This window comes from Nocardia altamirensis NBRC 108246 (genome assembly GCF_001612685.1).
Classification (GTDB): domain Bacteria; phylum Actinomycetota; class Actinomycetes; order Mycobacteriales; family Mycobacteriaceae; genus Nocardia; species Nocardia altamirensis.
Genome location: NZ_BDAY01000005.1, coordinates 171059 through 228729 on the forward strand (window position 1 = coordinate 171059; position 57671 = coordinate 228729).

44 protein-coding genes (1 of these 44 cut by a window edge) are annotated in these 57671 nt (G+C 66.7%); 14 read left to right on the plus strand and 30 right to left on the minus strand.

The window, feature by feature from the left end:
* The first annotated feature begins 68 nt into the window (after window positions 1–68).
* On the plus strand, window positions 69–743 hold the full coding sequence (locus tag NA11_RS02835; RefSeq protein WP_069160098.1) for a PhzF family phenazine biosynthesis protein: 675 nt from the start codon (window positions 69–71) through the stop codon (window positions 741–743).
* A 308-nt stretch (window positions 744–1051) separates the two neighbouring features.
* On the opposite strand, the gene NA11_RS02840 is transcribed toward NA11_RS02835, so the two are convergent.
* The 4 genes from NA11_RS02840 to NA11_RS02855 all read right to left on the minus strand — a co-directional run bounded on the left by NA11_RS02840 (window position 1052) and on the right by NA11_RS02855 (window position 4938).
* Entirely contained in the window at window positions 1052–1750 is a 699-nt protein-coding gene (locus NA11_RS02840; RefSeq protein ID WP_069160099.1) for an anti-sigma factor, read from the minus strand.
* Window positions 1743–2420, minus strand: a complete 678-nt coding sequence (gene sigK / locus NA11_RS02845) for an ECF RNA polymerase sigma factor SigK (protein ID WP_069160100.1) — start codon at window positions 2418–2420, stop codon at window positions 1743–1745. The genes NA11_RS02840 and sigK overlap by 8 nt, the downstream gene beginning before the upstream one ends.
* A gap of 352 nt (window positions 2421–2772) precedes the next feature.
* Window positions 2773–3579, minus strand: a complete 807-nt coding sequence (locus tag NA11_RS46985; protein ID WP_084654003.1) for a DUF5134 domain-containing protein — start codon at window positions 3577–3579, stop codon at window positions 2773–2775.
* 348 nt (window positions 3580–3927) lie between these two features.
* Window positions 3928–4938: an AraC family transcriptional regulator gene (locus tag NA11_RS02855; RefSeq protein ID WP_069160102.1), complete on the minus strand. Its 1011-nt coding sequence runs from the start codon at window positions 4936–4938 to the stop codon at window positions 3928–3930.
* Window positions 4939–5504: 566 nt separating this feature from the next.
* On the opposite strand from NA11_RS02855, the gene NA11_RS02860 reads away from it, so the two are divergent.
* Window positions 5505–6236, plus strand: coding sequence for an SDR family NAD(P)-dependent oxidoreductase (locus NA11_RS02860; protein ID WP_069160103.1), 732 nt, complete (start codon window positions 5505–5507; stop codon window positions 6234–6236).
* Between the two features lie 26 nt (window positions 6237–6262).
* On the opposite strand, the gene NA11_RS02865 is transcribed toward NA11_RS02860, so the two are convergent.
* A complete protein-coding gene (locus tag NA11_RS02865; protein WP_069160104.1) occupies window positions 6263–7894 on the minus strand; it encodes an acyl-CoA synthetase in 1632 nt (543 codons plus the stop codon).
* A gap of 139 nt (window positions 7895–8033) precedes the next feature.
* On the opposite strand from NA11_RS02865, the gene NA11_RS02870 reads away from it, so the two are divergent.
* On the plus strand, window positions 8034–8552 hold the full coding sequence (locus tag NA11_RS02870; RefSeq protein WP_245745687.1) for a GNAT family N-acetyltransferase: 519 nt from the start codon (window positions 8034–8036) through the stop codon (window positions 8550–8552).
* Window positions 8553–8804: 252 nt separating this feature from the next.
* Here NA11_RS02870 and NA11_RS02875 read toward each other — a convergent pair whose 3' ends face one another.
* Window positions 8805–10028 (minus strand): aminotransferase family protein, encoded by a 1224-nt coding sequence (locus tag NA11_RS02875; protein ID WP_069160105.1) that lies wholly within the window; start codon window positions 10026–10028, stop codon window positions 8805–8807.
* 211 nt (window positions 10029–10239) lie between these two features.
* The gene (locus tag NA11_RS02885) at window positions 10240–10866 is read right to left on the minus strand and encodes a Pr6Pr family membrane protein (RefSeq protein ID WP_069160107.1); all 627 of its coding nucleotides are present in this window, start codon (window positions 10864–10866) and stop codon (window positions 10240–10242) included.
* Between the two features lie 127 nt (window positions 10867–10993).
* Here NA11_RS02885 and hrpA point away from each other — a divergent pair, with 127 nt between their 5' ends.
* Both hrpA and NA11_RS02895 read left to right on the plus strand, forming a co-directional pair.
* Window positions 10994–15226, plus strand: a complete 4233-nt coding sequence (hrpA, locus tag NA11_RS02890) for an ATP-dependent RNA helicase HrpA (protein ID WP_069160108.1) — start codon at window positions 10994–10996, stop codon at window positions 15224–15226.
* 229 nt (window positions 15227–15455) lie between these two features.
* Entirely contained in the window at window positions 15456–25151 is a 9696-nt protein-coding gene (locus tag NA11_RS02895) for a sigma factor-like helix-turn-helix DNA-binding protein (RefSeq protein ID WP_069160109.1), read from the plus strand.
* A 58-nt stretch (window positions 25152–25209) separates the two neighbouring features.
* Here NA11_RS02895 and nrdR read toward each other — a convergent pair whose 3' ends face one another.
* The 3 genes from nrdR to NA11_RS02910 all read right to left on the minus strand — a co-directional run bounded on the left by nrdR (window position 25210) and on the right by NA11_RS02910 (window position 27786).
* Window positions 25210–25686, minus strand: a complete 477-nt coding sequence (nrdR, locus tag NA11_RS02900) for a transcriptional regulator NrdR (RefSeq protein WP_069160110.1) — start codon at window positions 25684–25686, stop codon at window positions 25210–25212.
* A gap of 196 nt (window positions 25687–25882) precedes the next feature.
* Window positions 25883–27139 carry a hypothetical protein gene (locus NA11_RS02905; protein WP_069160111.1) on the minus strand — a complete coding sequence of 419 codons (1257 nt, stop codon included), beginning with the start codon at window positions 27137–27139 and terminating at the stop codon, window positions 25883–25885.
* A 125-nt stretch (window positions 27140–27264) separates the two neighbouring features.
* Window positions 27265–27786 carry a hypothetical protein gene (locus NA11_RS02910; protein ID WP_069160112.1) on the minus strand — a complete coding sequence of 174 codons (522 nt, stop codon included), beginning with the start codon at window positions 27784–27786 and terminating at the stop codon, window positions 27265–27267.
* 369 nt (window positions 27787–28155) lie between these two features.
* Here NA11_RS02910 and lexA point away from each other — a divergent pair, with 369 nt between their 5' ends.
* From lexA to NA11_RS02925, 3 genes are all read left to right on the plus strand, one after another.
* On the plus strand, window positions 28156–28812 hold the full coding sequence (gene lexA / locus NA11_RS02915; RefSeq protein ID WP_069160212.1) for a transcriptional repressor LexA: 657 nt from the start codon (window positions 28156–28158) through the stop codon (window positions 28810–28812).
* Between the two features lie 123 nt (window positions 28813–28935).
* The gene (locus NA11_RS02920; RefSeq protein WP_069160213.1) at window positions 28936–30957 is read left to right on the plus strand and encodes an ArnT family glycosyltransferase; all 2022 of its coding nucleotides are present in this window, start codon (window positions 28936–28938) and stop codon (window positions 30955–30957) included.
* A 12-nt stretch (window positions 30958–30969) separates the two neighbouring features.
* A complete protein-coding gene (locus tag NA11_RS02925) occupies window positions 30970–31533 on the plus strand; it encodes a pyridoxamine 5'-phosphate oxidase family protein (RefSeq protein WP_439957038.1) in 564 nt (187 codons plus the stop codon).
* Window positions 31534–31608: 75 nt separating this feature from the next.
* Here the strand turns inward: NA11_RS02925 and NA11_RS02930 are convergent, their stop codons facing one another.
* The 17 genes from NA11_RS02930 to NA11_RS03005 form a co-directional block, all read right to left on the minus strand.
* On the minus strand, window positions 31609–32340 hold the full coding sequence (locus NA11_RS02930; RefSeq protein ID WP_245745688.1) for a DUF6390 family protein: 732 nt from the start codon (window positions 32338–32340) through the stop codon (window positions 31609–31611).
* A gap of 51 nt (window positions 32341–32391) precedes the next feature.
* On the minus strand, window positions 32392–33471 hold the full coding sequence (gene hypE, locus NA11_RS02935; RefSeq protein WP_069160114.1) for a hydrogenase expression/formation protein HypE: 1080 nt from the start codon (window positions 33469–33471) through the stop codon (window positions 32392–32394).
* Window positions 33464–34576 (minus strand): hydrogenase formation protein HypD, encoded by a 1113-nt coding sequence (hypD, locus tag NA11_RS02940; protein ID WP_069160115.1) that lies wholly within the window; start codon window positions 34574–34576, stop codon window positions 33464–33466. Before hypD ends, hypE begins: the two co-directional genes overlap by 8 nt.
* Entirely contained in the window at window positions 34573–34929 is a 357-nt protein-coding gene (locus tag NA11_RS02945) for a HypC/HybG/HupF family hydrogenase formation chaperone (protein WP_084654005.1), read from the minus strand. Before NA11_RS02945 ends, hypD begins: the two co-directional genes overlap by 4 nt.
* 15 nt (window positions 34930–34944) lie before the next feature.
* Entirely contained in the window at window positions 34945–37323 is a 2379-nt protein-coding gene (locus NA11_RS02950) for a carbamoyltransferase HypF (protein WP_069160116.1), read from the minus strand.
* A gap of 2 nt (window positions 37324–37325) precedes the next feature.
* Window positions 37326–37568 (minus strand): HypC/HybG/HupF family hydrogenase formation chaperone, encoded by a 243-nt coding sequence (locus tag NA11_RS02955; protein WP_069160117.1) that lies wholly within the window; start codon window positions 37566–37568, stop codon window positions 37326–37328.
* An 11-nt stretch (window positions 37569–37579) separates the two neighbouring features.
* Entirely contained in the window at window positions 37580–38062 is a 483-nt protein-coding gene (locus tag NA11_RS02960) for a hydrogenase maturation protease (RefSeq protein ID WP_245745689.1), read from the minus strand.
* A gap of 45 nt (window positions 38063–38107) precedes the next feature.
* Window positions 38108–38227: a DUF6893 family small protein gene (locus tag NA11_RS47300; protein WP_439957039.1), complete on the minus strand. Its 120-nt coding sequence runs from the start codon at window positions 38225–38227 to the stop codon at window positions 38108–38110.
* A gap of 45 nt (window positions 38228–38272) precedes the next feature.
* Window positions 38273–39598: a hypothetical protein gene (locus tag NA11_RS02965; RefSeq protein WP_069160119.1), complete on the minus strand. Its 1326-nt coding sequence runs from the start codon at window positions 39596–39598 to the stop codon at window positions 38273–38275.
* Window positions 39598–40251: a DUF6084 family protein gene (locus tag NA11_RS02970; protein WP_069160215.1), complete on the minus strand. Its 654-nt coding sequence runs from the start codon at window positions 40249–40251 to the stop codon at window positions 39598–39600. The genes NA11_RS02965 and NA11_RS02970 overlap by 1 nt, the downstream gene beginning before the upstream one ends.
* Window positions 40252–40265: 14 nt before the next feature.
* Window positions 40266–40901, minus strand: a complete 636-nt coding sequence (locus tag NA11_RS02975; RefSeq protein ID WP_069160120.1) for a DUF5947 family protein — start codon at window positions 40899–40901, stop codon at window positions 40266–40268.
* A complete protein-coding gene (locus NA11_RS02980) occupies window positions 40898–41848 on the minus strand; it encodes a NifU family protein (protein WP_084654006.1) in 951 nt (316 codons plus the stop codon). Before NA11_RS02980 ends, NA11_RS02975 begins: the two co-directional genes overlap by 4 nt.
* Window positions 41849–41875: 27 nt before the next feature.
* Window positions 41876–43672, minus strand: a complete 1797-nt coding sequence (locus NA11_RS02985; protein WP_069160121.1) for a nickel-dependent hydrogenase large subunit — start codon at window positions 43670–43672, stop codon at window positions 41876–41878.
* An 11-nt stretch (window positions 43673–43683) separates the two neighbouring features.
* On the minus strand, window positions 43684–44739 hold the full coding sequence (locus NA11_RS02990; protein ID WP_069160122.1) for an NADH-quinone oxidoreductase subunit B family protein: 1056 nt from the start codon (window positions 44737–44739) through the stop codon (window positions 43684–43686).
* A gap of 81 nt (window positions 44740–44820) precedes the next feature.
* A complete protein-coding gene (hypB, locus tag NA11_RS02995) occupies window positions 44821–45675 on the minus strand; it encodes a hydrogenase nickel incorporation protein HypB (protein WP_069160123.1) in 855 nt (284 codons plus the stop codon).
* The gene (gene hypA / locus NA11_RS03000; protein WP_069160124.1) at window positions 45633–46007 is read right to left on the minus strand and encodes a hydrogenase maturation nickel metallochaperone HypA; all 375 of its coding nucleotides are present in this window, start codon (window positions 46005–46007) and stop codon (window positions 45633–45635) included. The genes hypB and hypA overlap by 43 nt, the downstream gene beginning before the upstream one ends.
* Before the next feature lie 68 nt (window positions 46008–46075).
* The gene (locus NA11_RS03005; RefSeq protein ID WP_069160125.1) at window positions 46076–46723 is read right to left on the minus strand and encodes a TetR/AcrR family transcriptional regulator C-terminal domain-containing protein; all 648 of its coding nucleotides are present in this window, start codon (window positions 46721–46723) and stop codon (window positions 46076–46078) included.
* A gap of 94 nt (window positions 46724–46817) precedes the next feature.
* Here NA11_RS03005 and NA11_RS03010 point away from each other — a divergent pair, with 94 nt between their 5' ends.
* Window positions 46818–48287 (plus strand): FAD-dependent monooxygenase, encoded by a 1470-nt coding sequence (locus tag NA11_RS03010; RefSeq protein WP_069160126.1) that lies wholly within the window; start codon window positions 46818–46820, stop codon window positions 48285–48287.
* A 129-nt stretch (window positions 48288–48416) separates the two neighbouring features.
* Here NA11_RS03010 and NA11_RS03015 read toward each other — a convergent pair whose 3' ends face one another.
* Window positions 48417–48596, minus strand: a complete 180-nt coding sequence (locus NA11_RS03015; protein ID WP_069160127.1) for a YegP family protein — start codon at window positions 48594–48596, stop codon at window positions 48417–48419.
* A gap of 271 nt (window positions 48597–48867) precedes the next feature.
* Between NA11_RS03015 and NA11_RS03020 the strand changes: the two genes are divergently transcribed.
* From NA11_RS03020 to NA11_RS03030, 3 genes are all read left to right on the plus strand, one after another.
* Window positions 48868–49581 carry a hypothetical protein gene (locus NA11_RS03020; protein WP_167837543.1) on the plus strand — a complete coding sequence of 238 codons (714 nt, stop codon included), beginning with the start codon at window positions 48868–48870 and terminating at the stop codon, window positions 49579–49581.
* A 163-nt stretch (window positions 49582–49744) separates the two neighbouring features.
* A complete protein-coding gene (gene dprE1 / locus NA11_RS03025; RefSeq protein ID WP_281196806.1) occupies window positions 49745–51133 on the plus strand; it encodes a decaprenylphosphoryl-beta-D-ribose oxidase in 1389 nt (462 codons plus the stop codon).
* A 205-nt stretch (window positions 51134–51338) separates the two neighbouring features.
* On the plus strand, window positions 51339–52748 hold the full coding sequence (locus tag NA11_RS03030; RefSeq protein WP_069160129.1) for a lipase family protein: 1410 nt from the start codon (window positions 51339–51341) through the stop codon (window positions 52746–52748).
* 64 nt (window positions 52749–52812) lie between these two features.
* Here NA11_RS03030 and NA11_RS03035 read toward each other — a convergent pair whose 3' ends face one another.
* A complete protein-coding gene (locus tag NA11_RS03035; protein ID WP_069160130.1) occupies window positions 52813–53958 on the minus strand; it encodes an acyl-CoA dehydrogenase family protein in 1146 nt (381 codons plus the stop codon).
* 256 nt (window positions 53959–54214) lie between these two features.
* On the opposite strand from NA11_RS03035, the gene NA11_RS03040 reads away from it, so the two are divergent.
* Window positions 54215–56206 carry an ArnT family glycosyltransferase gene (locus NA11_RS03040; RefSeq protein WP_069160131.1) on the plus strand — a complete coding sequence of 664 codons (1992 nt, stop codon included), beginning with the start codon at window positions 54215–54217 and terminating at the stop codon, window positions 56204–56206.
* A gap of 88 nt (window positions 56207–56294) precedes the next feature.
* Here the strand turns inward: NA11_RS03040 and NA11_RS03045 are convergent, their stop codons facing one another.
* On the minus strand, window positions 56295–57200 hold the full coding sequence (locus NA11_RS03045) for a lysophospholipid acyltransferase family protein (RefSeq protein WP_084654010.1): 906 nt from the start codon (window positions 57198–57200) through the stop codon (window positions 56295–56297).
* Window positions 57201–57663: 463 nt separating this feature from the next.
* On the opposite strand from NA11_RS03045, the gene NA11_RS03050 reads away from it, so the two are divergent.
* On the plus strand, window positions 57664–57671 hold the start of the coding sequence (locus NA11_RS03050) for a hypothetical protein (protein ID WP_069160132.1). It continues 937 nt past the right edge of the window; 8 of the gene's 945 nt are visible here — the first part of the coding sequence; the start codon lies at window positions 57664–57666; the stop codon falls past the right edge of the window.

Here is a 57671-nt window from a genome sequence, read left to right on the forward strand (position 1 = left end):
GCCTGGTGAACGGGGGTGTGGTCCACGCGACAGCTCGGCGTCGGTGCAGGCTAGTAGGCTCGGTGACCATGAGCACACAGGTTGATGTGGTGCGGGTGTTCACCGATTCGGCTGGACGATTCGGCAATGAACTGGGGATCGCGCGGGCCGCCGATGTGCCCGAGGCGGACCGGCAGGCACTGGCCGCCAAGGCTGGTTACAGCGAGACCGTCGTGGTCGAGGACGCGGTCGACGAGGTCGCCAGGATGCGGATCTACACCCCGACCGTGGAGTTGCCCTTCGCCGGGCATCCGTCGGTGGGCACCGCCTGGTGGTTCGCCGGACACGGCATCCCGCTGCGCCGGTTGATCGTGCCCGCCGGGCCGGTCGCGGTCGAGTTGGCCGAGGGCCTCACCTGGATCACGGCGCGCGCGGAATGGGCGCCGGACTTCACCTTTCACCAGCTCGGCGACACCGAAGAACTCGCGGCGCTGCGCCCGGACGACTTCTCCGGCGGCCCGCACTACCTGTGGGCCTGGGTCGACGAGAACCGCGGCGCGCTGCGCTCACGGATGTTCGCCCCGACCCTCGGCATCGCGGAAGACGAAGCCACCGGTGCCGCGGCCGTCGCCATCACCGCCCTCCTCCGCCGCGGACTGGTCATCACCCAGGGCAAGGGGTCGCAGATCTTCTCCGCATGGGACTCCGACGGTTGGGTCCGCCTCGGCGGTCGCGTAGTCGCCGACCAAACGATCGAGATCTGAGTAGAGACCCACAACACCAACGGCGTTCCGCGACTTGATGAGTCGCCGACCCTAGATTGGACCGCGCACGTCAACCACCTTGCGGCAAACACGCCAACCACCTTGCCGCCCAACGCGTTAACCCCTCACGGGGCCCAACCTGCCAACCGCCTTGCGGCCAAGCGCGACGATCACCTTGCGGCCCGGCCCGTCAACCACCTTGCAGCCAGCACCTCAACCACCTTGCAGTCCGATGCGTGAACCATCTTGCGGCTCAACGACACCGGCCGCACGCGTCGACAGCTGTGCTCGATGACGAACTCGTGGGCTCAGGGCAGTAGGACTCCGGCGATCGGGTCGGTTGTTGGTGCCGGCGATCCACCTGTTGGTTCGACGCTGACGGCCAACTTCTCTCCTGTGGCGAATGCGGTCACGAATGGCCTTCCCGCCGAAGGCAATTCAGCCAGCACGCCGACGGATCGGGGCTGCTGACCGTCTGGCACCAGCCAGACCTGATACACGTGGTCGGGTGGTGGCTGTGCGACACCGTCGAATGCCATCAGTGCGAGGCGCTGGTTCGGTGAAATCTCCACCACCACAGTGCCGCCGCCGGTGACCGGCGTGGTCAGTGTCTGCGCGGCTGGTTGGTCCACACTCGGCGAGTCCGCGACCCGGTCGGCTACCACGCTGCCGCCGATCACCAGGCAGACCGCTGCCGCGGCAGCCACCAACCATCGTGCGCGGCGTTTGCGCGCGGACAACCGAACGACCCTGCCGTCGTCGGGCAGTGCCGCCAGTATCCGTTCCTCCAGTTCCGGCGGCGGCGCCGTCGCGTCGAGTGCCGCCACCCGCGCCATCACGTCGCGCAGGTGCCATACGGTGTCGGAGAACGCTTTCCGCACCGCCGGATCCGCGGTGGCCAGCCGCTCCTCGATGTGTCGGCGCTCGATTTCGGCTACCGCGTCCAATGCGCACGGGTAAGCGAGGTCGAGCAGTTCCGCGTCGGACCGCGGGGGCGTGTCAGCCATCGGCGCCTTCTCCGGACAAGCATTTCTCCAGTCTCTTCAGTCCGTCCCTGATGCGAGTTTTCACCGTGGGTAACGGCACCGAGAGATGGTCGGCCACTTCACGGTACGTCCGCCCGGAGTAGTACGCGAGTGCGATTGCTTCGCGCTGGGTGGAAGTGAGCGCGTCGAGGCAGTCGAGCACCTCCTGCTCCTCCATCCGTTGCGTCACCGATTCGGCGACGACGTCGTGATCCCGGCCGACCTGGGCGTGGGCGTAAGCCAGATCCCGGACGGTGGCGGCGGCCTCCGCGCGGACCCGGTCGACGGCACGGCGGTGCGCGATCATCATCAACCAGCCGATCGGGCTCGACCGCGACGCGTCGTACCGGTCGGCGCTCGACCACACCTGGAGGTACACCTCCTGGACGACTTCTTCCGCCGCGGCATGGCTGCGCAGGATGCGCAGGGCGAGGCCGAAGACCCGTGAGCTGGTGAGCCGGTAGAAGTCGGTGAAGGCGGCGCGGTCGCCGGTGCCGATCGCGGCGAGTAGGCCCGCTGATCGGCGGCTGACGAGCAGCGCGCGTTCCCGGTCGCGGTCGGTGGGCAACCTGCATGCGAGTACGGAATCGTCAGCATCCAGGACTGGTTCACCGGGGCGATGCACGGGCGCTGACCCGCGCCGGTTACTCATAACACTGCCTCGCGGACGCCCAGCTCGGTCGTGAGCACGGCGCCCCGGCACATCATCGGTTCGCTCATGCCTGCGCCTCGCCGACACTCAACACCGCCACGAGCGAATGCCCGGCTGTGCCCACTGGTCGATCGCCGCGCTCGCTCATGCCCGCGCCTCGCCGACACTCGACATCGGCACGAGCGAATGCCCGACTGTGCCCGTTGCTCGATCATGGCTCATGCCTGCGGCTCGCCGACACTCAGTTCCGGCACAAGCGAACGCTTGGCCGTGCCTATCGTTCACCGAATCCTCTGCCTGCATAGAGAGGGGTTCGGTCTGGGCTGGCGCGCGGATTGGTCTGCGGCACCGCTCAATTCGAAACGGCCGCGATGAGCATGTACGCGGTGCCGAGGTCCATCACCACATGCGGCACCATCGCGGACCGCTTTCGCGGCCCGGTCCATGCCACGACACACCCACCCGCGTATCGCACAATCCCCAGGCCACCCGGCGTGTTCACCGCCGCACGCCCGGTCGCGCACGCGAGCGTGACGAGCAGCGCGTCGGCGGCGAAAAGCCCCGCAATGATCAGTGCGGGCACGACAGCGGGCCCGCCGGTATGTCCGGTTGGCGTATGTCCGGACATCGCGTACAGCATCGCCGCGGCCGTCGCCGTGTGATACCCGAGCGGCATCAACCGATCCCCCGGCATCGCGTGCGAATCGGCATGCCACTGCACGACCCGACTCACCAGCAACCCCGCGAAGACGACGACCATCGCAGTGAGCACGCCACGCACCGCGGCCGGACTCGCCGCGGCCGGAAAGATCAGCATCGCCAACATGACCAAGCACATAGCGAGATGCGCCGCATCGGACTCGTGATACCCAGCTGCCCACTCCCCCGCCCCCGCAGAGTGTCCAGGAATCGAGCCCCCGCGCGAGAAAGTGTGGCCGGGTGCCGCAGTGGCGTCGTGCCCGAGTCCCGACGCGGCGTCGTGCCCGGGTCCAGACCAGGCGGCGGCCCCGACCGACCCGGCGGCCTGCTCGGGTACCGGCCGGGCGCTCGGCCCGAGTGCCTGGTCCCCTACCGCCGCAGCGTGTTCAGACGCCGAGCTTCCGCTCGGGAAAGTGTGCCCGTGTGCCGACGGGGCCGTGTCCACGAGTGCCGCATCCATTGTGTGCCCGGATGTCTGAGAAATCGCGTGTCCGCGGGCCGAGGTGTGTTCTACCGAATCCGCCGGGGCGGGCGCTGGCGCAGTCGCGTCGCGGGTTGGGTCTGGTTGGGCTGAAACGTGTTCCGGCAGTAGGGCGGGACCCGTTCGATTCCGTCCTGCGATCGCTCGGGGTGGGGTGGTTAGGCGGGCGAGCACGATGGTGGCGGCGATCAGGAAGGCGGCGATCGCGGACCAGCGTAGTGCGGCGTACTCCTGTACGAACTGCGTCACCGCCCACCACCTCTCGTCGCGGCGATCGTGGTTGCCTCGGATACCACCAAGGATGCCCTGTTCGGCGCGGTGTGCGGGTCAGCGCGGCACGGACTGCCGGTATCTGTCGACGGCGGTGCGGGCGAATCGGCCCGGCGAGACACCGCGCCATTGTTTGAACGCGTTCGAAAAGCTCGGTGCGCCTGAGTATCCCATGCGGTAGGCGACGTCCTCGACGGTCAGGCCGGTGGAGAGGAGTTCTTCGGCGAGGGTGCCGAAGGTTTCGGCGCAGAGCTGACGATAGGAGGTGCCTTCGTCGGACAGCCTGCGGCGCATGGTGCGCAGGCTCATGTGCAGTCCGGCGGCGACTTCTTCCTGACTGAGCCTGCCGTTCATCCGGTGCATCAACATTTCCCGGACCGAACCTGCCACGCCCTGCCGCAGGCCCCGGCGCTGCAGCAGGTCGTCGCACTGTTCCTCGAACAGCTGGGCGGTGAGCGGACTGGCCTGCGGCATCGGCTCATCGATGCCGATGGCGTCGAACACCGCGACCTGGAGCTCGGTCGATTCGGTGCTGGGAATCCCGAAGTCGTCGAAGAGCGGCTTCAGCCGCGGACGCAGCCCGCCGGCGATCTCGACGCGCAGCACCGGCGGCGGGGTCCCGAAGACCATGAACCAGTTCGTCAGTAGCGCCGACACATCGCGTTCGGCGAGGAACGCACGCAGGTCGTTCGGCAGGTCGCGGTCGTCGCCGTAGAGGAAGATCTCGTCGCCGCGGTAGACGTGCCAGGCGCGGGCGAAGGAGGTCATCAGGCTGAAGTAGCGCATGGCGACTTCGATGGCTTGGCGCATCGTCGGGCTGCTGAGCACGGCGAGGGCGAACACACCGTGGGTGGTGATGTGGGTCCGTGTGCCCGCTTCGACGCCCAGTCCCGGCGGATCGCCGAGCAGGGTGACGATATTGCGGACGATCGCCAGCTCCTGCGCCGCAGTGATCTCCGCGCCCGGCGTTTTGAGCACACGCGGGTCGATGTCTGTGCCGTGGAGGCACTGATTTTGGGTGAGGCCGTGATCGTCCGCGAGTTCGACGAGGATCGCCGCGTTAGTCACCGACCGCCGCCACTCCCATGAGGCCACGCTTCCATCGTTGCCTGCGATGGCCGGAACGCGCAAGGTTTTTGGCCGGAGATCGTAAGTTCTACTGCTTCAAAAGGGTTCGAGCCGCTCGAGCAAACCGTCCGCCCGGTTCCGAACAGTCACCTGCGAGCATCCGCCTCGCCTCAGCTTGGCACGCCCTACCGATCCGCACGACCACTTCGCGCATCCATCACGAACCGCCGCTGTATCCGAGCGGCCGACTCGGACCTCCACGTGGCCGATCTGCGCAAGGTCTTCGATGTCCGTCCCCCACAGACGCATTGCCCCGGCCGCGCATCGACGTCGCCACTTCGCGCCCATGCGGCCGCATCCGCAGCCCCACACAGCAACCAACCCCGGTGGCCGATCTGCGCAAGATTCTTGGCCGGAGTCGGCATGGACAGCAAACCCTTCCACGCAATCATGACCCGCCCCTGTTTCCCCTGGCCGGATTGCGCATATTCATGACCCGATATCGCATGGAATGAACCGCCAGCGACCATCTAGCGTTTAAGGGAGTCGAAGGCAGGCGAAACCATATGTCGCGGAAGACACTCGCTGGCAAACGCATCGCGATCACCGGAGGTGCGCACGGAATCGGACGTGAGACCGCGTTGGCCTTCCTTGCGGAGGGAGCCGATGTGGCGATCGGCGACGTCGACACCGGATCGGTGCGCGCGGTCGCCGATCAGCTCGCCAGGAGCCACGGGGGCACGGTGGTCGGGCTGCCGCTCGATGTCACCGACAGCGCCAGGTTCGCGAGTTTCCTCACCTCCGCCGAGCGCAAACTCGGAGGTCTCGATGTCGTGGTGAACGCCGCCGACGTGATGCCTGCCGGACCGTTCCTGGCCGAGACGGAGGCCGAGACGGACCGCCAGATCGACATCAATCTGCGAGCAGTGATCATCGGAACCCGCCTTGCCGCAGAACGATTCGCCACGCAGGGACAGGGGCAGATCGTGAACATCGGCACCGCGGCCGGGGTGACCGCGGCACTGGGGGTTGCCGTGTACTGCGCGACCAAGCACGGTGTGGTCGGGCTCGGCGCCGCGCTCGATCAGGAACTCGGCGAACTCGGCGTCACCGTGAGCACCGTCGCCTCCGGCTCGGTCGAGGATCCGGAGGCGGTCGCCGATGCCGTTGTCGAGTGCGTTGTGCGCCAACGCGGCGGTTTGATCAGCGTGCCTGCCCCGCACGGACTCCGCGGCGCGTTGGGACCTTCAGGCGGCATCCTGCGTCGCTTGTTCGCCCGCAACGGTCAGCTCCGCTGAGTCACGCCGAATCCACCAGCCGCCGATCACAACTCGCGCAGTTCCCGTTTGAGCACCTTGCCCGTCGGATTGCGCGGCAGCTCGTCGACGAACAGCACATCACGCGGCACCTTGAACCGAGCCAGATGCTCCTTGACATGCGCACGCACCTCGTCCTCCGCGAGCGTGTGCCCGTCGCGCACCACGATCACCGCGCGCAACCGCTGCCCGTACCGATCGTCGTCCACGCCGAAGGCGCTCACCTCCGCCACCGCCGGATGCGCGGCAAGCAGTTCCTCGACCTCGCCGGGGAAGACGTTCTCGCCGCCGGAGACGATCATGTCGTCGTCCCGTCCGTCGATGAAAAGCCTGCCGGCACTGTCGAAGTGGCCGACATCTCCGCTCGACATCAGTGTGCCGATGCGATCCTTGTCGCGCCCGTCGGTGTAGCCCTCGAACTGGTAGGTGTTGCCGACGAAGATCCGACCGGTCTCGCCTGCAGGCAGTTCCGCGCCGTGCTCGTCGAGGATCTTGACGGTGGCGCTCGGCACCGGACTGCCGACGCAGCCCGGCTCGACGGCCAGGTCGGCGGGGGTCGCGATGGTCGCGTACGCGACCTCGGTGGAGCCGTACAGGTTGTAGAGCACCGGCCCGAACACGTCGAGCACCTTGGTGCACAGGTCGGCGCCGAGTTGCGAACCGGCGACGAAGATGATGCGGAGCGCGGAAAAGTCGTGCCCCGCACGGGCGTCCGGACCGAGGTCGATCATGCGCCGCAGCATCACCGGTACCGCGATCACCGCGGTGGCCCGATGCCGGTCCATGCTGTCCAGCACCGCCTGCGGATCGAACCGACGGCGGATCACCAGCGTTGATCCGAAACCGAGCGCGAGGGTCGAGAACGCGAAGCCGAGCGTATGGAACAGCGGCGCCGCGCATTCGATGACCTCGCGAGCCCGGAACGGCACCTTGTCGAGGATGGCGCCGAGTGGCGCCAGCGAGGTCGGTTCACTGCGCGAGGCGCCCTTCGGGGTGCCGGTGGTCCCGCTGGTCAGCAGGATGATCTTCGCGGTCGTGGTCGGTCGCTTGGGCGTGGTGCGCGCCGCTCCGGCGATCAGATTGTCCAAGGTGTCGACGCCGGGTTCCTCGGCCCAGGCACGGTAGCGGCCGCGCGGCGCGTCGAGGTCACCGAGGATCTCGGTGTATTCCTCGTCGTAGACCAGCAGGTCCGCGCCCTCTCGACCGACCACCTCGCGCAGCTGCGGACCGGCGAAATCGGTGTTGAGCAAGAGAATTCGCGCACCGCACTTGGCCGCGGCGAACACCGCGTAGTGGAACCCGCGATGGTTGCGCACGAGGACGGCCACGGTTTCCCCGTCCCGCAGACCGCGCGCCCGCCAGGCATTGGCGAGCGCGCTGGTGCGGTCGTCGAGTTCGCGGAAGGTGACCGGTCCGCGCTCGTCGATGAGGGCGGCCCGGTCCCGGTAGCGCAGGGCGCCGACCGAGACGAGTCCGCCGATCATGCCGGAGCGCAGCACCGCGACGCCCATTCGGGCGAGGCGGTCCGGCCGTTCCGGCGTGACCAGTCCGGCGCGGACGGCCAGTGCGGCGTAATAGGTTTCGTCGATCACGCGGCGCGGCACCGCGGCCGCCAGCGTTGCGACCTTGGCTAGCTTCATGATTCGTACCCCCTGGCGGGACGGTGAAGTCCACCGAGCGTTGCGGGCGAGTGCTTTCACCATAAGACGTGCCGAGTGCGGTTGGTGACGGTTCCCACCTGAGACCACACCTGGGATGAATTCGGTGCATGATGATCGAATGTCTAGCAACACCGACCAGTCGGTTATCTCGGAAACATTCGTCACCGGCGCCCATCTCACCCTGCGCATCGCGGTCGACGATCTTTCAGGGCCGGAGATCGCGGCCCTGCTCACCGACCATTTGACCGACATGGCCGCGCAGTCCCCCGCCGAGAGCATGCACGCACTCGACCTGACGGCCCTGCGCCGCCCGGAGATCACCTTCTGGAGCGGCTGGGACGGCGACACCCTGGCAGGCTGCGCCGCGCTCAAACAGCTCGACGACGAGCACGCCGAGATCAAGTCCATGCGCACCGCCCCGACCCACCGCCGCCGTGGCATCGCCGCAATGTTGTTGCGCCACCTGATCGCGGAGGCACGCGACCGCGGCTACCGGCGGCTGAGCCTGGAGACCGGGACGGTCGAGTTCTTCACCCCCGCCCAGAAGCTCTACGCCGCGCACGGTTTCGAGTACTGCCCGCCCTTCGGCGACTACCAACTCGACGCGTACTGCACCTTCATGACCCGCGCCCTCTGAGCGACCCGGATGCCCGAGCGGGCAGACCGGCACACGGTCCTCAGCTCGCGGCAGCTCGACGGGTGTCCCGCACCGATTCCGGTGCGGGACAACAGCGTCTGATCAATCCAGCATGCGGGCGATCAGTCGAACCCCGGACGCTCAGTCGAACCCCGGACGCTCAGTCGAACCCCGGACGCTCAGTCGAACCCCGGACGCTCAGTCGAACCCGGACAGCCAGTCAACCCGGGCGATCAGCCCAGCACGCGAGCCTCAGCCCAGCGCGCGGGTGAATCCGTCGACCAATTCACCGACCTGATCGTCCGTCATCACGAACGACGGCGAGATCTGCATCGCACCCTGCCCCGCCGCACGCCCGGAAATACCGTGCGCCCGCAGGGTTTTCACGAACGGCAGCCCTTCGGCGGGATCGACGAGCTGGACCGCGGCCACCGCACCGAGCCCACTGCGCACCTCGGCGACCCGAGGATGCTCGGCCAGCGGCGCGAGCCGCTCGTGCAGGGTCCGCTCCAGCCGCGCCGACTCGGCGAGCAGATTCTCCCGCTCGACAATGTCGAGGTTGGCCAGCGCCGCGGCGGCCGCGCCCGCGTGCCCGCCGTAGGTGTACCCGTGCCGCCACCACACGCCGCCGCTGAAGAACGGCTCAGCGATGTGCGGCGCGATGAAGACCGCACCCATCGGCAGATAGCCCGAGGTGAGCCCCTTGGCGGTCGTCATCAGGTCCGGCTCGAGGCCGAATCGCGAAGAGGCGAACCAGGATCCACCGATGCGCCCGAAGCCGGTCACCACCTCGTCGGCGACGAACAGGATGTCGTGATCGCGGCAGATCTGCCTGACCTCGGTGAGGTAGCCGTCCGGCGGCAGATAGATGCCGCCTGCGCCGATGATGGGTTCGCAGAAGAACGCCGCGATCCGCTCGGCGCCGAGCTCCTCGATCAGCGTGAGCAGCGCCTTCGGGTTGTCCCACTCGATGGTGCGCGCGTCGGCCATCAGCTCGCCGTAGCCCTCGCGGTTCACCGGGATGCCTGCCAGCGCGGTACCGGCGACATGCATGCCGTGGTAGGCCTTCTGCCGTCCGACCACGATCGTCTTGTCCGGCCTGCCGAGCTCGTGCCAGTAGCGGCGGGCCAGCTTGGCGGCGGTGTCCACCGAGTCCGAGCCGCCGGAGGTGAAGAAGATCTTGCTGCCCGGCACCGGCGCCAGCGCGGACAGCCGCTCGGCGAGCTGCTGGGTGGCCGGCTCGGTGAAGTCACCGAAGTTGGAGTAGTGCGCGATCTGGCGCAGCTGCGCGGCGACCGCGTCGGCGATCTCGCCGCGGCCGTGGCCGACGTTGGTGAACCACAGGCCCGCAGTCGCGTCCAGGTAGCGGTTGCCTGCAGCGTCGTAGATGTAGGCGCCCTCGCCACGGGCGACGACGAACGCGCCGTCCCGCTCGACCGCACCCATGTCGGCAAATCCATGCCATAGCGAGTTCATGCGTCCACCTTTACCGGAGGAAAGTGTCCTCCTCCGAATCGGCCCCACCCCTTGCCCCGACCGATACCGATCCAACCAGCCCAAACCCAGTCGTCCACGCCACCGGGTATGGCCAGCGACACTCCCGTGTCGCCGTCGAATGGGGACTGGTCGGAGCGCCGCTCGATGCCGCTGCGGGTGTCCGACGGTGCGGACCGCCGATCGATGCCGTTCATGGCGTCCGGCGGCGGGCCAGGCCGCCGACCGCGGCGATCGCGATGGCGAGCAGCGTGAAGACACCGAGCAGCACGATCAGTCCGATCGCCAGCGAGATCCAGCCGTTGATCCGCGGATCCATGAAGGGATACGGATACCAGTCGACCATCGGGCCGCGGATCAGCGTGTAAACGCCATAGATCACCGGATACACCAGCCAGCTCGCGACAAGTCGTGGCGAGAGCTCCACCCGTGCGCGAGCCGGGACGAGCACCCAGTCGGCCACCAGCACGATCGGCAGCGCCCGGTGCAGGATGTCGTTGATCCAGCGATCGGTGAGCATCACGTCGATATTGGCCAGGAGCACCGCGTACACGACGCCGGTGATGAGCAGATAGAGCGTGCTCGCGCCGCGTATCGCCTGCCAGCGACGCCCTTGCGGGTCGGCGAGGCCACCGATCAGCAGCACCAGGACGCCGAGCACGTTCGATTGAATCGTGAAGTAGCTGAAGTAGTTTGCCGGGGAGAACGCGGACTCGTGCAGGTTGCGCAGCGGGATCCAGGCCAGCGCGACGATGCCGAGCACACCGAAGGCGACCCGGAGGCCGCGATACACCCAAGCCGTGCCCGAATCGGGGTTCATGGCCCGATCCTCGCATATCAATACCCATTGACCTGGGAGGACAAGATCGGCGGCACACCGGTGGCTACCGGACAGCACTGCCTGACGGAAAACCCAGTTGCCGCCCTTCGCTACGCTTATCACTGCAATGACCAGGACAGCTGACACCGGACCCCGCGAGCTCCGCACCCGCCTGGCGAATCTCTCCCTCCGCGACGAGTACCGGCTGCGACGCCGACTCGACCGAGCACGCGGCGACGACCTCGCCGCGGTCGCGGGCGAGATCGCCGCCGCGGAACTCCGCATCGACGCACGCCGTGCGGCGGTGCCGCAGATCCGCTACCCCGAGCAACTGCCGGTCACCCAGCGCCGCGACGACATCGCCGCCGCCATCGCCGCGCATCAGGTGGTGATCGTGGCCGGCGAGACCGGTTCCGGCAAGACCACCCAGATCCCCAAGATCTGCCTGGAGCTCGGCCGCGGCATCCGCGGCACCATCGGTCACACCCAGCCGCGCAGGCTGGCCGCGCGCACGGTCGCCGAACGCATCGCCGAGGAGCTCGACACCGAGCTCGGTGATGTCGTCGGCTACACAGTCCGATTCACGGATCACGCCTCGGACCGGACGCTGATCAAGCTGATGACCGACGGCATCCTGCTCGCCGAGATCCAGCGCGACCGGCTGCTGCGCCGCTACGACACGATCATCATCGACGAGGCGCACGAACGCAGCCTCAACATCGACTTCCTGCTCGGCTATCTCAAACAGCTGCTGCCGCGCCGCCCCGACCTCGAGGTGATCATCACCTCGGCGACCATCGACCCGGAGTTGTTCGCCAGGCACTTCGCCGACGAAAAGGGCACCCCCGCACCGATTGTCGAGGTGTCCGGCCGGTCCTATCCGGTGGAGTTGCGGTATCGGCCGCTGTCGCTGGAACTGCCCGGCGCCGAGGACGAAGACGACGAGGACACCAGGGTGGTCGACCGCGACCCGGTCGACGCCATCGGCGACGCGGTCACCGAACTGTTCGCCGAGGGGGACGGCGATGTGCTGGTGTTCCTGTCGGGCGAACGCGAAATCCGGGACGCCGCAGACGCTTTGCGCGACCTGAAGCTGCCGCGCACCGAGATCCTTCCGCTGTACGCGCGGCTGTCCACCGCCGAGCAGCATCGGGTGTTCGCGCCGCATCCCGGCCGACGGGTCGTGCTGGCCACCAATGTCGCCGAGACCTCGCTGACGGTGCCAGGCATCCGGTACGTGGTCGACCCGGGAACCGCGCGCATCTCGCGGTATTCGATGCGCACCAAGGTGCAGCGGCTGCCGATCGAACCGGTCTCCCAGGCGTCGGCCCGGCAGCGCGCGGGCCGCTGCGGACGCGTCGCCGACGGTATCTGCATCCGGCTGTACTCCGAGGACGATTTCGATTCCCGGCCCGCGTTCACCGAGCCGGAGATCCTGCGCACCAACCTTGCCGCCGTCATCCTGCAGATGACCGCGCTCGGACTCGGCGATATCGAGAACTTCCCGTTCGTGGAGGCGCCGGACAAGCGTGCGATCCGCGACGGCATCGCGCTGCTCGAAGAACTCGGCGCGCTGGGGCGGCGGACAGCAGAGGCATCTCAGTCCGACGACGTCGGACTCACGCTGACGCCGATCGGCCGGGACATGGCGCAGTTGCCGGTCGATCCGCGGATGGCGCGCATGCTCGTCGAGGCGCACGGCACCGGCTGCCTGGCGGAGGTGCTGATCATCGTTGCGGCACTGTCGATCCAGGATGTGCGCGAGCGTCCCGCCGACAACCAGCAGGCCGCCGACACCAAGCACGCCAGGTTCATCGTCGAGGGTTCGGACTTCCTCACCTATCTCCGGCTGTGGGACTACCTGACCGAGCAGCGGAAGTCCCTGTCGTCCAACCAGTTCCGGCGGATGTGTCGCGACGAGTTCCTGCACTACCTGCGCATCAGGGAGTGGCAGGACCTGCACGGGCAGCTGCGCACCATCACGAAGGGTCTCGGCTGGTCGGCTGAGGCAACGCCGGACAGTGCCGAGGACGACGCCGCTATCTCCGGGCAGGCAGCAGGCCGTTCGCGCCGCGGGCGCTCCCGCGGCAAGGGTGGACAGGCCGACGGTGGCTCGAGCGACCAGACCGGCAGGCAGCACGAGAGCGGTTCGCCCCGTGGACGATCGGCGGGCGGCGAAGCGCAGGGCGGATCCCCGAAGGGCACCAATACCTCTCGTGGTGCCGGCGAACAGTCCGGTGCGAAGCGCGGACGTGGCAACGCACCGCAGGCGGCGGACGGGTCGGCGCTCGAATCCGACGGCATGCCATGGGATTCCGTCGGCATTCATCAGGCACTGCTGGCGGGCATGCTGTCCCACATCGGGGTGCGCGAGGCGGAGTCGCGGGAGTTCCTCGGCGCGCGCAACGCGAAGTTCATGATCTTCCCCGGCTCGTCGCTGGCGAAGAAGGCGCCGCGCTGGGTGATGGCCGCCGAATTGGTGGAGACGTCACGCCTGTGGGGCCGGATCGCCGCCAAGGTGGAGCCGGAGTGGGCCGAGCGCCTCGCGGGCGATCTGGTGAAACGCACCTATTCCGAGCCGCATTGGTCGACCAAGCGCGGTGCCGCGAGCGCCTACGAACGTGTCACGCTGTACGGCATCCCCCTGGTGACCGGCAGGCAGGTCGACTACGGCCGGATAGACCCCGAACTTTCGCGCGAACTGTTCATCCGGCACGCACTGGTGCAGGGCGAATGGCAGACCCGCCACGAGTTCTTCCACCGCAACCGCGAATTGATCGACGACGTCGCCGACCTGGAGCATCGTGCCCGCCGCCGCGACATCCTCGTCGACGACGAGGTGCTGTTCGAGTTCTACGACAAGCGCCTGCCCGCCGACATCGTTTCAGTGCGCCACTTCGACAGCTGGTGGAAATCCGCGAAGCGCAAAGACCCCGCGCTGCTGGACTTCTCGACCTCGACCGTGGTCAACGAGGGCGCGGCAGTGCTCGACCCGGCGGCCTTCCCCGACGCGTGGCGGCAGGGCGAGCTGAGTTTCCCGCTCACCTATCAATTCGAGCCGGGCAACGAGGAAGACGGTGTCACCGTCCGCATCCCGGTCGAGCAGCTGGCCCACGTGCGGGCCGTCGGCTTCGACTGGCTGGTGCCGGGCATGCGGGACGAGCTGGCGGCCGCACTGATCAAGACCCTCCCGAAGGCGTTGCGGCGCAGCGTTGTTCCCGCTCCGGACTTCGCGGCGGCGGCACTGGCCGCGCTGACACCGCGCGCAGAGCCGCTGCGCACCGGGTTGGCGCGGGAGTTGTCGCGGCTCGGATCGATCACGATCGACCCTGGCGACCTCGATCCGGCGGCCTTACCCGATCACCTGCGCATGACCTTCGCCGCCATCGACGCCACAGGAAAGACCCTGGCCCGCGGCAAGAGTCTGGCGGCTTTGAAAACCCAGCTGGCCGAACAGGTTTCCGCGTCCGTCGCGCGGGCGACCGCGGGGGCGGAACGTGCCCCCGCCGCGGTCTGGACGTCGGAATCGCTCGGCACCGTCGAGCCGACGGTCCGGCGCGAGGTCGCCGGGCAGACCGTCACCGGATATCCCGCCCTGGTTCCGGAGGGCGAGGGAGTCGCCGTTCGCGTGCTCAGCTCGCCCGCCGCCCAGACCGCCGCGATGCGCGCCGGGACCCGCGCCCTCGTCCTGAACGCATTACCGACCTCGGCCCGCACCGTCACCGCAGGCCTGCGACCCACGGAACGTCTTGCGCTGAGCCAGAATCCGTACGGATCACTGGAGGCGCTGGTCGAGGACTGCCGCGCCGCTGCCGCCGACGAGCTCATCGCCGCCGCGGGCGGACCCGTGCACAATCCGGACGACTTCGCCGGATTGGTCGCGAAGATCCGCCCCGATCTGACCTCCGCCGTCGCCCAGCTGGTTCGCCTCGTCGTCCCGATTCTGGCCGAGGCACACCGGGTTTCGGCGGCACTGGCGAACACCACCGAGCGCGACATCGCCGACGACGTCCGCGACCAGGTGGACAACCTGGTCTTCCCCGGCTTCGTCTCCGAATGGGGCAGCACCCGGCTGCGCGAACTCCCCCGCTATCTCCAAGGCGCCGTCGCCCGTCTGGAAACCCTCCCCGGTTCCGCCGTGCGCGACCGCCAGGGCATGATCGAACTCGACCGCGCCATGGCCGCCTACGACCGTCTGGTGAACTCCCTGCCCGAGAATCGCCGCCACGCCGCCGCGGTGACCGAAATCTGGTGGATGACCGAAGAATTCCGGATCAGCCTGTTCGCGCAGAAGCTCGGCACCCCATACCCGGTGTCCGTCAAGCGGATAGAACGCGCGATCGCCGCGATCCGCCGGTAGCCACGCCACTCGCCGTGCGGTGGCGGGCCGCTTTCTCGGACGGGTGACTGCCCCGGCACCTCCCAGCCGTGGTGACCAGGTCGGATCGGACCGCCGTCACAATGTTGCGACAACTCTGATGTCCGCGCGGAATGCGATGGTGTCGGCGCGTGCGGTGAACGACGAGTGTGGAGTGTGCTGGCGATAGGCGATGTGCGACGCGGGGTCGCCGTTCCGGATCGAGGTTGACATGAGCCCGTCGGTTGTCGACTTCGCGGAAGCCGCGGTGTTCGGCGGCGAGTTCCCGAAGGGCGATCCCACGGCGCTGCGTCGCTTGGCGGCCGCGTGGCGCGCGCAGGCCGCCGACTGTGTCGGCGTGCAGTCAGCCGTGGCGAATCTGGTTCATCGATTGCAGGGGTCGGTGCACCAAAGCAGCGACTTCGGCACTGCGGCAGTCGAGTCGGGGCGACAGGTGAGCGCGGGTTCGGCGGAGTTGTCCACGTATTGCACCGCGGTGGCCGACTGGTTGGACGGGCTCGCCAACGACGTCGAGAAGGCGCAGCAGGAGATGCTCCTCATGCTGCTCACCGTGCTGGCCGTCGGCGCGAATGCGGCGAGTGTGCTGCGCGCGCAGGCGCAGTTCGTCACACTGCTCGAAGGGCTGATCTCCCGAATCGGTATCCAGTCAGCGGCGATGGCGAGTGCACGGGCCGGTCTGGTTGCGATCGAGGGTTTGGTGTTCGGGTCGGTGCAGGCCGGCGTAGATCTGGGGCTGCAAGCGGTGCAGCCGACGCGGCGGACGATCGACTGGACATCTGTTGTCGCAGCAGGGATGTCGGGCGCCGGTTCGGCGGTCGCCGGTAGCGCGGGCGGCCTCCTCGCCGAACGTCTGCTCGTCGATCGTGCGCTGCCGGGATGGCGCCGCACCGTCCTGGTCGGCGGAACCGCAGGAGTGTTCGGAGCTTTCGGCGCAACGGCAGGCGTGTCCGCGGTGACAGGGCAGTTCGATGTGACGCCGATGCACATCGTCAGCGGCGCGCTGCTTGGGTCGGCCGCGCATGCGATCGCGACGAGCCGTGCTGCCGACACGACTTCGCCTGCCACTGAGCGAATCGATTCCCTTGGGGTCGAGCAGCTCTCGGCCGATGCCGAGCCGAACGTGGTGCTGGACCGGCTGAGTCGGAGCAATGAGATCGCGGCGCTGGACGAACTCCGCAGTCTGGCACAGGCAACCGACCCGGTGGTGGAGTTCATCGGTCCCGGCAGCCGGATCCGCCCGGCCGGTGGCGAGTCCGGCGGGGACGGCCATGGCGGCGGCTTCGCTACCGAAGACGGTGGCGGTGCGCCGCAACCATGGTGGCCTGGCGGCGTTTACGGCGATGGCGGAATGACCGCGCCGGGTCGAGCCGGTCTGGTACCGGCAGGCGGATCCGGTGGCGAGGCGCGCTTCGTTCCCGATCGGGGCGGCTTCGGATCGTTCGTTCGCGGCGGGGACGGGTCGGTGGATCTGGGGCCAGGCCGGATACCCGGGTCGCTGACGGCACAGGAAGGGGTGATCTTCGACGGGTCGATCGGCAAGCCGATCACGGCGAACGCGCGGCAGGCCGTGCTGGAGCAGGCTCCCGACATCGGCGACTGGCGGCCGCCGGGTGCGGACCCAACGGGCAATCCTGCTGCGGAGTTCGCCAGAATGGCCGAGGCCGAAGCACTTTCGCAGTTGGCCGAACTCTCGTCGGCACCGCGCCCGACGGCGGAGACCGCCGGGCCGCGTCCGGCGGAAACCGCTGGGCTCGCCGAACCCGGCGGTCGCAGCGTCAACGAAACGCCGAGCACGTTCGGTGAATTGCCGACGCCACCTTCGGAAAACGCGCTCCCGGAACCCATCCCGTCGGCGCACCGGGCCGGTCCCGAACCGAACTCTGTCCCCGACCCGGCTCCTGGCACGTCACCCCACGGACCGGAGCCCATTCCGTCGGCGCACCGATCCGGCCATGGACCGAACTCGGTCCCCGACCCGTCACCCCACGGAACGGCAGGCGCTGCCGAACCAGCATGGTCGGCTCCGGCACAACCTGGCGGGCCAGTGATTCCGGATGCGCACCGTCCCGATGCCCCGAAACCTCCCACACCACCGACCTTGGATCCGACCGATCCGAACCCGCATGTGATCATCGCGCCGACCGAAATCAGCGATCCATCGAAGATCGATCGGACACCGCCGCCGATCGGTGATCCACCGACTGTGTCGCCATCGATGCCCTATCCGTCCGTGGACGAGCCGCTTATGGCTGCGGAAGGCACGCCACCACCGCACCCCGAAGACGACGGGCCGGACGATGCCGCATCAAACGCCGACGGCACCGCGAGCAGCGCCGACAATGTCGGGGGCAGCGCCGCCGACGATGCCAGAACCGGCGAACCCGGCGCTGCCGATGCGCCACCACTCGACAACCTGCAAGCAATTCGGGCAGATGTGTTTGCCGAACTGTCCCAAGCCCGTACTGTGCTCGACAACTTCGGCCCCGCCTTCGGCATCGATCCGAATCAGCCACTGTCCCAGGCAGATCGGAGTCAGCTACAGGACGCCCTCGGCGATCTGCGCGATGATCTGCGGGCGCTCGGATTCACTGCCGAGGACATGGCGGACGTGGCACGAGCAGTGGAGAAACGCGACGCGGTGATCGCGGACGCGACCGAGCTCGATCCCACGGCAGTGGTCCGTGAGTTCGTCCTGGCGCACGCGGTCGCGGACAGCCTCGACACCGCGGAAGCCCTTGCGGCGCTGGTTGTCCAGATCGACTCCTTCGTGCAAGCCGTCACCAGAATGGTCACCCTGCGCACGCGCGCGGAGCGGCTGCTCGCCGACCGGAGCCGCCATCTGGAGCGACTCGGCAACCCGAACCCCGACGAGGTGAAACGCCAGTACGTTGCGACACGCGCGCGACTCCTCGAATTGCTGCCCGCGGGTGACACGTCGCTGCGCATCGCCGACATCGCGCAGCATCCTGAACGGTATCCGCTTGCCGTGGTCGAGCTCGCCGAACACCTGCGTGAACTCGGCGAAGATGTGCGCGCCGCGGATATCCTCGCCGACTGCGACGATCATTTGAGTGACGTGCGCGTCGACGCACACGAGGTCGACGCCATCGCGATCGACCTGCGTCGGCGTTCGACGTGGTTGACCAACCTCACCGCGGAAATACGTAACCAGACAACACGACTCGGATTCGGCGACATTCGCCCGGACACCGTCGGGCACCTGAACGTCGAGCGGGCGTTGGCTCAGGCACAAGCGGACGCGGCCGCGCTCGGCGGTCCGCCCGACGCACGGATCCGGGATCTTCGACGCCTGTCCGAGGCACTGCGCTATTGGAAAGAGCTGCGCGCCCAGCAAACCGAGGCCTATCGCTTCCTGCGCAACGCCATCGGCACGCCGGTACCCATGATCGGTGACAGCATCGGTACCACGCTGACCGAGCACGCCCGCGCGGCACGAGCACAAATTCCACTGTGGCGCAGCGCGATCGCGAGATCGCTCGCCGCCGAGGGTTCGAGCATCGAGGTCGATCAAGTGCTGCCGAGCAGCTCGCCGACCCGGGTGCGCTGGGCCGATCGGCTGGCGGACGCACGGGAGCGCCTTGCCGAGCAGCTCACCGCGGCCGGACTGGTCGAACTGTTCCCGGAAGACCTCGAGGATCCCCTTCGCATCGCGGAGGCGACCAGGCGGATCGAGGCGAGCAGGCCCGATGCAGCGCTCGACGGTGCGCTCGGCGCGTTCACCATCGCATTCGCTGCGATGCACGCGGTCGAAGAACACGATCGGTTCGTCACCAGAGTCACCGTCCTCGTTCTGCTTGATCGGGCCAGAGCTCAGCTACGAGGTGAATTCGACCGCGCCGTCGATGGACATGCCGAGATCGGCGACCGGCTGCTGTGGGTTGCCGCGCTGGTGCGCGGACTGGAAAGGCATGCCGCACAGATCGATACGCTGGCGAGTGCGCCGATCCTGCCTGGGACCGATCCCGATTTCATCGATTGGATTTCGGCACAGTACGACATTCCGCACGAAGAATTGCGTCCCGGCTTGCCGACGCAGGAGCGACTCGACCAGAGATCGGCTGAGGTCCGCACCCGGCTCGCCGCATTGCTCGGGGTCGACCCGCACACAATCGCGACTGAGTTGACGAACAGTCTTCTCGCGGACGAGGTGCCCGAGCTCCCTCCGGCCGACCGCCTCGCGTTGCCGAACCCATTCACCGTGTCCTCGTTGCTGGACGCCGTCCAAGGTACTGGGCAGGTCGACGAGGCGACCTGGCAGCGCACCAGAGACCTGCTCCTGCCCAAGGTCGCAGCGGAATTCGAGGTACTCAGGACGCTGACGGAATGGGGAGCGGCGCACTATCGTCGCGATCTGGAGCTCGCGCGCGCCAACCACGAGTTCGACGTGGAACTGGCCGACGTGATGCACGAAATCACCGGCGAGCGGCCGAGATTCGTCGATCCAGGCGCGGCGCAGCGTTCCGAGCGTATCGGACACCACCTGGACGAGCTGTATCGACAAGTCACCGCACAGGCATTCCATTACGTCGACACGAACCGCATCACCCCGGCACACGCCATGGCACCGGACTCCGCAGAACTCCGGCAGGTCGACGATCTCCTCGAACAAACCCGAGAAAGGGTGGCACGCCACAAGTCCGTGGACATCGCCTCGGTGACCAGGAGCCAGGTAGAGATCTGGCTGCATGCCGCGGGCCGAGCCGAATCCGACGATCCGGACCGCATCGACACCCTCGCCCTGTGCGCAGACCTCTACCGGGCAAAGGATCTCGCCACCTCGTTTCATCGAGCCAGCGCTTGGGCCCGAGCCATCGACGCGACGGACCGGGCACTCGAGCAGGCAGGCCGGTGGCGAGAGCGCGAGATGCGCTGGCGACAAGGGCTGGACTGGCAACGCACCTTCACCGAACTCGACAGTCTGGCAAGAACTCTCGACGAGCTCGCGGAAAGGCACAATCGCCGGGTTGCCGACCACCAATCGATGACCGCGCTCTTCTCGAGATCTCTCCGCGCCATCGACCTCCATCGCTTGCCGAAATTCGCCGACTCGGCGTCATACGAGGAACCGCTGCGCGTGCAACGTGCTGGCGAATGCGAAGGCCTCGCTTCAGCATTGACCGAGACCGACCTACAGCATGGCGTGGTCGATCCTGCCGCATTGACTGAATCGTGGGTGCGCGCGATAGTCGACCAACTGTCACGGATCGACGACGCGATGCTGCTGCCCGCCGACTATGCGGCCTTGCGCCACGCTCGCCGCATCGAAACCATCGACAGTCTCCTGAGTCTGGTCGACCGGTTGAGCGCCGCGGAACGGGACATCGACGAACTGACCGGAAAATTGGACGCCGGGTTCACCGAAGTCGCGACACGGGGAGTCGCTGCCTTCCAACGGCATTCCGCAGCGGACATTCCCGGAACATGCTGGGTCGCCGCCGTCGACTTCGCGATGCAGGGACGAGGCCGACGGCCACAGATCGATGTACCCGACGAGATCCGCACCGGATCTGCCTTGCGCGGCATCGAAGCAGGCGACGGCAGCCGATGGGCGCGCGCGAACATTCGCGGATTCCATGATGCGGTAGCAGCTTTCGACGAGGTGCGCCGGTTCGGCAAGACCGTCGTCCTGGTCACTGACTACAGCCCGATCCACTCGAGCCTGGGCGCGGACGCGGCAACGATCAAGCGCGATGACGACGGACAGGTCGTTGTGGGCCAACAGCTCCCGTTGACCGGGCCCGACGGCACGCTGCTGCGGGGCCCCGACGGCAAGGTGTTGGTGTACACAGAAATCACTCGGGGCGAGGCCGCCGTCCGCGAATGGGCGGCGAGGCTGACGGCCGAATCGGGTGCGGTCACATTTCACGGGTGGGTGTTCAACTCCGATGGCACCCCGGAGGATCCGGTGGCCTCCGAGCCGGACAACATTCTCGGCCACCAACTCCCCCGTGGCCGCATCCACGGCCGCCCGACCGACGACCGCACTGTCACCGATGCTGAACGCCTGAACCAGCTGCTCACTCGCACAGACACACTCACGTCCGAGGAGTCGACGACGGTGTTCCGTGCCGCCCTGCTCATCCACCCCGACGTGATGACTCGATGTCTCGCGGCGTTGAGTGCTTTCGAGCGTCGCTCTGTCGAGATGAGACACCTGCAGGGGCACAGCGTCGCCGAGATAGCCGCCACCGTCGGCAAGTCCGCCGTATCTGTCAACAACGCACGGCTCAAAGGAGCACAAAAACTCGTCACGCTGCTGCGCCGTGAACTCGCGCCGCCGAGCATGTCCGAGCTGTTGGCACGCGCCGAGTCGTTGACCTACGACGAGGCGACGCGGGTGGTCACCGACGGATTCGTCACGTATCCGCAGGAAATGACCCGAGGCCTGCTCAGACTGACCAATTTGGAGCGCGAATACCTGAAGCTGCGTTTCCAGGACGGCCGTAGTCGAGACGAGATCGCTTCCGCCAATGACAAATCCGTGCCTTCGGTCACAAAGGCCGAACAGCTCGGAGTGTGGCAGATGGTGAAATGGCTTGCCGCCGAGGTGGACCAGCCGAGCCCGCTGGCGCTACTCGAGCACAGCGGCCCCTTTGCTCGCGGCGAGCGTGAGTTCATGATCCGTGACGCGATGGCTGTCGCCCCGGATGCGGTACATCGGTGTCTCATCGAGCTCACGACGGATCAGCAGCGCTGGTTCGAGCTGCGATTCCAGCAGGAGCACAGCCGAACCGCCATTGCGCAGCTGCTCGGCAAGGCAGAGTGGAGCCGCCGCAACTTGGAGGATGCGACCGAAACGCGGTTGATCTCACTCCTCACGACCATGTTCCGCCCGGACTCGGTCCGCCCGCCGACACGATTGGCAGAGCATCTCGCCGACGCAGACACGACCGATCGGCGGGATGCGACCGCCGCGATCGTGAAAGCCGCCGCTGAGCATCCAGAAACCATGCAGTGCTATCTCGCACAGCTGACCGAGCGGCAACGCAGAAGCATCGATCTGCAGGTGTTCCAGGATCTCAGCAATCAGCAAGCGGCAGCGATCTTGGGGGTTGACGTGCCTGCCGCGCGCATCATGCTCAGCCGGATTGTCCGACGGCTGGCCGGTTGGCTCGTCACCGACCTCGGTCCACCGACAGTGCTGGTCCCGCTGGAATCGGCCACGGTCGTCGACAACGACGCGGCCTCGCTGCCAGGCGCAGGACAGCCGACGGAGGCACGAGACCCGCGCCCGATGGATAGCCGGGATCCAGTTGCAGCCGATGCCGCGAAACCGATCATCTCGTCCGGCGAGTTCCGGTTTCGCCGTTGGTTTCGCACCAGGGAGAACCGTCAGGAAGCCGGACTACCGACGCAAGGTCTCGCACAATACGCGAACATGCGGTTCCTCAGCGAAGAGCAGGTACGACGCTGGCTGGCCGGGATCGATGCTGATCCTGATCGCCTTGTCACCGAATCCGAGACACCGGTACCGCACCCACGTCACTTCGACCACCGGCATCATTGGATGGTCGCACTGCGGTATTACCTTGCGCTGTGCGTTGATCAGATGGACGAAATCATCGATGCACCGCAGGGCACATGGCGCGCGGTCGAGTCCGGCGACCAATGGCTGACCACCGGCCAGCTACGGGCACTGCTACGGCGGATCCCTGATGCACGTCAGCACTACGGTGCGGTCGCTCTGCGGTTTCATCCCGAGCTCGCGATCGCAGGAGTCGCGCACTATCCGGAGGGCTACCCGCATATCGGCGCCTACCTGAAGTACCGCCGCGATGGACGAGAGAACCACGCCGCCGAGGCGCTGCGGCTATCGCGCGAACACATCCGCAATGTCGAGGCGGAACGTCGCGAACCGAGCAGGAAGATCGTGGAATTCTATCTGAATGAATTCCCCGGTACTGCGACATATGCCGAGGTAGCTGAATGTTCGACCGAGCTGCCCGCACCTGTCCTGAGGTTTCCGGACGTACGGGATGTCAAGTCACTCCACGAATATCAACATTACTTCGGGCAAGCGAACAATCTTCCGCACACAGCCGTAGTGCAACTTTTCTACCATGGCGAAAGACGGCGCGGCGTCAGCGACGATTTGCGAGTGTTGGAGATTTACGACCGTTTCTTGCACGAGGCTGCACCTTGGCACATCCTCGCCGAGTCGTGGGGATACACCTATCGAATGGATCCCGCCGGAGAAAAAGCGCCCGATGCAGCACAGTTCACCACGCTGAACGACTGGCTGAAAGCCGTGCGCCTGTGGCGCAGAATGACTCAGCAGGAATTCGGATCGGCGACCGGCAACAGCGTATCGTGGGCAACGAGCGTAGAAAAGTTCGCCCTCCGCCCCACCCTGACGGCGCTGCGAAGTATCCGGGATGCAGGCATCATCTCGAACGAAATCCTCCGGGCAGCGATCGAACGCTTCCTCCAACATCCCACCGAACCGGAGTTGGCGGCCAGGTACTGGGAATTCGTCGAGACTCGTGCCTTGTCCCTGGAAGAGAACTCGGCTCGCTATCAGATCTACCGCCGATTCGCGGGAAACACATCGGGCGAGCCGACCGAGCATTCCCGGCAACGACTTGACGCGTTCCTTCAGGACGGGAGCAGGCGACGCCCCGATCCAACAGACCCGAACCTCGTGTTCCCGCACCCGAGCGAAGCCCGCTCCCTCAACGAGTATCTACAGAACTTCATGCGAGGGAACAGTCTGTCGTACCGCACGGTGTCCGGCATGTTCGGCATACAGTTCGACTTGACTCGGATATCGACGAGCCCCGAACCGCTGGCCCTGCAGGTCTACGACCGCCTCCTGCATCGCGCAGGACCATGGAATGACATCGCCGCCGCATGGGGATACAGCCACCGCATGGACCCCGCCGGCGAGACGCGCCCTGCACCGGCAGAATTCGAATTCGTCAACGAATGGCTCCGTGCAATGCAACTCCATCACCGGGTAACCATGACTGAATTCGAATCAGCCGCCGGCCACCCCAAGGGCAGGGTGACTGTGACAGGTCCGAATCGACACCGTCCTTCGCTCATAAACCTGCGGCGACTCCGCGACGCAGGTTTTATTACCGCCGACGACCTGGAAGCAGCGGCCATATGCTTCTACTCAGATCCCGATGCACCCGTCGCCCAGCCGAAAGAGCAGGAAGAAGCCCGGAGCATCATCGACGCCCGCGTCGGATCCGAGGAAGAAGAAGCAGCGCTCAATATATTCCTGCTCCGTTTCGATCATATTTCGCGGGCAGCAGCACGTCGCTGGGTCTACGACCGCACAAGACAGGACAATATCGAGCAGATTTCCCGCATCCGGTTCGTGCGGGCTATGCGATCCCACATACCGTCCCGAGCCTTTGCTCCGATCGCATGGGGTATTTGCCGCAATGTCGCGTTCGAAGACTATCTCGAGGTGAAATTTCCGCATCTCAGCCGGGCGGATCGAAGATTTGTGCAACCGGTCGACAAATATATCGCGGCCAATTATCAGGAAGGCCGCGGCGAACCACACGATATCGAGATCGCCCAAGCTCTCGGCCTGACCGTGGCAGACGTGACCCTCGCACAAGAGTTGATGGCACGGAGGTCGGTCTCCACCGACTTGCCCGTGTTCGATGGGCCGAGCAGCGTCAGCGTAGCGAGCAACATCAGTGACCCGGATCGCCCGCAGGAGAACGTCATTCTGCAGAACACCATCCGAACCAGCCTCGCCGATCTGCCGGACGCCGACGTCGCGGTCGAACTCGTCGAGCTGTGCTTCATCGAAGGCGCGCTGGTCACCGAAGCTGCTGCGCAGCTACAGATCCCACTCGAGCGCGCACAGGAACTACTCGACTTGGCCGCCGAACGTCTCCGTGCCGCCTACGGCGAGTTGGAATGATCCACGAACCACGTTGAGCCACATAGTTGTTGGCGTATATCAACCAGCGACCAGCCGACTACTCGGCGGGCACCATCGCTGCCGCGTCGGCGCGGGCCTGGCGCATCTCTTGAATCTCGCGCTCGAAATCCGCTGCGGAGGTGAAGGATCGGTAGACCGAGGCGAAGCGGAGGTAGGCGACCTCGTCGAGATCGCGCAGCGGGCCGAGGATCGCCAGGCCGACCTCGTGGCTCGGCACTTCGGGAGATCCCTTGGCGCGCACGGCGTCTTCCACCTTCTGCGCGAGCAGGTTCAGGGCGTCGTCGTCGACTTCACGTCCTTGGCAGGCGCGGCGCACACCGCGAATCACCTTCTCCCTGCTGAAGGGTTCGGTGACGCCGCTGCGTTTGACCACGGACAGGATCGCGGTTTCCACCGTGCTGAACCGCCGCCCGCAGTGCGGGCAGGCGCGGCGGCGGCGGATGGCCGCACCTTCGTCGGCCTCGCGCGAGTCCACGACCCGGGAGTCGGGGTGTCGGCAGTACGGGCAATGCATCCGAGAAATCCTTCGTCGATGCGCGCGCTCGCGGCCGGCCCGGCAACCGATCGAGGTGACCGTCCCGGCGAGCACGTGTACAGGGGCCTAGACCCCGGCACCAGGTAAACCTCAGGCGATACGCGGAATACCTGCATAGCCCTTCGAGGATACCTGTCCGGATACTCAGGTTGTCTCACTCACCCTGGACCGCGGGTTATTCGCCGATCTGCCACTGTGCGGTCAGGTCGGCGATGAGCTCGGGCAGCCGAGGGACCAGCCGGCCACGGGCGAGCTTGTTCCAGAACGGCTCGCCGAGCACGGCCGGGCCGAGCGCTGGGTTCAGTTCCAGGTCGACGTGCCGCGGGACGAGGTCGCCGATGAGATAGGTCCAGCGTGGCTCACGGTCGGCCCAGTTGAAGTTGGGCAGCGGGGTACGCAGCGTCATGGTGCGGCCGCCGACCTCGGCGCGCACGGTGGTCGGGGCGAAGACGCCGGGCGCCAGCACGCCCGGGACCGCGGCTTTGCCTGCGACCGTGCTCACGTAGGTGAGGACCCGGCCGATCGGCGCTCGGCCCGCCGCGGTCACGTCCCACTGGTCGGCGATCACGCGGTTCTGTTCGCGGTCGGTCATCCGGACCAGTGCGTCGATGAGGCCGTCTCGGGTGCCGCCCGCGATTCCCTGCCAACCGGTGTGGATGTCGTCGTCGAGCACACCCGCCTCGTACATCTCGTCGATGCCGCGTATCCCCAGTGCGACATAGGCTTCGTGCATCGGGACCAGGTCGGTGAAGATGTGCTTCTGCATGATCATCAGCCGGGTCTGGTACCAGGCGACATCCTCGGCGCTGAGCCGGGAGCCTTCGGTGGCGAGCAGCCGGATGTCGTCGGGCAACATGCGCACCAACTCTTCGGGCGTGTTGCGCAGCAGATCGGCGACCGCGTTGCCGAGTTGGTTGATGCCCGGCACGTCGAGCACCACACCCACGTCGCTCATGTCGAAGAACCCGGAGGCGAAGGAGCCGCCCGCGAGGCCCGCCAGCCCGGTCCAGTAGAAATCAGGGTGCGCGGTGGTGAGCCGCAGATAGTTGACGTACACCTGGTTGAAGGTGCGTTCGTTGGCACGGACCCCGCGCACAGGATCCCAGGTCGCGAGGTCGATGCCCGCGTTGCGGGTCGAGACGACCAGCCAGTACTGATGCAACAGCGTCGCGTACCGCCGCGGCGCCACCCCGTCGGCCCGCGCCTGCTCGAGCGCCGCGAACAACTCCGATTCATCCAGTGGCAGTGCCGGATTCAGGCCACCACCACCCGCGCCGTCGCCGTTGACGGCGGGCAGATCCAGGTACGCGGTGTAAGCCGGCGCCGCCTGGGCGGCGGGCATCGCGCCGAACCCGATGACGAGACACAAACAGAGACAGGCGATCTGGGCGAGCGATCGGACGGAGCGCCCGACGGTGACTAGGTGTGTCATGTGCGAAATGTCCTGAATTCGTTCGCGGGCAAAGGTGTTGCCCAGGTCACGTTTTCAGCACAATAGCAACGGGTTATATCTTGTGATCAACAAATTCGGCCACGCTGCCTGGCCGTTTCCCACGGTCAGCGCGGCGCAACGGCTCCGCCGGTCCACGAGCCTGTCGGCACCGCGTCGTCGGTCAGCGACTGCCCGTCGACCACCGCCGGCACGGTGCCGGTGGTCGTTGCCCCGCCCCAGTCGCCCGCCCGCAGGTGCGCGAGCGTGATGAGCGCAGCAACCACGAGCGCACTCAGCAGTGCCGCAACGGCGAGCACGGCGAACCCGACCTGCGCCTGCTCGACCAGTTCGCCGGGATGTGCGCCACGCACCGGACGCCGCACCGAAGTCCTTGTGCCACGGTCGTATGCGACAAGCGCTCCGGCGGGTCGTGCACCACGCGGGCGCCGGTCGACGACGGATCGATGCGCCACGTCCATGGTGCGCGACCGCGCGGTGCCGCGGTGCACGCGCGGGACAGTGTCGAAGCCGAGATCGTCCGCGGTGTCGATGTCGGCGGTGTCGAGCCCGCGCGGCTCGAGCGTCGCGCGGACGGGGTGAATCGGCGTGTCGATGTCCGTGTCGATGTCGCTGATCGCAGTGCTCATCGGACAAACCTCCGTGGTGGGTGCTCCGTCTGTGTTCGAGCTGGGCCGGTCGAGCTGAGGGTTCTTCGGTGGTGTCATTTTGTCTTGCTATTCGATCAGGTGTTCGAAGAACTGATGTTCGATTTCTACCACGGCCCACCGACAAAGTCAGCAGAAACGCCCGACACTCCTCGAACAGATGTTTGAAACATCGGCGCGACCGGACTAGATTCGAGAGACGAAATTCAGGACAGAGCTCGCACAGATATGCCGGGCGGCGGATCAGCCCGGACACAGCAAGGAAGGGCGGTTGTGGTGAGGCACACAGACGACACGGGCGACGAGAGCGAAGGCGGCGCCGACTCGGCGGTAACCGGGGCGGATCTCACCGTGCGTCAGCGCAAAGTGCTGGAGGTGATCCGATCCTCGGTGAGCGAACGTGGCTACCCGCCGAGCATCAGGGAAATCGGCGACGCTGTCGGGCTGACATCCACTTCCTCGGTGGCCCATCAGCTACGCGCCTTGGAGCGCAAGGGATTCCTGCGGCGCGACCCGAATCGTCCACGCGCCGTTGACGTCCGAGGCCTCGACGAGGTGGGGCGCGCGGTCACCAGCCTGCACGTCGCCGCCGTCGACGACACCGAAAGCGGCGTCGGCGATTCCAGCAGGCCGACACCGACGTTCGTTCCGGTCCTCGGCCGGATCGCCGCCGGTGGCCCGATCCTGGCCGAGCAGGCGGTGGAGGACGTGTTCCCGCTGCCCCGCGAGCTGGTCGGCGAAGGCTCGCTGTTCCTGCTGAAGGTCGTCGGGCAGTCGATGATCGACGCGGCGATCTGCGACGGCGACTGGGTGGTCGTGCGCCAGCAGAACGTCGCCGACAACGGTGACATCGTCGCCGCCATGATCGACGGCGAGGCGACGGTGAAGACGTTCAAGCGCACCGGCAAGGATGTCTGGCTGATGCCGCACAACCCGGTGTTCGAACCGATCCCCGGCAACGACGCGCAGATTCTCGGCAAGGTCGTCACGGTCATTCGCAAGATCTGACCGCAGGCACGACACACGAACGGCCGCGCGGAAATCCGTGCGGCCGTTGTCGTTGCCGAGCTCACAGCACATTGCCAGACAGCACCCAGGATCCTCACCGGTGCGCCGGTCATGCTTCCTGCGGTGACCACGATCAGCGCCGAACCGGCCCTGCCCGATGCGACCGACACCACCACCGCTCCCCCACCGGCGGGCCTGCTACCGGCGCGCCGCTGGGAACGAGTGGGACTGGTCGCGCTCCTGATCGGCACCGCAGCGGCCTACCTATGGCACATCACCGTGAACGGCATGGGCAACAACTTCTACGCCGCTGCCGCCTGGGCCGGGTCGCGGAATTGGGAAGCGCTGCTGTTCGGGTCGCTCGATCCGGGCAATTTCATCACCGTCGACAAGCCACCGGTATCGCAATGGGTGATGGGTCTGTCCGGGCAGCTGTTCGGGTTCAGCAGTGCGAGCATGCTCGTCCCGCAGGCGTTGATGGCGGTCGCCGCGGTCGCGCTGCTCTATGCGGCGGTGACCCGGGCAACCGACAGCCGGGGCGCCGGGCTGCTCGCAGGCGCGGTGCTCGCGGCGACTCCGGTGGTGGCGTTGATGTTCCGGTTCAACAACCCGGACGCGGTGATGGTGCTGCTGATGACCGCGGGCGCCTACTGCACGATCCGTGCGCTGCGCCACGCAGGCGCACGGTGGCTGATGCTGGCCGGGGTCGCGCTCGGCTTCGCCTTTCTCGCCAAGATGCTCGAAGGGCTCATGGTGCTGCCCGCGCTGGCCATCGCTTATCTACTCGTCGCGCCGACGTCACTGCGGAACCGGTTGTGGCACTTGCTCGGCGCCGCCGCGGCACTGATCGTGTCGTCCGGCTGGTATGTGCTGCTGACCATGCTGTGGCCCGCCTCGTCGCGCCCCTATCTGGCCGGCTCGACCGACAACACCTTCATGGATCTGGTGCTCGGCTACAACGGATTCGCACGATTCCTCGGACATAATCACCGGGGCGGCAACCATTTCGAGCTGCCACCCGGGTATGAAATGCCGCATTCGGTAGGCACAGGCTTCGGTGGTTTCGGCGGCTTCAGCGGGTCGGGTCCGGATCGGATGTTCACCGGGGAAATCGGATTCGAGATTTCCTGGCTGCTGCCTGCCGCGCTGCTTGCCTTCGTCTTGGTGCTGATATCCCGATGGCGGGCACCACGTACCGATCAACTGCGCGGTGCGGCACTGGTTTTCGGCCTGTGGCTGGTGATCGATGGCGTCGCGTTCACCACCATGCAGGGTGGCATGCACGCGTACTACACGCTGGCGATCGGGCCTGCGGTGGCGGGGATGTTCACGCTTGGCGTGTACGAGGCGTGGCGACGGCGTGACGAGGCATTCGGCCGGATCGGTGCTGCCGCACTGGTTCTCGCGACCGGCGGCTGGGCGTTCGTGCTACTGCAGCGCAATGCGGAATGGCTGCCGTGGCTGCGCTGGACGCTGCTCTTGGTCGCCGCACTCGCGGCACTGGGCCTGCTGGCCGCCGCCTTTCCTGCGATGTCGCGCCGGTTGCCGACCCGGGCGGTCTCGGTGCTGGTGGTCGCGGGTGTCCTGGCCGGACTCGGCGGCACCTCCGCCTACGCGGCCGCCACGCTGCCACAGGAGCACGTCGGCGGCGGTCCGTCCGTCGGTCCCGCCAAGCCCGAAAGGCCAGGCCCCACAAACCAATTCCGGCGCGCCGTCACCGCGTTCATGGACGGCTCGACCGAACCGCAAGTGGCTGCGCTGCTGCGCGACACAACGACGACCTGGTCGGCGGCGGTGGACCGGTCCTCGGTCGCCGCGAGCCTCGAATTGGCAAGTCGCACACCGGTGATCGCCATCGGCGGCTTCACCTCCGACGACCCGGTGCCGACCCTCGCCGATTTCGAGAACCTCGTCCGCACCCGCCAGGTGACCTACTACCTCGCGCAAGAAGTCCAGCTGCCCGACTCATGGAAGGTCACCGACCAACCGGGAGTCCTCACCGACCCCGGCCAACAGTCACCCTCGGCACCCGGCCGCTGGCGCCCCTCCGGCAACAAGGACATCGCGAATTGGGTTGCCGCCCACTACACCCCGACCTACTACGGCAACGTCGCCGTCTACAACCTCACCACCCCACCGCACTGACCCTCGCGACGAGTGGGACATGGTGGAGGCAACACGCCGAAACGCCGCCACCATGTCCCACTCGTCAATTCCGGGCCGTCGTTCGGGCCGAATGTGTCGGTGGGCGGTGCGATGCTGGAGACCGTGGCTACCTGGCGTGATTTCGAGAACGAGGCCCCGGAATTGGCGGCGGCGGTGAAGCGGCGGTTCCAACAGCACGAGAGTCACGTGCTCGCGACCCTCCGCGCCGACGGCGCCCCGCGCGTGAGCGGCTCCGAAGTGGCCTTCCACGGCCCTGATCTGACCTTCGGCTCGATGCCGGACGCACGCAAAGCCCACGACCTGCAACGCGACGGACGCTGCGCGATCCATGCGCATCCAGCCCCCGACGGCGACGCCAAAGTGTCCGGCACCGCCGTCGAACTCACCGACCCGGCCGCGCGCGAGGCGGCAGGCGCCGACCCGGCCGACGACTCGCACGCCTTCCGCCTCGACCTCACCGACGCCGTCCTCACCAGCGTCGACCAGGAGCAGGAACTCCTGATCGTCGAGCTGTGGCGGCCAGGGCATGGCGTGCACGTCACCAAACGCCATTGACGCACCCCGTCGGCTTCGGAGGGCACCCGGCCACCGACATCGCCCACCGCGCCGCGACGATGCCGCTGGCCGGGCTCAGCGTGCGGCTGTGAGTCTGCGGTTGGTCACGTGCAGCTGGCGCAGGGTGCTCGACTCGAGATCGTGGACCTGTGCGGAGGTCAGGTGGCCGCAAAGGCGATTCCAGTGCACGGCAACCTGGTCGCCGGGCGTCACGTCGGGAACGGCGGAGTAGCCGTCGGTCCAGATCTCGGCGCGCTGTGGCTCCGGATCGGACAGGCTCAGCGCGCGGCCGTCCCAGCGTAGGCGGCGCGAGCTGAGCGTGATATCGGTTGGTGTGCAATCGATCACGGTGCCCCAAGAGATGCGACAGCCGTCGAGCACCTGACGTGGCTGGTCGCGGGCATCCTTGCCGAGCAGCCGCGTCCACGGATAGACGCCGAACACGTGAAAGCAATGATTGGCGGCGGCCTCGGCGGCGAGATCCTCGGTCAGATGGGTCCAGTAGTGCCCGGCGAGCGGGCCGATGACGGCGAGCAGTTCGGCCGCGAACGCGGCGGGGTCGAGCCGCGCGCCGACCCCGCCGCCGAGCCAATACGACTCCACCAGACGGTAATCCAGCGGGTCGCTGATCCCCGTCAGCCGAGACATCGCCCACAGATACGGCCATGCGCCGGAAAACTGCCTGGCCACGGCCCGCACGTCGGCGTCGGAGCCGCCGCGCAGGGCGACGGCCTCCGGTGGTCCGCAGAAGCCGAGCCGATTCGGGGCGTAGGCGTACCTCGCGAAGATCTCGGTTCCGTTGGTCACCTGGGTGATGGTGGGCTCCTCACTGTCTCGACGGATCGAACACCTTGTGCCTCAACAGATCCGGGGCAACTGCTCCCCCGCAGGGAGATCGACGACCCTGGTGCCGCCGAGCGCGGTGCGCGCGACAACCATGCCGGGATGCTCCTCGACGCAGACGCCGATCGCCGCGGCCCGCGCACCGAGCGGATGCTCGCGCATCGCGGCAAGCACCTGATCCGCCTCCTCCGGTGCGACGAAGGCGACGAGCTTGCCCTCGTTGGCCACATACATCGGGTCGAGGCCCAGCAGGCCGCAGGCATCGCGCACCGCCGCGGGCACCGGCAACTTGCGTTCGTCCAGTGCCACACCGACTTTCGCGGTGCGCGCGATCTCGTTCAAGGTCGCCGACACCCCGCCGCGGGTGGGGTCGCGCAGCACGTGCAGGTCGGCGCCGGTCGCCAGCATCGCGGCGACCAGGCCGTTGAGCGGCGCGGTGTCGCTGCACACCGTTGTGCCGAACTCCAAGCCCTCACGACAGCTCATCACCGCGACGCCGTGCACCCCGATATCGCCGCTGACCAGCACGACATCACCCGGCCGCGCCCGCTGCGGTCGAATGTCGACCCCGGCATCGACGAGGCCGATCCCCGCGGTGTTGATGAAGATGCCGTCGCCGTGCCCGGCATCGACCACCTTGGTGTCGCCGGTGACGAGGGTGACCCCGGCCGCCAACGCCGCCGTCCCGACCGCCTTCGCGACCTGGGCTATCTCGGCGAGCGCGGTGCCCTCCTCCAGGATGAACGCGGTGGACAGCACCATCGGGCGCGCCCCGGACATCGCGAGATCGTTGACCGTGCCGTTGACCGCGAGATCGCCGATGGACCCGCCGGGGAAGATCAGCGGCTTCACCACGAACGAGTCGGTGGAGAAGGCCAGCCGGACGCCGCCGAGGGTGATCACCGCGGAATCGCCGAGCCCCGCGTCGGCGGCCGCGCCGAACGCGGGCAGGAACAGGTGCTCGATCAGCTCGCCGGACATCGCGCCGCCACCGCCGTGGCCCATCACGATGTTCGGGGAGTCCCGCAAGGGCATCGGGCACACCCAGCCCGCCATGTCGATGGTCGCCCCGGCGACGACCGTCTCGTCAGGCATGAGCAACCTCCGCAGGCAGATCGAGGCGGCGGTACAGGTAGTAGGCCGCGCAGGCGCCCTCGGACGACACCATGGTGGCGCCCAACGGGTTTCGTGGCGTGCACTCCTTGCCGAACGCGGCGCATTCGTGCGGCTTGATCAGGCCTTGCAGCACCTCGCCGGAACGGCAGATCGACGACTCGTCGGTGTGGATGTCGGTGACCGAGAAGCGGAGTTCCGCGTCGTAGTCCCGGTAGCGCTCCGAGAGCTGCCAGCCGCTCTGCGGAATCACGCCGATGCCGCGCCAGGCGCGGTCGGTCACGTCGAAGACATCGCGCAGCATCGCCTTCGCGGCCGGGTTGCCGTCCGGGCGGACCGCGCGCGGATAGGCGTTCTCCAGTTCGTGGCGGCCTTCCTCGAGCTGAATCACCGTGCGGCGGATGCCTTCCAGGATGTCGAGCGGCTCGAATCCGGTCACCACCATCGGCACCTTGTACTTCGCGGCCAGCGGCGGATACTCGTCGGTGCCCATCACGCTGCAGACGTGCCCTGCGGCGAGGAAACCCTGCACCCGGCAGCTCGGCGACTCCATGATCGCCGCGATCGCGGGCGGGACGAGCACATGCGAGACCAGCAGCGAGAAGTTCTCGATACCAAGACGTTTCGCCTGATACACGGTCATCGCGTTGGCCGGAGCGGTGGTCTCGAAGCCGATGCCGAAGAACACCACCTGACGGTCCGGGTTCTGCCTGGCGATGTTCAGCGCGTCCAGCGGCGAGTAGACCACGCGCACGTCGCCGCCCTCGCTCTTGACCCGGAACAGGTCGTTCTTGCTGCCGGGCACGCGCAGCATGTCGCCGAACGAACAGAAGATCACCCCTGGCCTGGCGGCGATCTCCAATGCCTTGTCGATCACTTCGAGTGGAGTGACGCAGACCGGGCAGCCGGGGCCGTGGATCATTTCGATCTCGTTCGGCAACAGCTGGTCGATGCCGTGCCGGATGATCGAATGGGTCTGCCCGCCACAGACTTCCATGATGGACCAGCGGCGGTTCGTCGCGGCGTGGATCTGGTCGAGCAGCTTCTTCGCCAGGTCCGGATTGCTGAACTCGTCGAGATACTTCATGACGTCACCTCTGTATCGGGTTGCGGCCGAGCAGGTTCGGCTGCCGGGGCCGTTGGGGCTGAGCGGGTGGGGTCGGCCAATCCGGCCTGCTTGGCGGCAAGGGCGAAACCGTCACCGAATTCCTCGTTGAGCACGCCGAGGCGTTCGAACTCGGCCAGCGTTTTCAGCGCCGACTCCTCGTCGAGGCGCTGGATCGCGAAGCCGACGTGGACCACCACGTAGTCGCCCACCGCGGCGTCCGGGATGTATTCCAGACATACGTCTTTGTGCACGCCGCCGAAGTCGACAACGGACATCAGGGTGCCGTCCCGCTCCTGCAGGTTGAGCACCTTTCCTGGGACTGCCAGGCACATCGTGCGCTCCTTTCCTCATCCCGCGCTGACGGCGAGTAGTTGCCCGAACGCCAGACCGCCGTCGTTGGGCGGTAGTCGGCGATGGGAGATGACAGGGAAGTCGTTGTCCTGCAACAGGCGGCGAGTGCGCGCCAGCAGGAGGGCGTTCTGGAACACGCCGCCGGAGAGGGCAACCGGTGTCGGCGACGGCGCAAAGTCCTGCGCCAGTTGGAGAATCAGGTGGGCTACCGCCTCGTGGAAGCGGGCGCCGAGCAGCGCAGCCGGAACACCCTGCGCCGCATCCCGTATCACGGCAGCCAGGACTGGCGTCGGGTCGATCACTGCGGGTCCGGCCTCGGGGAGCGCGGCGTCGCCGATCACGAACCGATACCCCGCCGTGTCGTCGACTACCCCACGCGACAGACCCTCGAGTTCGATCGCTGCTTGCGCCTCGTAATCCACCACATGCCGAACTCCGGCCAGCGACGCCACCGCGTCGAACAAGCGGCCCATGCTCGAGGTGGGTACGCAGCCGAGGCCGGTCGCGAATTGGTGTCTCAGCACGGCACGTTCGGCGTCTGGGCAAGCCTGCACCGCAGGGATCGCTGCCGACCAGTCGAGTCCGGCGGCCCACAGGTGGGCCAGCGCCATCCGGTACGGGCGGTGCACGCTCACGTCGCCGCCCGCCAGCGGCACGTATTTGAGATGCGCGAGCCGCCGAAAACCCTTGTAGCCCGCCGCGAGCACCTCGCCGCCCCACACGGCGCCGTCCGGGCCGAAGCCGGTGCCGTCGAACGCGATGCCGAGAACCGTTGCCGCCGGGTCCACTCCGTGCTCGCCCATGACTGCGGCGATATGCGCGTGGTGGTGCTGCACCAAGCGCACCGGCCGCGCACCGGCGTTCCTGCGCGCCCAGGCGGTGGATCGGTAGCCAGGATGCGCATCGGCGACAAGGTGTTCCGGTGCGACTCCGGTGAGCTGCTCCAGGTGGTGTTCCGCGTCGTCGAAGGCACGCAGCGTGGCCAGATCGTCCATGTCCCCGATGTGCTGGCTGAGCCACGCATAGCGCCCTTCGGCGACCGCGCAAGTGTTCTTCAGGTCGGCGCCGACGGCCAGCGTCGGCGGCATCGGGATCGGCAGCATCAGCGGCAGCGGCGCATAGCCGCGAGACCGGCGCACCGGGAGTTCGAGGCCGTCCACCAAGCGCACCACCGAGTCGTCGCACGGCACGAGAATGCGGCGGTTGTGCGAGAGCCAGCCGTCCGCGAGGCCGACGAGCCTGGCCCGAGCGTCGTTGTCGTCGTAGCAGATCGGCTCGCCGCCGAGATTGCCCGACGTCATCACGAGCACCTGCGGGCCGGGTGGATCGCCGGGCAGGCCGAAGAGCAGCAGGTGCAGCGGCGCGTAGGCGATCATCACGCCCAAGTCGGGGTTGCCTGGAGCCACCGACCCAGCGGGGGCCACAGAGACGGCGCGCGACGCCTGGTCCATGCCGGTGCTCGGTGGTGGAACCGCCACGCTGAGTGCCTCAGGCGCACCGGCGACTCGACGCGCCAGCAGCACGATCGGCCGCGCCGGGCTCGTCAGGAGTGCGGCGGCCGTGGCATCCACCTCGACGATCGAGCGGGCCACCGCCAGGTCCGGAACCATCAGCGCGAAAGGCTTGTCGCCGCGCTGCTTTCGCCTGCGCAACTCGGCGACGGCCGCCTCGTTCCCGGCATCGCAGGCGAGGTGGTAACCGCCGATGCCCTTCACCGCCACGATGCCGCCGTCGCGCAACACCTTTCGGGCGGCGGCCAATGCAGCTCCGGCCGCTGCGAGCGGCTCATCGGCTCCCGGTCTGTGATACGCGAGGACAGGTCCACAGTCGAGGCAGGCGATCGGCTGGGCGTGGAAGCGGCGGTCGGCCGGGTCGGCATATTCGCTCGCACACCGGTCACACATGGTGAAGTCGGCCATTGAGGTGCGGTCGCGGTCGTAGGGCAGACTCGCGATGATCGTGAAGCGCGGGCCGCAGTTGGTGCAGTTGATGAAGGGGTGTCGATAGCGGCGGTTGCCCGGGTCGCGAAGTTCGCGTGTACAGTCCGCGCAGAGCGCGACATCGGGTGAGGCCAGGGTGCGTCCGACGCTGTCGCGGGTGGTGTCGGCGATATGGAAGCCCGTGCCGCCGCGCAGTGCGACGGTCTGCACCTCGACCGATTCGACCACCGCGAGTGGCGGTGGGCGGTCATGAAGCCGCTGCACAAACGCGTCCAGATCAGCTGGTGCACCTTCGATTTCGATGAGCACGCCGGAGCTGTCGTTCGACACACTGCCGGACAGGGCGAGTTCCGCGGCGGTGGTGTAGACGAACGGCCGGAAACCGACGCCTTGCACCACGCCGCGCACCACGATCCGGCGGCGCGCCCGGCCCATGGTCACGGTTCGTCACCGCTGCCGAGCAGCCGCAACCCCGCCAGTGCCGCCGTGGCCCCCGCTTCGTCGGTCTTCTCCACCACGAAGCCCATGTGAATGATCACCCAGTCACCGGGCCGGGCCGGGTCATCCTCCAGCAGGCCGATATTCACCTTGCGTTGCTCGCCGGAGACATCGACGAGCGCGATCTGATTGTGGTAGCCGTCGAGGATTTCGACGACGCGACCTGGTATGCCGAGGCACATCGGTTGCTCCTCTACTCCGGCGGTGGTCGGGACTGATCGGAACCCGCGGCGGTCAGGTCGGTGAGCACGCGACCCACCGCGACGACGGCCGCAGCCACGGCCGCCGCGACCGGCGCGGACAAACCCATTCGCTCGTCGACGGTTTCGACCTCGCAGCCGACTACCACGGTCGGCGGCACCGTGCCGCCGAGCGCACGGACGCCGGCGAACACTGCCTCCGGGTTCATGGCGTGCGCGTCGAGGCTCGCGGCACCCGTGCCGTCCGGCTCGGCGCGGAACACCTGAAGACGGCCTGCCACACCACGATTCGGTACCGCGTCGATGAGCACCAGCGCGTCCCATCCGTCGAGTAGGTCGTAGGCCAGGTGCATGCCGCGGATGCCGTAGTCGACCACGCGCACCGCGGGATCGGGGTGGGGCGGCAGTCGCCGCACCACCTCGGGACCGAATCCATCGTCGCCGAGGAAGACATTGCCGATCCCGGCGACCAGCACGGTGGTCGTCAGACCACCTCCGTTCCGAATGGGTTTCCGGCGCGGCTACATATGGCGAATCTTGAGGTAGCGCCGCAAATCCGGGATCGACCGCACGCCGATGTAGGCGGCGCCGAGCACGATCAGCGCGACAACACCGGTCGCGATCACTCCTACCGTTTCCATATCGGACCTTCTTTCTCTCTCCTCGGGGCTGACAAGGATTGGTTGCTATTCGTCAGGGCTGACAAGGGGTTCGATCTCATCGGGCGCGAAATACAGGTAGCGCCCGTACCAGTCGTGCAAATCCGCCGCCGGGTCGTCCTCGATCACCACACCGACATGGGCGCGCCCCTCGACGTCTTCGTGGACGGAGGTGACCCGTGCGACTTTGCCGTCATAGAACAGGTCGTGCGCATCGGCACGCCGCGACGGCCGCAGCCGCACCCGGCTGCCTCGCCGCACCCGAACCCCGGCGATCGATACCGCATCCGACTGCGGCTGAACGGCGTTGTCGGCCAGCGGATCCCACCAGTCGACACCCTCGGGCACCGGCGGGATCAGCGGCGGCTGCCCGGCATTCGGATCGCGCAGTACCCCGTGCAGCTGCTGCATGGCCTCCGGCGTCATGGCGTCGCAGCGGTCGATGATCTCGCCCGCGCGTGGATCGGTGGCCCGCGCCTGCGCCTTCTCCTCGTCGGTCATCGTCATCACCCGCAGGGTGAGGATCTCGTCGATCTCGGTGGAGTCGAACAGCGGCCCCTCGCTCTGCTCGGCGATTTCGGGGTGGTCGTAGAGGATGATCGGCGAGATCAACAGCAGGCTGCGGTCGCCGGGCGGTCCGGCGAGCACCGGGAAGCACCGGTCCCTGGCGCACCGGGAGACGGCGGCAGCAGCCTCGTCCGGCGGCTCCAACAGCGAAATGAACTGACCATCAGTGACTTCCACAATGACGTGCGCGCCGATCAACGAGCGGGCGATGGCATCACGCTGATCCGTGGCGGCGGCGCCGGTATTGCGGACGAGCGCCGTGAGCCGGACGTACCCGTCGTCGTCGACGACCGAAAGCTCGAGCTCGCCCGCCAACGGGAGCCTGGTGCGCACCAACCGCCCTGCGGACTTGCCCGACGCCGTGGCGATCTCCTCGACCTCACTCCCACCCGGCACCAGCAGCGGACGCGTCGCCGCGGCGAGCGGCAGTGGGCCGAACACACATTCGCGCTCGACCGCTTCGTCCCAGGTGAGGTATGAGCGACCACCCGCCTTCAACTCGGCGATCCGCACACCGTCCCGATCCTCGACCGCACGCCGCTGCAACTGCAGGAACCGAACACTCAGGGTGAGTGTGGTTGCCGCGGTCGCCTCGATCAGGCAGTCCGCCGACAGGCTGGATTCCTCGCCGACCCCGGCAGCTGCCGCCCCGTCGGGGCCGAGTACGCCGAACTGCCAGCGCGACTGGTTCTTTCGCGAACTGGCCCGGTACGGATAGAGCAGGTATCCCTCATACAGCACCGCGTCGGCGACGGCGCGTGCCCTTGCCATCGTCTGCCCATTCATCACGACGCCTCGCTTCCGGTCGAGGGGGTCTGCTCGGCGCACTGCGCCAGCAGCCGGGTCACCGCGTCGTCGAAGCCGAGCATGCCGTGCTCGGACTTGTACGCGGCGAGCGCATCGAGGGTCTCCCTGCTGAGGCGGAGCCACCCGGAGTTGGGGAAGTGCGCCGCCATCACGTCGTGCCAGACCGAGACCGGCATGTCGAACTTGTCATCGCGATCCCACGGGATCTGCTGTACACCGAACCCCGTTGCACCCTTGAGGAATACCGTTCCGCTGAACAGGAAGAGCAGCGGCACTGTTCCGTCACGCAGCGCGTGCAGGTACTTGGATCCGGTCACCTCGAAGTCGTAGGTGACGGGCATCGGCAGATCGATCTCCGCACCACCCTGAAAGCCCTGAATCATGGTGGCGCAGTGCATCCAGAGGAAGGTCCGCTGGGTATCGCGCCACCGTTCCCTCGGGCCGAAGAGATCGGCGAGACCCGCCCCTTCCTCGTCGGAGTAGCGCCTGCGGTGCGGCTCGATTCGCACCTGCGCGCGCAACGCCACCGCGTGCACGGGTTCCTCGGAGAGCGAGGCGATGCCGATGCGGGCGGTCAAATTCGGGGCTACGGCATAGGGTTCGGGCCGGACGTCGAGGACCGCGAAGGTCATCGAGTAGACCGGGCTCACGGCACACCGCCAGGTCGCGCGCGAGCGGACACGGCGGCGAAGAACTCGTCGAGATAGTCGTGCACGTCCTGCCCGCCGTCGAAGCCGCGCCACAGCAGGCGCATCCGGCCGACGAACTCGTAGCAGGCGTCGATGGGCAGCAACAGGCACACCGCGGCGCCGGTGCCCCGCTCGGGAACCCGGATGAGCAGCGCCTCGACATCTGCGGCCAGCACGGTCAACTCGGGATGCCGATCCAGGATCACCTGCCACTCGGCGAGCGGCAGTTCGGATTCGGTGGCGCCCGCCGGCCCCGGATAGAACGCCACGGTCCGGCCGATGCTCGAGTTGTGAAAGAAGAACGCCAACCCCACCGGGATCTCCAGCGCATCCCACTCCCCCTGACTGATGGTGAAGTCGGGGAAGGACAGATAGCGGTCGGGCACCGCGCGGTACCGGAGCTCGGCACGCTCGTCGATGAACAGCAGATAGCAACCACGGCAGGTGCACATCAGCTGCCTGCCTTCGACATTCACCACATGCTGGTGCTCGTCGCCGATCGGCTCCGCGCACATCTCGCAGCGCTCGCCGACCGGCGCGGCAGGTGAGCGGGTTGCGGTAATCCGTTGCAACGCACGGAACGGCGACGTCATCCACGCACCCCCACCGGCACCGCGACCGACAGTTCACCCGAACGCACCAGCACGGGCAGTGGTTCCAGATGTCCGTCACCGTCGACTCGTGCGCCGGCATGCACCGCATCGAAATGCGCGTGGCAGGTCGGGCAGCGCAGCACCGCGTCTCCGACCGGATGGCCCATGCGCCGGTGCAGCGCGGCGCCTGCGAGCGAGTTGTCGCACGCCGGACAGTGATCCCGGTAGGCGAACAGGTTGTCGCCGACGCGGCAGGCCAGCACCACCAGTCCGGCGATCGAGAAACCGCCCACCTCACCGGGTTGCAGCTCGGCCAACTCCGGTACTGCCACCCAGCTGCCCGCGGGTTGGTCGGGCGGTGTGGCGTGCACGCGGGAGAACAGCGAGTCGGCGGAGAACAGACTCGCCGACTCCGCCTGAGCCGCAGCCACTTCGATGGACACGATTTCCGGCGCGGCGGCCCGCACCGCGTCCTCGACAGCCAGCTCCAGCGTCACCGACGACGAGGGACAGGTCTTGCAGCTGCCCGAAAGCTCCAGCCGGACAACGCCGTCGGCGACGCCGAGCAACGCCACGTCGCCGCCGTGCGACCCGAGATAGGGGCGCACGGTGTCCAACGCGGTCCGCACCCGGGTGTGCACGTCGTGCGGGTGCAACCCGTGCACGAGCAGCAGGCTCGCCACCAGGTCGTCGCGCGCGAGCCGATCGATCGCGGCGCTGTCGGCATCGAGCAAGCGCAGCACCCGCTGCAGCCCGGCGCCGTACAGCTCCGCGACCTCACGCACCAGCTGCTCGGCCCGCTCGCGGGCAACGGCACCGCCCGCCGCACTCGCGTCCAGCAGCGTCTCGATCCGTTCACCCGCTGTACGCCAACGGGTCTCGTCATCAAGGGCGGTGTCGGTGCTCGCTGTGTCTTCGTGGTCTCCCTGGCGATCGTCCACTGTCATCGCTCCGCCGCCTCGCTCGACCCGCCTTCACTCGCCGGTCAGCGTTTGGGTCGGTGAGTGCAGTTTCTCCAGCGTCTTGCCGTTGCCGAGATACATGTGCACACCACACGGCAGGCAGGGATCGAAGCTGCGCACGGTGCGCATGATGTCGATGCCCTTGAAGTGCTCGCGATCGTTCTCTTCGAAGATCGGCTGACCCTGCACCGCGTCCTCGTACGGACCAGGTGTCCCGAAGCTGTCCCGCGGGTTGGCATTCCACGGCGTCGGTGGATACGGGTGGTAGTTCGCGATCTTCCCGTCCCTGATCACCATGTGATGCGACAGCACGCCGCGCACCGCCTCGGTGAAGCCGCAGCCGATGCCCTCGTCGGGCACCTCGAACTTCTCCCAGGTCTTGGTGTGGCCCGCCCGGATCTCTTCGAGGGCCTTCTCGGCGAAGTGCAGCGCACAGCCCGCCGCGTAGGCCTGGAAGTAGGTGCGGGCACGGTTGCGTTCGATGGTGTTGCTGCCGTGCACCGGAATCTTCCATTCGAAGCTGGCCGGGCCCTTCAGCGCGGTCTTCGGCAGGTTGATCTGCACGCTGTGGCCGGTCGACTTCACGTAACCGATGTCGACGAGCCGAGCCAGCGCCGTCGACCACAGCCGGGCGAGCGGGCCGCCGCCGGTGTCGAGGGCCAGATGATCTTTGCCGTCGAACCAGCGCGGCGACATGACCCAGCTGTACTTGTCGTCCATGTCGCGCTTCTGCGGCTTCGGGTTGGTGTGCTGATTCCATGGATGGCGCCGGTCGACCGGGTTGCCGAGCGGATCGGCCTTGACGAACATCTCCTGATCGGTCCAGTCGTCGTAATACGAACTGCCCAAAAGGATTCGGATGCCGAGGTTGATGTCGACCAACGACGTGGTCACCAACTTGCCGTCGACGACGACGCCGGGGGTCACGAACATCTTGCGACCCCACTCCTCCATGTCCTTGTAGGCGAAGTTGCAGACGTCGGGATCCTGGAACGACCCCCAGCAGCCGAGCAGGGTGCGGCGCAGGCCGACCTGCTCGTAGCCGGGCAGTGCCTCGTAGAAGAAGTCGAACAGGTCGTCGTGCATCGGCACGACCTTCTTCATGAACTCGACGTAGCGCATCAGCCGCGACATGTAGTCGGTCATCAGCTGGATGGTCGCGACGGTGCCGACACCGCCGGGGTACAGCGTCGACGGATGCACATGCCTGCCTTCCATCAGGCAGAACATCTCGCGCGTGTACCGGCTGACTTGCAGTGCCTCCCGGTAGAACTCACCGGTGAACGGGTTGAGCGCACGCATGATGTCGGCGACGGTCCGGTAGCCGTGCTCGTTGGAGTGCGGCGCGAGAGTCTTCTCCGCCTGGGCCAGCACACCGGGATTGGTCTCGGCGACCATCTTTTCGCAGAAGTCGACCCCGACCAGGTTCTCCTGGAAGATGTTGTGGTCGAACATGTACTCGGCGGCCTCGCCGAGGTTGACGATCCACTCGCCGAGATGCGGCGGCTTCACCCCGTAGGCCATGTTCTGGCAGTAGCACGAGCACGTCGCGTGGTTGTCACCGCAGATGCCGCAGATGCGGCTGGTGATGAAGTGCGCGTCGCGCGGGTCCTTGCCCTTCATGAAGATCGAGTAGCCGCGGAAGATGGACGAGGTGCTGTGGCACTCGACCACCTCGCGGTTCTCGAAGTCGATCTTGGTGTAGATACCCAGGCTGCCGACAATGCGCGTGATCGGATCCCAGGCCATCTCGACGAGGCTGTTGGGTTCGATCTTCTTGTGCGACGGCTCGGGGACGATGGCAGTCATCGAAGATCCTCCTACCAGGTGCGAGTGGCTCCCGTGGTCAGCTTCTCGCCCTTGTGCCGCCAGCGCGGCTCTTTGTCGACCGTGCGGCCGGTGATGTGTCGGAGACTGCGGATCATCGATCCGTAAAGTCCTGATGCGGCGGAAGACAACTTCCCGCCGGGCGGTTCATCCATGAAAGGCATGAACTTGTCGGGGAATCCGGGCATGGTGCAGCCGATGCAGATGCCGCCGACGTTCGGGCAGCCACCGACTCCGTTGATCCAACCCCGCTTGGGCACATTGCATTTGACGACCGGGCCCCAACAACCCAGTTTCACAATGCATTTCGGTGACCCGTACTCGGTCGCGAAATCACCCTGCTCGTAATAGCCTGCGCGGTCGCATCCTTCGTGCACCGTCGCGCCGAAGAGCCACTTGGGCCGAAGTGCCTCGTCGAGCGGAATCATCGGAGCCTGGCCGGTGGCCATGTAGAGCAGGTAGGTGAGGGTCTCCGACAGGTTGTCCGGCTGGATCGGGCAACCGGGCACGCAGACGATCGGGATGCCTGCCTTGCTCTTCCAGTCCCAGCCGAGATAGTCGGGCACGCCCATCGCTCCGGTCGGGTTACCGGCCATCGCGTGGATGCCGCCGTAGGTGGCGCAGGTGCCGACCGCGACAATCGCAGTTGCCTTGGGCGCCAACCGATCCAGCCATTCACTGGTGGTCATCGGCTGATTGGTGTCTGGGTTGTTGCCGAACCCGCACCAGTAGCCTTCGTCGTGCAGGTTCTCGTTCGGAATCGAGCCTTCCACGACAAGCACGAAGGGCTCGAGCTCGCCTCTGTCCGCCTTGAAGAACCACTCCAAGAAGTCATCGGCGCCGCCGGTCGGGCCGCACTCGAAATCGATCAGCGGCCAATGCACCGCGATTTTAGGTAACCCTGGTAGAGCACCGAGGGCAATTTCTTCGATACTTGGTTGGGTGGCGGCAGTCAACGCCACCGAGTCGCCGTCACAACTGAGACCAGCATTGATCCAGAGCACATGAATCAGAGTCTCTTCGGCTCGCACTGCTTCCTGAGTTGGCATCGGGCTGCCACCTTCCACAGCGGATCAGGGGTGGGTCTCTCTGGGCTTGAAGAACGTCACCCTACTGTGATCCTGATCACGTCAGTCTAAGCCTTGGCCGACGACGCCCTCAAGGGTTGACGATTTCAGAGGATTCCGTTGCTCGAAAAGCCAGTTGTACCAATGATCTACGCCTTCACCAGTGGAAACCGACAGTGGCACAAGCTGTATGCCGGGGTTGACGGAAGCAGCAAATTCTCCGCACTTGTCCAGATCGAAATCGACGTACGGCAACAGGTCGATCTTGTTGACCAGCACCAATTCCGCGGCCGCGAACATGTGCGGATATTTCAGCGGCTTGTCGGTGCCCTCGGTCACCGAGATAACCACCACTTTGCCTTTTTCGCCGAGATCGAAAAGAGCAGGGCAGACCAAATTCCCGACATTCTCGACGAACAGGAGTGAGCCCGGTGCAGGCTGCAAAGTTTCCAGTGCGCGGTACATCATTTCGGCGTCGAGATGACAGCCTGCGCCGGTATTGATCTGCACCACTGTGCATCCGGTCGCGTGGATGCGCTCGGCGTCGAGCAGCGTGGCCTGGTCGCCCTCGATCACCGCGACGGGGAGCGCGTCGCCCAGGTCGCGGATCGTCCGCTCCAGCAGCGAGGTCTTGCCTGCACCCGGCGAGCTCATCATGTTCAACGCGAGGATGTCGCGCTCGGCCAACCATTGCCGATTACGTTGTGCCAGTTGATCGTTCTTCGCGAGCACCTTCAGTTCCAGCGTCACCGTCTCGGTCGGCGGCAGGTGCACATGATCGGCGCCGGGACCGTGGTGGTGCTCATGCTGCTCGCCGTGCTGGTGGTGGTGCTGATGGTCGCCGTGCTCGTGACTGTGTCCGTGCGGAATACGGATCACGGCCGCTGCGTCGTCGCCACATCCACAGGTTGCGCACATGCTTCGCTCACTTCCATCGACCGGATGCGTAGGTCGCGTCCGGAAAGGATCTCGATGTCAGCGCTCCCACAACGACACAGCACAATCTGATCGGCCAGCGCGAATTCGGCGCCGCAGGACCGGCACTCGGCGGCGCCGGGTATTTGCTGGATGACAAGTCGCGCGCCTGCGGCGACCGTCCCTTCGGCAGCGAGTTCGAAGCAGAATTGCATTGCATCGGGCACCACCGCACACAGTGCGCCGACCTCGACGGTGACGCTGTGTACGGTCCGACCCGCCGCATGCTCACACACGGCGTCGATGACGCTCTGGGTGATGGCCATTTCGTGCATCGCGGTCTCGGATCATCGAGTAGGACCCCTTTCGAGGCTACCTCCGCGCCCGCGCTCGTCGCGGCGAATCAGCGCTCCTGTTCGGTTCGGACAGCACGGATTCCGGCCAGGATGACGCGCAGGCCGAGCGCGAATTCAGTGTCGTAGTCGACCTCGGTCAGGTCGACGACCAGGTGGGCGGTCCGCGGGTAACGCGCCGTATCGATGCCATCGGCCAGGCGTTCCCTGCGGTACGGGTTGGTGTCGTAGTCCGCGCCGGTGCGCGCCTGTTCTTCGATGACGAAGCCGACGGTGTAGTGCAGCATGATCGCGAACACGCGGCCGCCGTCGGCTACCGAGAAGTCCGCGTCCTCCAGCGTGCGCAGCGCTAATTCCACTGTGCGCCACATGGCTTCGTCGTTGATGTAGGTGCCTGCGAAGACCTTCGCGCCGTCGCGATAGCGCAGCATCGACGTGCGCAGCCTGCCCGCGAGCTCGACCATCCAGTCCTGCCAGTCCACTCCGTGCCGCGGCGCCTCGACACCGTCGACGGCGGCGACGAAGACAGTTCTGGCCATCGCGTCGAGCAGTTCGCGCTTGTTCTTGACGTGCCAGTAGAGCGCGGGCGCTTGCACATCGAGCGCGGACGCGACCTTGCGCATGGTCAGTCCGTCGAGGCCGTTGTCGTCCAGCAGATCCAGCGCTGCCTGTGCGATGGCCTGGGTGTCGAGCTTCACTGCCGCCTCCTGTGGGGGAACCTCTTGACAGACTAACAACGTTCAAGGTCTCCTTAACAATGTTAAATCACTTAACGCTGTTAAGGAGACGGTCATGGAAAAGACCGAGGTGGTTGTCGCAGGCGCCGGACCGACCGGGCTGATGCTGGCCCACGAACTGCGGCTCGCAGGCATCGATGTGGTGCTCGTCGACGGCCTCGCCGCGCGCACCGGGGAGTCGCGCGCCGGCGGTGTCCATGCCCGCACGATGGAGATCTTCGATCAGCGCGGGCTGCTGGCACGCCTACGGCCCCAGGGCCGTCGGATGCAGGCGGGGCATTTCGGTGCGCTGCCCTTGGATTTCAGTGACTTCGACACGCGCCACCCGTACATGCTCGCGGTGCTGCAGTCGGTCGTCGAACGCGAACTCGACCAGCGGGTAACCGAATTGGGGACAACGGTGCGATGGGGTGCACCGGTAGTCGGCTTCGCCCAAGACGCAACAGGTATCGAGGTCGAGATCGGCGGGCCGACAGGTACCCGCACGATCCGGGCGTCCTATCTGGTCGGCTGCGACGGCGGGCGCAGTGCCGTACGCAAACTGGCCTGCCTCGGATTCTCCGGAACCGACGCGACCGCGACCGGCATGCTCGCCGACGTGGAGCTGGCCGATCCGCCGGACGGACCGTTCTTCGGCCACCGCCGCGGGGCCGGTGACTATTCGGCGGTGCAATTCGAGCCGGGCTGGTACCGGCTGATCGTGCAACGGCACGATCTCGTGCCGGCACGAGGCGCGACACTGAGTTTCGACGACTTCCGTACGAACTACCGCGAGATCGCGGGCACCGACTTCGGCATGCACAGTCCCCGCTGGGTCGCCCACTACGGTGATGCCGCACGACAGGCCGACCGCTACCGGGACGGCAGGGTGTTCCTCGCAGGCGATGCCGCCCACATCCACTACCCCGCCGGCGGGCAGGGACTCAACCTCGGCGTCCAGGACGCGGTGAATCTCGGGTGGAAGTTGGCGATTGCCTTGCGGGGCAACGTCTCCGACGAGCTGCTCGACACCTACGAGTCCGAGCGGTGGCCGGTCGGCGCGCGCGTACTGCAGAACACGCGCGCACAGACCGCGCTGCAACGACCTGGTCCGCACATGGATGCACTGCGCGAAACCATGGGCGACCTGATCGACATGGACGTGGTCCGGCAGCGGCTCGGGCTCATGATCACCGCCTTGGATATCCGCTACGACACCAAGGGTGAGCACCCACTGGCCGGGCGTCGAGTACCCGATGTCGATCTCAGCACCGAACACGGTGCGACCCGCGTTGCCGAACTGCTGCGCACCGGGCGGCCGATCCTGTTGCGCCTCAACGGACATCAGCTGGGCTCGGCCGCCGGATCGCGGGTAGATGTCATCGATGCCAGCAGCACCCAGCGCTGGTCTGTGCCCGGGTTCGGCGAAATCCCGGTGCCTGCAGCAGTCCTCATTCGCCCGGACGGTTACGTAGCCTGGGCCGCAGCCCATTCCGACGACACCGGCCTCACCGAAGCACTGACCACCTGGTTCGGCACGGACTAGCGGAAGGAATCTCACGAATAGCGTGCTGGCCGGGCCCGACGTCATGGACGGGCTACGCGGCGCGACCGAAGCCGGAAGCAGCTGGGCACTTCGCGGCACCGATCTCGCTTTGCCGCGGAGTGATCGACGTCAGGTCTGGTCGTCGATGGTGGCGACGGCGGCGTTCTTCTGCACCGACTCGATGCCGTTCTTCGCCGCCGCCTTCGTCTCGTAGGCCTGGCTGGCGGCGATGACCTCGCCGTTCCCTGCCTTCAACCGCCACCGGGTCTTCGCGGCCTTGTCGGTATACAGCTCGAACTTGGCGGCCATGATCGTCTCACCTTTCCCTCGACCGGATAAAGCATCTCTCTGGTCGGGTAACCACCCAGCGTCGACTCAATCTGGAAGATCCACGGACACCTCCGCTCCGAATACCGCGATGTTCGCGGAATGCGAGTTGTCGGCACGCCGAGCCGACGTCCGCCCACCCGAATCGGACAAATCATTGCCCTAAAGTAGCTACCCGTTCGAATAAATAGGTCCGCTACCTTCGGGCAGCGGCGCACTATGGGCAGTTTCTCGTTTGTTCTGGCATTGATCCATGACCATTACTGGAGGACTCGTGCTCGTTCCCCGTTCCGCACTCATTACCGCCACCGCGGCGACCGCACTGCTCACCGTCTTCGGTGTGGCCGCGCCTGCTCTCGCCGACATCGCGTCGCCACTCGGCATCCACACCGTCGCCGAACCCGACACCAGCACCGACTCCACCGACTCCACAACCACCGCCACCTCCGATGCCGACGCCAAAGCCTTGATCACCCAGTCACAGGCAAGGGCCCGCAGCGCCGCCGAGCGCCTCGGGGTCATCGCCTCCGGTATCGAACAGTTCTCCGCCGCGGCGGCCTTGGCCGCCGAGGCCGCAGGCAAGGCCGCGAAGGACGCCACCGCTGCCGCTGACGAAGCCGAGAATGCGGATTCACCGGCGAAGGCCGCCACCTCGGCCGCGAAAGCCGCCCGTGCCGGCCTCACCGACGAAGACCTCGACAAAGCCGCTGCCCTCGGTGGTGCCGCCGCCACCGCCAAGCAGAACGCCGACGCCGGCGACAACATCACCGCGGCTCTCGTAGCCTCCGCCAACGCGGCACTCGCGGCCGACGAACTGGCAGACGATCCGACCAACGTCAAACTCGCGGATGTGGCCGCAGAGACCGAGAACGAAGCCGTCGCGGCTTGCCAGAAAGCCTTCAACGGCAACCCGGCCACCGAGAAGATCCCGACCATCGAAGAAATCAAGGCCGCGGCAAGCGAATAATGATCTGCCAGTTCGCATGCCCACCGAAAAGCTCGACTGAAGCAGCATCGCCCGTCGCCCGCCTGGCCCTGGCCAGGCGGGCGGCGTTGTGTCGGACATTGATTCCGGAGATCCCTTCGACACAACTCGGTCCCGCCGAGCAATCAACGACTACGGTGACGGGGTGAATTCCAGGACAGGGGAATCGGTGATCGAGCAGCGCACGCTGACCGGCTGGAGTCGTACCGCACCGACGGTCGCTCAGGTGCTTTCCATACCCGACATCGACACGGTCGCACAGGCTGTCGGCACCGCGGGACCTCGCGGGGTCATCGCGCGAGGGCTGGGTCGAAGCTACGGCGATCCGGCGCAGAACAGCGGCGGTCTCGTTGTCGACATGACCGTGTTCGATCGCATCCATTCGATCGATCCCGACAGCGGCGTCGTCGATGTCGACGCGGGCGTCAGCCTGGATACCTTGGTGCGGACCGCCCTACCGCACGGATTGTGGGTTCCGGTGCTGCCCGGCACTCGTCAGGTCACCGTCGGCGGCGCGATCGCTTCCGACATCCACGGCAAGAATCACCACTCCCACGGCAGTTTCGGCAACCACGTGCTCTCGCTCGAGCTGCTGACCGCCGACGGGTCGGTGCGCGCGCTCACCCCGGAAGGGCCGCATGCCGAACTGTTCTGGGCCACGGTCGGCGGCATGGGGCTCACCGGGATCGTGATGCGGGCGCGAATTCGGATGAAGCACACCGAAACCGCCTACTTCGTCGTCGACAACGACCGCACGAACAGCCTCGACGAGACGATGGAGCTGCTGACCGGCGGTTCCGACGACGGCTACGAGTACTCGATGTCGGTGCCGGACACGATCAGCACCGGGCCGCATCTCGGCCGCGCCGCCTTCAGCCGCGGCTCGCTCGCCACCCGTGACCAGCTACCCGCCAAACTTCGGCGCGATCCCTTGAAATTCGATGCGCCGCAATTGTTCACCGTGCCCGACATCTTCCCCAACGGCATGGTCAACAATCTCACCACCCGCATCGCGGGTGCTGCGGCCTACCGCTTCTATCCGAAACACGCTCGCGGCCAGATCCAGAACCTCACCCAGTTCTATCACCCGCTGGATCTGCTCGGCGAATGGAACCGCGCCTACGGCCGCCGGGGTTTCATGCAATACCAATTCTCGATGCCTTTCGGCGCCGAACAACAACTCGCCGAAGCTGTTCGAGCGATCGCGCACTCGGGCCATCGGTCATTCCTGAACGTGTTCAAACGCATGGGCGCGGGCAATCCGGCGCCATTGTCGTGGCCGCACCCGGGATTCATGCTCAGCCTGGACTTCCCGCTCAAACCGGGACTCGGCGAGTTCTGCGACGAACTCGACCGCAGGGTGCTCGCCGCGGGCGGCCGCCTGTACTTCGCGAAAGACTCTCGCACCACACCGGATATGGTCCGCGCCATGTACCCGCGGCTGAACGAATGGCGGCGGATCCGCGACGCGGTCGACCCGAACCGGATCTTCGTCTCCGACCTGGCCCGCCGGCTCCAGCTGGTCGACGGATAGTCGCCGGTGCGTCCGGTGGGCGACTGAAGCTGCCATCGCCCACCGGACGCGAAACCGCCTGCCCGAGAACGTATGCCGCACAGCGAACAACACCTCATTGACATTGTGATCACAGTCACCTTACATTAAGGAAACTATAGTTCTCTTTCTGCGGGGCCGGTGACGGCGGCCGTGCAGAGGTTCGCGACTGGGGAGGGCAATCCCGATGAGGATCAGCACGCACAGCCTCGCTCTCGGCATGATCGCCTGCCTGACTTTCGGACTCACGACGCTGATAGGCGCGGCGGCGAGTGCGGCTCCACCACTGCCGCAGGATGATCCGTTCTATGCCGCTCCCCTCGGCTACGAGAGCACCGAACCCGGCACCATTCTGCGATCACGTCCGGTGACCGTCGCGGCACTCAACCTGCTGCCCGTCCGGGTGCAGGCGTGGCAACTGCTCTACCGCACAACAGACTTCAACAACCAGCCGTACACCTCGGTGACCACCGTGATGGTGCCGGAAGGACCGGTCAGACCACGCCCGCTGCTGTCGTATCAAACGGCGGTCGATGCGATCTCGGGAATGTGCAGCGCCTCCTACTCGCTGCGACAAGGCTCGCCGATCGACTTCACCAATCCGGCAGGCCCGCTGACCGCCAGTGCCGGTGCAGCCGAAATCCTCTTGGCGGCAAGCGGTCTCGCTCGCGGCTGGGCGGTGTCGATACCCGATCAGGGCGGCGTGGACAACCGCTTCGCCACGCCGCGCGAACCCGGCTATGTGGTGCTCGACGGCATACACGCCGCAGAACAGTTCGCTCCGCTCGGGCTCGACGGCATGCGGACCCCGGTGGCACTGTGGGGGTACTCCGGCGGCGGCATCGCTACCGGCTGGACGGCCGAGATGCAGCCCGAGTACGCGCCGGAACTCAATATCGTCGGCGCCGCGGTCGGCGCACCCGTCGCTGACCTCTACGGCGGATTGCGGGCGGTGAACGGCGGCTTGCTCGGCGGGCTCATCCCGATCGCGGTCGCGGCAATCTCCAAGGACTCACCGGAGTTCGCCGCCGCCGTCGATCGCTACATCTCCCCGGAAGGAAAGGCGCTCGTCGCGGACGTCATCGGGCGATGCACCAGCCAGACCGCACTCAATACGACGCTGCACGAACTGATCCGGCACTACGGATTGCCCGATCTCACGCGGTACCTGAACGTTTCGTTCGATGAGCTGTTCCAGGATCCGGTCATCAAAGCGGCTCTCGATGAGCGCACGCTTGGTCAACGCGCCCCGACGACGCCCGTCTACCTCTACAACAACGTCAACGACGAAGTCAGCACCGTCGCCGGTTCCGACGCGCTCGCGAATTCCTATTGCTCGCAAGGCACCTCGGTCACCTATCGCCGCGATCAGTTCCCACCGGTGGTCAGCCCGCACGTCAACTTCGCCGTCATGGGCGCACCCGACGCACTGAACTGGCTCGCCGAACGCCTGGACGGCCAAGCGACACAACCGGGTTGCGATACCCGCACCGTCACCTCGACCCTGCTCGATCCCGCCGCGATCGACACCCTCGGCGGCAGCATCGGCGCCGCATTGCTCGCCATGCTCGGCCAACCCCTCGGGGCCGGGAGGTAACCGGGATCGACGCGGGTGGCACTCAGCCGAGCGCCACCCGCTACTCGGGCGAAACCGCCTGGTATCAGGACAGTTTCAGCGAGCGGCCGATGATCTCCTTCATGATTTCGGTGGTGCCGCCGTAGATGGTCTGGACGCGAGCATCCATGTACGCCTTGGCGATCGGGTATTCCTTCATGTAGCCGTACCCACCGTGCAGCTGCAGGCAGCGGTCGATGAGCTCGACCTGCTCCTCGGTGCTCCACCATTTGGCCATGGCGGCGTCTTCGACGGAGAGGCGGCCCGCGTTGAGGTCCTCGATGAAGCGGTCGACCAGCACCCGCACCGCGGTGGTCTTGGTCGCCAGTTCGGCGAGGACGAAACGGGTGTTCTGGAAGGTGCCGATCGGCTTGCCGAACGCCTTGCGGTCGCGCACGTATTGGACGGTCATGCCCAGGCAGGCCTCCATGGCGGCGGCCGCCATCACGGCGATGGACAGGCGCTCCTGCGGGAGGTTCTGCATCAGGTGGATGAAGCCCGCGCCTTCCTGACCGAGCAGGTTCGCCGCGGGCACCCGCACATCGGTGAAGCTGAGCTCGGCGGTGTCCTGCGCCTTGAGGCCGAGCTTGTCGAGGTTGCGGCCGCGTTCGAAGCCCGGCATGCCGCGCTCGACGACCAGCAGGCTGAAGCCCATCGCGCCTTTTTCGGGGTCTGTCTGCGCGACCACGATGACGATGTCGGAGTTGATGCCGTTGGTGATGAAGGTCTTCGAGCCGTTGAGCACCCAGTCGTCGCCGTCGCGGACCGCGCGGGTCTTGATGCCTTGCAGATCGGAGCCGGTGCCGGGTTCGGTCATGGCGATCGCGGTGATGATCTCGCCGGAACAGAAGCCGGGCAGCCAGCGCTGCTTCTGCTCGTCGTTGGCCAGTTCCAGCAGGTAAGGGGCGATCACATCGTTGTGCAGCGCGAAACCGAGACCGGAGTACTGGCCGCGGACCGACTCCTCGGCGACGATCGCGTTGTAGCGGAAGTCCTTGACGCCACCGCCGCCGTACTCATCCGGCATGGCCATGCCGAGGAAGCCCTGCTTACCCGCTTCCAGCCAGACCGAGCGGTCGACGATCCCCTGCTCTTCCCACTTCGCGTGGTTCGGCGCGACATGCTGGTCGAGAAACTTGCGGAACGACTCCCGGAACAAGTCGTGTTCGGGTTCGAACAGTGTGCGCTCCACACCAACCTCCTAGTGACAACCCTGGCCGGTCCACACCGACCCGTCGTTGTCACACACGGTACCCGGAACGAGAATCTCAGTTCACTTCCGTCCTGGAATTGTTGCCTCACCAGGTACGGCGGCGAGGTCTGCGGAAGAACGGCGAGATTCTCGACAAACCCACGAGATGCGGCGGTGTCATGGCCCACACAAGTTCGACACCGTGTTAACCCGCTGTACAACTTTTGGTGAACATCAGCATGCGACCGTGAACCGCATGGCGGCGACCCTCATCGCGACGGCTCCGACCGGTTCCGTCGCCTCCCCCGCAGACCCGACAGACCAGTCATCGGCACGGCCCGTGGAACGCGTCGGGTTGATCCTGCTGCTGCTCGGTACCGCAACCGCGTACCTGTGGAATATCACCGTCAACGGTATGGCGAACAATTTCTACGCGGGCGCGGCCTGGGCCGGGTCGCGCAGCTGGAAGGCGCTGCTGTTCGGATCGCTCGATCCGGGCAACTTCATCACCGTCGACAAGCCGCCCGCGTCGCAGTGGGTGATGGGGCTGTCCGGGCAGCTGTTCGGGTTCAGCAGTGCGAGCATGCTCGTCCCGCAGGCGTTGATGGCGGTCGCGGCGGTGGCGCTGCTGTATGCGACGGTCGCGCGGGCGACGGGCAGTCGCGGCGCCGGACTGCTCGCCGGTGCGGTCCTGGCGGCAACTCCGGTGGCGGCCTTGATGTTTCGGTTCAACAATCCCGACGCGGTGATGGTGCTGCTGATGACCGCGGCCGCCTACGGCACGGTACGCGCGCTGGAACGGGCCAGCGGGCGCTGGTTGATGCTGGCCGGTGCGGCGCTCGGGTTCGCCTTCCTCGCCAAGCTGCTCGAGGGGCTCATGGTGTTGCCCGCGCTGGCGGTCACCTACCTCATCGTCGCGCCAACGTCAGTGCGAAACCGGTTGTTGCACTTGATCGGTGCCGCCGCCGCCTTGATCGTCTCGTCCGGCTGGTACGTGCTGCTCACCGCGCTCTGGCCCGCCTCGTCCCGGCCGTATCTGGCCGGATCCGACGACAACACCTTCATGGATGCGGTGTTCGGCTTCAACGGTTTCGGCCGATTCCTCGGCCACACCCCGCCCGCCGAACGGATCGCGCTGCCCGAGGGATATCAGGCGCCGAACGGCCTGCTGCAGAGCTTCAACGATTTCGGCTCCCCCGGTCCCGGCCGACTCTTCGCCGGCGAGAGCGGATTCGAGATCTCCTGGTTGCTTCCCGCCGCGCTCGTGGCGTTCCTGCTGGTGCTGGCGCTGCGGCGGGCGCCGCGCACCGATCTGGTGCGCGGAGCCACGCTGATCTTCGGGCTGTGGATGATCACGCTGGGCGGTGCCTTCAGTGTGATGGCCGCGGCCGAACACGCCTACTACACACTGACACTCGCGCCTGCCGTCGCCGGAATGCTTGCCATCGGCATGCACCAGCTGTGGCAGCGCCGCGATCAAGCGGTCGGCCGGATCGGGGCCGCCGTGCTGATTCTCAGCATGGGCGCGTGGTCATTTATTGTGCTGCAACGTAATTCAGACTGGTTGCCCTGGCTGCGCTGGACCATCGCGGCGACGGCAGGTGTCGCCGCCCTCGGACTGCTGCTCACTGCGATCCCGACCACGGCGGGATTACGGGTGGCACGTAGCCGGGTGGCCGCGGTGCTGGTGGTCATCGGCGTGCTCGCCGGGCTCGGCGGCTCGACCGCCTACGCGGTGGCCACGATTCCCCAAGCCCACACCGGCCGCAGTCCCGTCGTCGGACCGGCCAAGCCCGTCGACACCGGCATCGAGGCGCTGATCCACCGGCAGACCCAGAATTTCGCGGACGGCGGCGCCTTCCTCAAACCGCAGCTCGTGGCGATGATGATGAACTCGACCACGCGATGGTCGGCCGCCGTCGATCGCGGATCCATCGCGGCCGCACTGGAATTGGCCAGCCGCACACCGGTCATGGCGATCGGCGGGTTCGCGGCCGACGATCCGGTCCCCACCCTGCCCCAGTTCCAGCAGATCATCGCCAGGCACGAACTCACCTACTATCTGGTGCAGGAAATGCCGCTCCCCGCATCATGGCGCGTCCCGGGTCAGCCCGGCGCCACCACGCCCAAAGACAAACCATGGCAGGTGACCGGCAGCCCCGAGATCGCCACGTGGGTCGCCGACCACTACCCCGCCACCCGCATCGGCAACATCGCCGTCTACGACCTGACCGAACACCCGAACTAACGGCCGTACCAGTCGCCCGACTTGCCGCTCGTCGGCTTGCATGGCGGTGGATGTTTCATCGGCCGGAACGACGGTCAGGACGTAGGTGTCAGCGGCGGAACCACCCTTGGACCCGGCCGACAAGCGTGCGGCCGGAGTCGCGGTCACGTTCGGTGAAGAGGAACTTCAGTTCCTCCTCGAGGGCTTTGCGGACCACGTCGCGCAGTTCCTTTGCCGCGGCGGCGATGTCGTCTGCGTCGCGCCATGGCGCCGGGTCGATCGGAGCACCGGCGGAGAAGTAGAAGCGTTCGGGGCGCGGGATGAGAGTCGGGCCGACGCCACGCAAGAGCGGGGGCGTCAGCTCCCGGTTGAGGCCGAGCGCTTCGACGGTCCAGCGCAGCGGGCGCAAGACGGGATGGTCGCCGTCGACCACGATGTCGTAGGCGTCGTCGACGCCGATCATGGCGATCGGCACGATCGGGGCGCCTGCCTCGATCGCCATCCTGGCGAAGCCGGTGCGGCCCTCCCATTTGAGGGCGTACTTCTCGTTCTTGCGGCGCACCGCTTCTCGACCGCCGCCGGGGAACACGATGACGGCGTCGCCGCGCTTCAGCAATGCCAGGCAGTTGCCGCGGGTGCCACGGACCGCGCCGTAGCGGTGCAGGAAGTGACGCAGGCCCGGGACCGCGATCAGCACGTTCTCGGCGAGGCCGCGGATCAGCCGTCCGCGACGGCGCAGGACCTCGGGGAGCAGCAGCGGAGCGTCGATGCCGCCCATCAGGTTGTGGTTGCCGACCAGCAGAACCGGTCCGTCGGCCGGGATGTTGTCGAGTCCGTAGAAGCGCGGGCTCGTCCAGGCACGCAGGGGTGCGAGCAGCGCCTCGATCACCCGCACATCGGTATCGGTCAGCGAAACCGACAGCGGCGCACCATCACTGAGCGTCGGCCGGTCGAGTAACTGAACACCTGATGGCCGGTCTCCGGAACCGGCCGAGCCTGAACGATCGTTCGACATAGAACCCTCCTGATGTCGATTCGACACGATATCGCAACAAAATAGACTGCGTGGCACGTCATACACCACGCGAACCCTCCCCAAACCCCATGACAGACAACATGATTCACCACCCCAACCCACAATTCCGACATAGTTGATCACCCCGAAATGTGGCAGCAATCACTCCACTCCCCCAGCCAGTGACGCAGATCTACTCTCCACGCAACCCGCGAGCACTCCCCCACACCCACATTCGCTCGCCATTTGCCCCACGCCAAGTCCTCGCACAGCGACTAGTCATCGCACTGCCCTCGCACCGAGTGGGAACTGACGGCGGAGACTACTCGCGCGATGCCGCCACCAGTTCCCAGTGACCACTTGAACAAGTCTGCGCGCGTTGGGTTCTCACGTATCCACGGCCCTACGAAATCTCCACAGATCTCACACAGCACGTCCATCGCGGACCGCTAGCTTGTGCCGCATGTGGAC

Excerpts from the sequence above, each read along its gene's own strand:
- NA11_RS02835 (WP_069160098.1), top strand. The coding sequence starts at position 69 with ATGAGCACACAGGTTGATGTGGTGCGGGTGTTCACCGATTCGGCTGGA.
- NA11_RS02840 (WP_069160099.1), bottom strand. The coding sequence starts at position 1,750 with ATGGCTGACACGCCCCCGCGGTCCGACGCGGAACTGCTCGACCTCGCT.
- sigK (WP_069160100.1), bottom strand. The coding sequence starts at position 2,420 with ATGAGTAACCGGCGCGGGTCAGCGCCCGTGCATCGCCCCGGTGAACCA.
- NA11_RS46985 (WP_084654003.1), bottom strand. The coding sequence starts at position 3,579 with ATGGATGCGGCACTCGTGGACACGGCCCCGTCGGCACACGGGCACACT.
- NA11_RS02860 (WP_069160103.1), top strand. The coding sequence starts at position 5,505 with ATGTCGCGGAAGACACTCGCTGGCAAACGCATCGCGATCACCGGAGGT.
- NA11_RS02865 (WP_069160104.1), bottom strand. The coding sequence starts at position 7,894 with ATGAAGCTAGCCAAGGTCGCAACGCTGGCGGCCGCGGTGCCGCGCCGC.
- NA11_RS02870 (WP_245745687.1), top strand. The coding sequence starts at position 8,034 with ATGTCTAGCAACACCGACCAGTCGGTTATCTCGGAAACATTCGTCACC.
- NA11_RS02875 (WP_069160105.1), bottom strand. The coding sequence starts at position 10,028 with ATGAACTCGCTATGGCATGGATTTGCCGACATGGGTGCGGTCGAGCGG.
- NA11_RS02885 (WP_069160107.1), bottom strand. The coding sequence starts at position 10,866 with ATGAACCCCGATTCGGGCACGGCTTGGGTGTATCGCGGCCTCCGGGTC.
- hrpA (WP_069160108.1), top strand. The coding sequence starts at position 10,994 with ATGACCAGGACAGCTGACACCGGACCCCGCGAGCTCCGCACCCGCCTG.
- NA11_RS02895 (WP_069160109.1), top strand. The coding sequence starts at position 15,456 with ATGAGCCCGTCGGTTGTCGACTTCGCGGAAGCCGCGGTGTTCGGCGGC.
- nrdR (WP_069160110.1), bottom strand. The coding sequence starts at position 25,686 with ATGCATTGCCCGTACTGCCGACACCCCGACTCCCGGGTCGTGGACTCG.
- NA11_RS02905 (WP_069160111.1), bottom strand. The coding sequence starts at position 27,139 with ATGACACACCTAGTCACCGTCGGGCGCTCCGTCCGATCGCTCGCCCAG.
- NA11_RS02910 (WP_069160112.1), bottom strand. The coding sequence starts at position 27,786 with ATGAGCACTGCGATCAGCGACATCGACACGGACATCGACACGCCGATT.
- hypE (WP_069160114.1), bottom strand. The coding sequence starts at position 33,471 with ATGCCTGACGAGACGGTCGTCGCCGGGGCGACCATCGACATGGCGGGC.
- hypD (WP_069160115.1), bottom strand. The coding sequence starts at position 34,576 with ATGAAGTATCTCGACGAGTTCAGCAATCCGGACCTGGCGAAGAAGCTG.
- NA11_RS02945 (WP_084654005.1), bottom strand. The coding sequence starts at position 34,929 with ATGTGCCTGGCAGTCCCAGGAAAGGTGCTCAACCTGCAGGAGCGGGAC.
- NA11_RS02950 (WP_069160116.1), bottom strand. The coding sequence starts at position 37,323 with ATGGGCCGGGCGCGCCGCCGGATCGTGGTGCGCGGCGTGGTGCAAGGC.
- NA11_RS02955 (WP_069160117.1), bottom strand. The coding sequence starts at position 37,568 with ATGTGCCTCGGCATACCAGGTCGCGTCGTCGAAATCCTCGACGGCTAC.
- NA11_RS47300 (WP_439957039.1), bottom strand. The coding sequence starts at position 38,227 with ATGGAAACGGTAGGAGTGATCGCGACCGGTGTTGTCGCGCTGATCGTG.
- NA11_RS02965 (WP_069160119.1), bottom strand. The coding sequence starts at position 39,598 with ATGAATGGGCAGACGATGGCAAGGGCACGCGCCGTCGCCGACGCGGTG.
- NA11_RS02970 (WP_069160215.1), bottom strand. The coding sequence starts at position 40,251 with ATGACCTTCGCGGTCCTCGACGTCCGGCCCGAACCCTATGCCGTAGCC.
- NA11_RS02975 (WP_069160120.1), bottom strand. The coding sequence starts at position 40,901 with ATGACGTCGCCGTTCCGTGCGTTGCAACGGATTACCGCAACCCGCTCA.
- NA11_RS02980 (WP_084654006.1), bottom strand. The coding sequence starts at position 41,848 with ATGACAGTGGACGATCGCCAGGGAGACCACGAAGACACAGCGAGCACC.
- NA11_RS02985 (WP_069160121.1), bottom strand. The coding sequence starts at position 43,672 with ATGACTGCCATCGTCCCCGAGCCGTCGCACAAGAAGATCGAACCCAAC.
- NA11_RS02990 (WP_069160122.1), bottom strand. The coding sequence starts at position 44,739 with ATGCCAACTCAGGAAGCAGTGCGAGCCGAAGAGACTCTGATTCATGTG.
- hypB (WP_069160123.1), bottom strand. The coding sequence starts at position 45,675 with ATGTGCGCAACCTGTGGATGTGGCGACGACGCAGCGGCCGTGATCCGT.
- hypA (WP_069160124.1), bottom strand. The coding sequence starts at position 46,007 with ATGCACGAAATGGCCATCACCCAGAGCGTCATCGACGCCGTGTGTGAG.
- NA11_RS03010 (WP_069160126.1), top strand. The coding sequence starts at position 46,818 with ATGGAAAAGACCGAGGTGGTTGTCGCAGGCGCCGGACCGACCGGGCTG.
- NA11_RS03015 (WP_069160127.1), bottom strand. The coding sequence starts at position 48,596 with ATGGCCGCCAAGTTCGAGCTGTATACCGACAAGGCCGCGAAGACCCGG.
- NA11_RS03020 (WP_167837543.1), top strand. The coding sequence starts at position 48,868 with ATGACCATTACTGGAGGACTCGTGCTCGTTCCCCGTTCCGCACTCATT.
- NA11_RS03030 (WP_069160129.1), top strand. The coding sequence starts at position 51,339 with ATGAGGATCAGCACGCACAGCCTCGCTCTCGGCATGATCGCCTGCCTG.
- NA11_RS03040 (WP_069160131.1), top strand. The coding sequence starts at position 54,215 with ATGGCGGCGACCCTCATCGCGACGGCTCCGACCGGTTCCGTCGCCTCC.
- NA11_RS03045 (WP_084654010.1), bottom strand. The coding sequence starts at position 57,200 with ATGTCGAACGATCGTTCAGGCTCGGCCGGTTCCGGAGACCGGCCATCA.